Consider the following 47,085-nt stretch of genomic DNA (forward strand, 5'->3'; position numbering starts at 1 on the left):
AGATAGGCTTAAGGTGAAAGCATGGTAACATGTTGAGCTGATAAGTACTAATAGGTCGAGGGCTTGACCTAAGAAAGCTTTAGCAGACAGTGTTTGGTTTTGAAGGTATAATATGGCCCATTGGTCAAGCGGTTAAGACACCGCCCTTTCACGGCGGTAACAGGGGTTCGAGTCCCCTATGGGTCATGAATATATGATTTTCGGTGGCGATGCGTCTATGGGAAACACCCATACCCATACCGAACATGACGGTTAAGCCATAGACGGCTGATGGTACTTGGCGGGAGACTGCCTGGGAGAGTAGGTGGCTGCCGAAATTAACGGGGTGTGGCTCAGCTTGGCTAGAGCGCTTGATTTGGGATCAAGAGGTCGCAGGTTCGAATCCTGTCACCCCGATTCAAAGTATATATTACATATATTACCTTTAAGTATGTGCCTGTAGCTCAGCAGGATAGAGCAGTGGCCTTCTAAGCCACGTGTCCGGGGTTCGAATCCCTGCAGGCACGCTTATATGGTGGATATAGCTCAGTTGGTTAGAGCGCCAGATTGTGGCTCTGGAGGCCGTGGGTTCGAGTCCCACTATCCACCCTGATTAATTATTTGGTAATGGGGGCTACTAGCTCAGTCGGTAGAGCACTGGACTTTTAATCCAGGTGTCCCGGGTTCGAGTCCCGGGTAGCTCATATTTTAAAAAATGCGCGAGTGGCTCAGTGGTGGAGCATCGCCTTGCCAAGGCGAGGGTCGCGGGTTCGAATCCCGTCTCGCGCTTTACAATTCAAAATTTAACATTGGGTAGTCGCCAAGCGGTAAGGCACAGGACTTTGACTCCTGCATGCGAAGGTTCGAATCCTTCCTACCCAGCCAGAGCACCTAAAAAGGTGCTTTTTTATTACATAGGAAATTCCTTCGAATTTGATATACAATAAAAAGCCTTCCGGTTACATTTGAATATCAATATATAGAAAAAGCCAGATACTAAGTTTGCAGTATTGACTGTAAACTGTAGTGCCTGGCTTTTACTTTTAGACATTATAGCAGCGAATTAAATCTTCCAAAGTATCTCTTCTTCGGATTAATATATGGTCTCCGTTTTCTTTGATGAGAACCTCGGCAGGACGAAGGCGATTATTATAATTTGAGCTCATTACATGGCCATAAGCGCCTGCGTCTAAAACGCCTAATAAATCTCCTTCAAAAATTTCTGGAAGTAATCTGTTTTTTGCAATGATATCTCCACTTTCACAAATATTTCCTACGATAATTACAGGTTCTTTTTTAGTTGATGGAAGATCAGAATTTCTATAAATTTCTATGTCATGGTGAGAATCATACATAATTGGCCTTTGCAAGACATTAAATCCTAAGTCTGTTCCGACATATTTGTTGTCATAATTTATTTTAATAGCATGAACTGTTCCTAATAGAACACCGCATTCAGCTGAAATATATCGACCGGGTTCAATTTTAAAGGTAATATTCTTTCCATAGGATTTTACCCATTCATTTAAAATCGAATCCAGTTCTTTTCCCAGGGAGGATAAATCTAAACGCGCTTCATTTTCTTGTTTGTGATAAGGAATACCAAATCCTCCACCTAAATCAACAAACTCAAGATCTTCAAAGTTTTCAGCTAAAGATAAGATAGATTTTATTCCTTGTATATATGCAGATCCTTCCATAAATAATGAACCTATGTGCTGATTGATTCCTACCAATTTAAGATTATATTTTTTAAGAATTTCTTTCACTTGAGGAATGAAATTTGGATCAACACCGAATTTTGTTTCTTTTCCTCCTGTGATTACTTTTTTATGGTGACCTGCGCCTACACCAGGATTGAAGCGAATCGCAACAGAGCCACCAGGATTGATTTTTCCAAATAGCTCTAATTGAGAAAGGGAATCTACACTTACAGTAATCTTTCTGTCAATGGCAAACTTCATTTCATCTGCGGATACATTATTGCTTATGAACAATATTTGCTCGGGTTTAAATCCTGCCTGTAATTCTAAAAATATCTCTCCCGGTGACATGGCGTCTACATTTAAACCTTCTTCAAGAGCAATTTTTAGGAGTTGTAAATTACTATTTGCCTTAACGGAATAGTTAACAGAAAAATTAGGATAAGATACGAGGTTTTTCATTTCTCTGCAACGTTCACGAAAAATTCGCTCATTATAAACATATAAAGGACTTCCATATTCTTCTATTAATTCAAATGGATCAGAATTGCCGAAAAAATTAAGGCTTTGCGTTACATTTGAATATACATACTGCATTTTAAAACTCCTTTCAAAAAATCTTTTAGCTGTATATGTTTTATGCGGCTTTAAACAAATTACTCGTATTTTAAGACTATATTATTTTTGATAATAGTTGTCAAGTATTTCGATGCAATTTATAGATTTTTGTTACAATTGCAAGAAAATATATTGGTAATTCATCATATAGAATTCTTTTTGACATACTTTTTTATTACAAGGATAATCTGGATTCTTTCTTATAGTACATTTTCTTTTTTTATTATATAATACATAATACGAGATAATAGAAGATTGAAACACTATTAGGAGTGAAGAAATTTGGATATTTTTGAATATACCCGACAAAAAACAATGAAAAATGAATCTCCTTTAGCGGCAAGGATGAGACCTGCAACTTTGGAGGAGTTTGAGGGGCAAGAACATATTATAGGAAAGGACAAACTTCTTTATAGGGCAATTAAGGCTGATCAATTAAGTTCAATTATTTTTTACGGTCCTCCCGGAACTGGTAAGACGACTCTGGCAAAAATCATTGCAAATACTACAAAATCTGAATTTTGTCAACTGAATGCAACTACATCGGGAAAAAAAGAAATTACTGAAGTAGTGGAAGAAGCAAAGACTCGATTAGGCATGACTGCCAAAAAAACAATTCTGTTTATAGATGAAATTCATCGCTTTAATAAGGCACAGCAGGATGCTTTGCTTCCCCATGTGGAAGATGGAACAATTATTCTTATTGGAGCAACAACAGAAAACCCTTATTTCGAAGTGAATAAGGCATTGGTATCCAGGTCAAGAATATTTGAGCTTAAACCTTTATCTCAGCAAAATATTAAAAATTTAATTCTTAGAGCATTGAAAGATGAGAAAAAAGGGCTGGGTAGTTTCAATGCAGATATTACTGACGAAGCATTGGAATTTTTAGCTGATATGGCTAATGGTGATGCAAGAGCGGCGATTAATGCCATAGAATTAGGAGTACTTACAACACAACCTTCCGAAGATGGGAAAATTCATATTACTTTGGAAGTAGCACAGGAATGTATTCAAAGAAGAGCGCTCAATTACGATAAAGATGGGGACAATCATTATGACACCATATCTGCTTTTATAAAAAGTATGAGAGGTTCTGATCCTGATGCTGCTGTTTATTATTTGGCCAGAATGCTTTATGCTGGAGAAGATCCAAAATTTATAGCCAGAAGAATTATCATATGTGCTGCAGAAGATGTTGGAAATGCAGATCCTAATGCATTGCAGGTAGCTGTCGCCGCAGCACAGGCAGTCGATTTTATCGGTATGCCTGAAGGAAGGATCATATTAGCACAGGCAGCTATATATGTTGCTTGCGCTCCGAAGAGCAATGGAGCCATTGTGGCTATAGATGCAGCACTGGAAGATGTTAAAAATATCAGGATTAAGGGTATCCCCTCTCATTTAAGAGATGCTCATTACCCGGGAGCTAAAGAATTAGGCCATGGGGCAGGATATAAATATGCACATGCATACCCAGGAAATTATGTCAGTCAGCAATATCTTCCGGATGAACTTCTGGATCGCGTGTATTACATTCCGACAGATAACGGATATGAAGCTGTTATCAAAAGTATTCAAGCTTCAAGGAATTCCGCCCAGTTTTAATGATTCGCAAAAAAGCCCGGAAATGATCCACTAAATATTACAGCGCCTCGTCTATAGGCGCTTTTTTATTACATAGGAAATTCCTTCGGATTTCTTGTCCCAAAAGTCTTTTGGCAGAATGGAAACTTACCCGTATTGCAGTTTGTCGGTTTTGTCATAATATTGTTTTTTACATTATTATCCAGATATATATTTATATTTTATGTAAATACTAATGGCGTAACAAATAATTAATATTTTAAGGAGGATTCATTAAATGGCAAAAAACAATAATAACAAAAATAACAATGAAAACAGAAACAATAACGACAATTTAGATTTTGCAAATGAATTGGTTCCTGAAAACGAAAAAAATAACAAAAACAATAAAGACAAAACTAACAAAACAAAATAGTAAGATCTGTTAGGATTACAATCAAAATCCCCATGTTTTCATGGGGATTTTTGCTGTAATAATGTATTGACGGACATAAAAAAGTAATATATACTAAAAGAACCCCACCCAGGGTGGGGATAGAAGGAGGTGTTAAGATGGTAAAAAAGCAATTTGAAATCTCTGGTATGACTTGTGCAGCTTGTGCCAGAGCTGTTGAAAGAAGTGTAAAAAAACTAAACGGCGTAATAGAAGCAGGGGTTAATTTAGCTTCTGAAAGATTGAACATAGAATATGATGAAGAAAAACTGGATATATATCAGATTATACAAGCTGTAGAAAAAGCAGGATATAAGGCTAAAGAGCATACAGAAGTTAAGGAAGTCCATTTACCTATAGCCGGAATGACTTGTGCAGCCTGTGTCAGGGCAGTAGAACGCTCTCTTAAAAAGTTGGACGGAATAGAGAGTGTCAGTGTGAATCTTGCTACTGAAACCGCTGCGATAAAATATAATCCTTTTCAATTGAGACTTTCAGATATAAAGGAAGCAATCATTAAGGCAGGGTATCAACCCTTGGAGTCAAAAACGGAAAATCAGACGGACAATGAAAAAGACCGAAAGGAAAAGGAAATAAAGAGATTGTGGCATCAATTTACTTTATCCGCAGTATTTGCAATTCCTCTCCTTTATATAGCCATGGGACATATGGTCGGTGCTCCCTTGCCGGCTTTCCTGACAGGACATCATAATGCGTTAAATTTTGCGTTGATTCAATTAATTTTGACCATTCCTATCGTTATTGCAGGACGCAAATTTTACACCGTAGGTTTCAGAACATTATTTAAAGGAGCTCCGAATATGGACTCGTTAATTGCATTAGGAACCAGCGCAGCAATTCTTTATGGCTTGTTTGCAGTATATAAAATCATTACAGGAACTCCCCATGAAGTTGAAGCTTATTCTATGGATTTATATTTTGAATCGGCTGGTGTCATTATTACACTCATTTCTTTGGGAAAATATCTCGAAGCTGTGGCGAAAGGGAGAACATCTGAGGCGATTAAAAAATTAATGGGGCTTGCGCCTAAAACAGCTGTTTTGATTAAAGAAGGAAAGGAAATAGAAATTCCTATTGAAGAGGTACAGGTTGGAGATATATTATTGGTTAAACCAGGACAGAAAATTCCGGTAGACGGTGAAGTTATTAAGGGAAATACTTCCGTGGATGAATCCATGCTGACCGGAGAAAGTATTCCTGTAGAGAAAAAAGAAGGCGATCAAGTTATAGGTGCCAGTATTAACAAAACAGGATCTATACAGTTTAGAGCTACTAAAGTTGGAAAAGATACAGTTTTGTCTCAAATTGTGAAGCTGGTAGAAGAGGCTCAAGGATCAAAAGCTCCTATTGCTAGGCTTGCAGATATTATCAGTGGTTATTTTGTGCCAATAGTATTGATTATAGCATTCATATCAGGGGCAGCGTGGTACTTTACTGGCCATTCTCTTATATTTTCACTTACGATGTTGATTTCCGTATTGGTGATTGCCTGTCCATGTGCATTGGGATTGGCAACGCCAACAGCGATTATGGTTGGGACCGGTAAAGGAGCAGAATATGGAGTTTTGATCAAAAGTGGAACAGCTCTTGAAACCGCTCATAAGGTGCACACCATTGTTTTTGATAAAACAGGCACTATTACAGAAGGCAGACCTGAGGTGACGGATATTATTACTGCGAATGGAATAAGCGAAGAAGAAATTCTTTCTTTGGCAGCATCTGCAGAAAAAGGATCTGAGCATCCACTAGGGGAATCGATTATAAGGGCGGCGGAGAATAAGGGAATTATGTTACAAGATATGGAGACATTTAATGCGATTCCTGGCCACGGAATAGAAGTAACGATAGAAGGAAGGCAAGTAATCCTTGGCAATAAAAAACTCATGGATGACCGAAATGTGAATATCCGAGAATTTGAAACAGTATCTGATCGATTGGCTATGGAAGGGAAAACCCCTATGTACGTAGCAGAAGGGAACAGGCTGCTTGGAATCATTGCGGTGGCCGATGTGGTAAAAGAAAATAGTGCAAAGGCAATTAAAAAACTTCATGATCTGGGCATCGAAGTTGCTATGATTACAGGAGATCATAGAAGAACTGCTGAGGCCATAGCCAGAAAGGTTGGCATTGACAGGGTATTTGCTGAAGTTTTGCCAGAAGATAAAGCCAATGAAGTTAAAAAATTGCAGGAAGAAGGAAAAAAGGTTGCAATGGTTGGAGACGGGATTAATGATGCTCCTGCCTTGGCTCAGGCTGATGTTGGTATTGCCATTGGTTCTGGTACAGATATTGCAATGGAATCCGCAGACATTGTATTGATGAAAAGCGATTTGCTGGATGTAGTTACTGCTCTTCAATTAAGCAGAAGTACAATAACAAATATTAAGCAAAACTTATTTTGGGCATTTTTCTATAATAGTGCAGGAATTCCTTTGGCAGCAGGAGTATTTTACGCCTTTGGAGGACCAAAACTTAATCCTATGTTTGCCGCAGCAGCCATGAGTTTTAGCTCTGTTTCTGTACTTTTAAATGCCCTTCGACTGAAGAAATTTAAGCCAGCTAAGTAAATCTTATGATTTATAGATTTATAATAAATTAAATAATGGAGGCGTATATAATGAAGAAAAAACTTTATATTGAAGGTATGAGCTGTGAACACTGTGTGAAACATGTAAAAGATGCCTTAAGTGAAATCCCTGGGGTCGGTACTGTAGAAGTAGATCTAAAAAATAAATATGCAATCGTTGAATCAACAGCTGAGATTTCTGATGAGACATTAAAGAATGCCGTAGTTGAAGAAGCTGGGTATGAGCTTATAAAAATTGAGAATCTATAGATGAATAACCCTCGAGGATCTTATGTCCAAGAGGGTTATTATATGTTTCTTTTCAATATCTTCAGATCTTCTTTTGTAATACTTTGAAGTAAAAATAGGAAGATAATGTAGGAAGCAGCAAGGGCGATAAGGGTAAAAGTCATGGACCAGCGTAAAGAGAACTGAGTTAATAGATAATGGTTCATGATATATTTTGCAGTTAAAGCAGATGAAGTTGCGGCTAAACCTGGTCTGATCACCCATTTGCTCAGTTCTAAAGTTAATGAAGTAAATTTAAGAACTTTTCTTAAATGTAACAGAGTGATGGTAATGGAACTTACTATGACTGCCCATAGAAAACCTTTAAATCCAAACATGGGTACAAAAAAGTAGATAAAGAGTATAGAAATGATCGATCCAATAACATTGTGTTTAAAGGTAGCAACCTGTTGCCCCAATCCATTTAATATTCCGGCTAAAGTAGTCTGAAGGTAAAAGAAGGGGCATATCCATGCCATTGAATAAAGCATATCGCCTACGTCTTCTTGGTTATAAACGGTTAACCCCAATTCTTTGGAAAACACTGCAAAAAGGCAAGTGGCCCCAATCCCTATTAAAGATGTAAAATGGATTGATTTAGAGACTGTCCGATGAATTTGTCTGGTATTGTTTACAGCCTTGGCTTCAGAAACGGCAGGCACCAGTGCTACGGATAAAGAGCCTGTTACCATAGAAGGAAAGAAGATCAAAGGCATGGCCATTCCGCTGAATTGACCATATATGCTTATTGCTTCGGTGTTGGACATACCAAAGGCTTGAAGCTGTATAGGAATCATAATATTTTCTATCGAACTTAAAAGAGATGTGATAAATCTGTTGCCTGTCAAAGGAATCGCCATAGCCAGTAATGCACTATATGCTTGAAACAAATTTAACGTTGGCTTTTTGATTATTTTTTTTCTTTGCTTATTTCTTTTATAGGATATGCATACATATAGGAAGGATATGAATTCTCCTGCACATATTCCGATGACGGAAAGTGCACATGCATAAGACAATCCTTTTGGAATAAAGAAAGAAGCTAAAAAATATATAATAAGCATTCTTGAAATTTGTTCCAGAACTTGAGAAACAGCTGGTTTTGTCATTTCCTGCATACCATAAAAATATCCTTTTATAGATGATGCAGCCGCCATAAAAGGAACACATACAGCCAGAATTTTTAGTGATAAGATCGTCCTAGGTTCTTTAAGGATTGATGAAGCAATCCATGGAGCAAAATAATAAATGAATGCGGAAATAATAAATCCTATTCCTACGGATAATAATACAGATATTTTTACTATACGATGCATGTTACCATATTCTCTTTTGGCATTTTCTTGAGCAACCAGTTTAGATACGCTTAAAGATATTCCTGAAGCTGAAATAGTCCAGGCGAGCATATAAATAGGAAAGATCAGCTGATAGAGTCCCATGCCTTCTGCTCCGATGAGATTGGACATGTAAATTCTATAAATGAATCCAAGAATTCTTGTGATAAAACTGGCAGCAGTTAGGATGAGCGCTCCTGTTACCAAATTCTTTTTTGCCATGCAGCACCTGCTTTCAATTCGGACGGTACTACAATTTATTCTAAAAGAACTTGTACTATGCAATATTAATGACGAATATTTTGCATTTCATTTTATAAGATGTTATGGATGTTTGGTTTTAGAGAGAAGTTCATTTTTCATACACAGAACTTCAACAAAGAAGCATTAAGGTTGAGAAATATATACTTTTTCTGTATAATTATAATTATAAAATGAAATTTCACAAAGGATACATTCCTTAGAAAAATAAGGAAAGAGGGGCTTCGATGGAACTTAATGAATGGAAAAGAATGTTAATTCCATATGAACAAGCAGTTGAAGAACTTAAAATAAAATTTAAAGGAATAAGAAATGAGTACAGGAAATTAGGTGAATATTCACCTATTGAATTTGTAACGGGCAGAGTAAAAAAAATATCAAGCATTTTAGAAAAAGCAAAGAAAAAGCAAATACCTCTTACTGAGATAGAAGAAAAGATAGAAGATATTGCAGGTATCAGAATTATGTGTCAATTTGTCAAAGACATTAATAAAGTTGTTGAATTGATTCGTGCACGTGACGGTAAAGATTTGAAAATTGTTGAAGAAAGAGATTATATCAAAAATATTAAACCCAGTGGATACAGAAGTTATCATATTATTGTTTTGTATCCTGTCCAGACGGCAGAAGGGCAAAAGGAAATCCTAACTGAAATTCAAATACGTACATTGGCAATGAATTTTTGGGCGACGATTGAACATTCTTTGCGCTATAAATATAATAAAAATATGCCTGACTATATTCAGCAGCGGCTTATTAAGGCAGCAGAAGCTGCTTTTATCCTAGATCAGGAAATGGCGGAAATCAGGGAAGAAATCTTGAAAGCAGAAGAGCAATTCAGAGCAAAATCCAATATTGTTTCAGATATATTTTGCAATATACACAATCTGTGCAGTGGCGGCATTGAAGAAGCAGGGGAACTGTACCAAAAATTTTGGGAATTATGGGAAGAAGGAGATATTGAGAAACTTCAAGATTTCAACAAAAAGGTAGATACTTTGGCAGAAATTTATGGTGCACAAAAGTTAATGTGATCAATCATGTTATATGGCACACCGAAAGGTGTGCCAATTTAATGTGACGGCTTTGATCCAAAGTATTGATAAAAATCTACTTTAATTCTGCCGTTGTAGAGTTTTCGCTTTTTATCTGCTTTTTTACCATACAGCTTTTCAAAATTTTCAACGGAAGTAAGAATGTACACAGACCAAGTATCTTGATTCTTGAAGATATTTCCCAGAGTGCGATAGAGTTTGGCAACTTCTTGTTCTTCTCCGATTCTTTCCCCATAGGGAGGATTACTAATTAAAATTCCATAGGGTTCTTCGATTTTAATTTTTTTTGCATCTTTTACTTCAAAGTAGATACAGTCGTCAACTCCTGCTTCAATAGCATTTTCCTTTGCAATCTCAATAGCGTTGGGGTCAACATCGGAAGCAAATATTTTAATTTGACTATTTTGGTCAATAGCTTGAAATGCTTTTGCCTTTTCTTTTTTCCAAATTTCTTTGTTAATCTGAGGCCAAGCTTCGCAGGCAAAGGATCTGCCTAATCCTGGAGCAATATTTCTTCCTATCATAGCGGCTTCTATGGGAATGGTCCCTGAACCGCAGAAAAAATCATACAGTCTTCTGTTTTTATTCCAATAGCTTATCTGGACTAAGGCAGCAGCAAGGGTTTCTTTTAATGGGGCTTCTACAGATTTTGTCCGATAACCTCTCTTATGAAGGCCGGCTCCACTTGTATCAATTGTTAAAGTAACAAGATCTTTTAAAATAGATACTTGGATTTTATATTCCGGACCAGTTTCATGAAACCATTCCACATGATATTTCTGCTTTAATTTCTCGACTACTGCTTTCTTTACGATGGCCTGACAATCAGGAACACTATAGAGTTTTGATTTAACAGACTTTCCTACGACAGTAAATTTTGCATCTTCTATGATCCATTGCTCCCAGGGAAGAGTCTTGGTCTTTTCAAATAACTCATCAAAAGTATATGCTTCAAATTCTCCTATTTGTAAAAGAACACGGTCCGCTGTACGAAGCCATAGATTCGTTCTGACTATGGCTTCTTCATTGCCTGTAAATGTAACTTTGCCGTCTGAAACCTGGACGTCGGTATATCCTAAATGAATTAACTCATTTTTAACAATGGATTCCAGTCCAAAGGTAGAGGTTGCAATTAGTTTTATATCTGCCATAATTATTCTCCTTATTAAAGTATTCCTTTCTTCATTATGTACATTTTATGGACAAATCATCATAATCATCATCATATCATAAAGAAAACGTTTTGAAAAAGAAAAATTGATTGACGAATGCACTCAATAATAGTATTCTTATAAAATTGGTTAAGATTTATTTTTTAAAATTCAATAATTCTGCACAAAATGAATGTGGATGATATAATGGGAATAGCGGTTAATGAAAATCTATTGACAGTAAAAAAATAAAGTGTTATGCTTATACTAAAAAGCCGACTACATAGGTAGGAATTGAATCTTGAGGTGAGAGTATGAAATTATCTACTAAGGGAAGATATGGATTAAAGGCAATGGTTGACTTGGCAGTCCATAGCCAGGATAAGCATATTGCGTTAAGGCATATAGCTGAGAGGCAAGACATATCTGAGCACTATCTGGAGCAATTAATTGCAGTTCTAAGAAAAGCTGGATTGGTAAAGAGCATTCGAGGTGCTCAAGGAGGTTATTCCCTAGCTCTTTCTCCAGAAGAAATCACAGTAGGAGATATCCTAAGGGCCCTAGAAGGGTCTCTGGCGCCAGTGGATTGTGTGAGTGAAAATCCAGTGTTTGAATGTACTGGATTTAATTGTTGTGTTACAAGAACCGTATGGAAAAAAATAGGCGATAAAATTAATGAAGTCGTTGACTCCATTACCCTTCAGGATTTAATAGAAGAGTATGAAAAATTAAATCATGACAAAGAGTATATGTATTATATCTAACTTTGACAAAGTTTAAACGAGGAGTGATCAAACATGCAGAAGATTTATTTTGACCATGCTGCTACAACTGCTATGCATCCACAAGTTGTAGAAGCAATGTTGCCATACTTTACAGAGAATTTTGGCAACCCATCCAGTATCTATGAAATTGCAAGAAAGAATAAACAAGCTTTAGATGAATCAAGAGATAAAATTGCCAAATTATTAGGTGCAGATCCTAAAGAAATCTATTTTACCAGTGGCGGAACAGAATCTGATAACTGGGCTATTAAAGGAATTGCTGAAGCTTATAAAAATAAAGGAAACCATATTATTACTTCTGCAATTGAACATCATGCAGTACTTCATACTTGCGAATATTTAGAAAGCCAAGGCTATGAAGTGACTTATCTTCCTGTAAATGAATATGGACAAGTTGATCCCCAGGATGTTTTAAAGGCTATCAAGGATACAACCATTCTCATTACTATTATGTATGCCAATAATGAAATTGGCACAATTCAGCCTATCGAAGAAATAGGGAAAATAGCAAGAGAAAAAGGCATAGTATTTCATACGGATGCTGTTCAGGCTGTGGGACATATACCCATTGATGTGAAAAAAGCAAATGTTGATTTACTTTCTCTTTCAGGACACAAATTTCATGGTCCTAAAGGCGTAGGTGTATTATACATAAGAAAAGGAGTAAAAATTAAACCTCTGCTTCATGGGGGTGCACAAGAAAGGGGCCGCAGAGGCGGAACCGAAAACGTGGCAGGTATCGTAGGTTTAGCTAAAGCTCTGGAACTGGCACTCGAGAATATGGAAGAAAATAATAAAAAGATGACTGAACTCAGAGATTATATTATAAAAGAAGTTACCAGCAGAATAGACCATGTAAAATTAAATGGTCATCCTACTGACAGATTGCCTAATAATATTAATTTTACTTTTGATTTTATTGAAGGAGAGTCACTCCTGCTATTATTAGACATGAAAGGGATCTATGCATCCAGCGGTTCTGCATGTACATCGGGTTCATTAGATCCATCCCATGTATTGCTGGCAATTGGTCTTCCTCATGAAAAAGCTCACGGTTCCCTGAGAATTACCCTAGGAGATGAAAATACCAAAGAAGAAGCAGATTATTTCTTGGAGGTATTGCCATCTATCGTTCAAAGATTAAGAGATATGTCTCCTTTATATGAAGCTTATAAAAAAGAACAAAATCTATAACAAAAAAAGAGGTGCTTAAAAATGATGTACAGTGAGAAAGTAATGGATCATTTTATGAATCCTAGAAATGTTGGAGAAATTGAAAATCCTTCCGGAGTAGGAACGGTTGGAAACGCTAAATGTGGAGATATAATGAAAATATATCTTGATATTGAAGATAATATTATTAAGGATGTAAAGTTTAAGACTTTTGGATGTGGAGCAGCTGTTGCAACAAGCAGTATGGCAACAGAATTAGTAAAAGGTAAAACCATACAGGAAGCAATGAAAGTAACCAACAAAGCAGTTATGGAAGCTTTGGATGGATTGCCGCCTGTAAAAGTTCATTGTTCTGTATTGGCAGAACAGGCTCTTCAGGCTGCTTTATGGGATTATGCACAAAAAAATGGAATAGAGATTGAAGGATTGACACCGCCTAAAGAGGATGATGATCACCATGATATTCCAGAGGATAATGAGTAAATTATTTGAGGTGAAGTAATGACTAAAAAAAAGGTTGTTATTGGAATGTCTGGTGGAGTGGACAGTTCAGTAGCTGCATATCTTTTGAAAGAGCAAGGATATGATGTCATTGGAATGACCATGCAAATTTGGCAAGATGAATCAAGAGATGAGATAGAGGACCACGGTGGCTGCTGTGGTCTCTCTGCTGTTGATGATGCAAGAAGAGTATGCCAAAAAATTGGAATTCCCCATTATGTAATGAATTTTAAAAATGATTTTAAGAATAAAGTCATTGATTATTTTGTAGAGGAATATACGAAAGGCAGAACACCTAATCCTTGTATTGCATGCAACAGATATGTCAAATGGGAATCCATGCTTCATAAAGCTCTTCAATTAGGGGCGGATTATATTGCCACCGGGCACTATGCGAAAGTTGTATATTTATCAGATATCGGAAGATATGCTCTTAAAATATCTTCTGCAGTTGGGAAAGATCAGACTTATGCATTATATAACCTTACTCAGGATCAACTTAGGCATACATTAATGCCTTTGGGAGATTATGATAAGGATACTACCCGTAAAATTGCAAAGGAAATTGGATTACCTGTTGCGACAAAACCAGACAGCCAAGAGATCTGTTTTATTCCTGACAATAATTACGGTAACTATATCGAGCAAAATTATGATTTTTCAATTCCTAAAGGGAATTTTGTAGATACAAAAGGTAATGTATTAGGAAAGCATAAAGGAATCATTCATTATACAGTCGGACAAAGAAAGGGATTAGGAATATCCTTTGGCAAACCGATGTATGTCGTAGAAATCAGGCCTCAAACCAATGAAGTGGTATTGGGAGAAAATGATGAGATTTTTCAAAAGGTTTTATATGCAGACAATCTTAATTTTATGCCTTTTGAAACTTTGGAAGGGCCTATGAGAGTTCATGCGAAAATTCGATACAGTCATAAGTTGGCTCCCTGTGTTATAACGATGCATGATGATCATACAGTAAAATGTGAGTTTGATGAACCTCAGAGAGCTATTACCCCTGGGCAGGCAGTTGTGTTTTATGATCATGATATGGTTGTAGGGGGAGGCACCATTTTATTTGGGGAAAATAAGTGAATATAAAGTTAATTAATAAAACCCTTGGGTATCCCAGGGGTTTTATTATGCAAATGATTCTGTTTTTGCAAGTTTTTGAAATTATTGTTTTTACAAAAGGCAATTTTAATAAATTAAATTATAAAAAATATGATTAATTACTAAAAAAATTGGAGATAAATCATAAAGAAATTACAAAAAACAATATAGGGTTGATTTTATTTTTTTCTACATGTTAGAATGTTTATGTTTGCATACAACATAAAAAAGCAGGGGGTTAGATATGGAAGATTACACCAAGATTATTTTTGCTCTAATTGGAGGTTTAGGATTATTTATTTATGGGATGCAGATTATGGCAGAAGGCCTTCAAAAATCTGCAGGAAATAAGATGAAAAAATTGTTAGAGATCCTGACAAATAATCGTTTCATGGGTGTGTTGGTTGGTGCCGGTGTTACGGCTATTATTCAAAGCAGTTCTGCCACTACAGTTATGGTAGTTGGTTTTGTGAATGCCGGATTAATGAATTTAACTCAGGCTGCAGGCGTCATAATGGGAGCAAATATTGGGACCACAGTTACTGGTTGGATTGTATCCAGTGCAGAGTGGGCAAAGTTGTTAAATCCTTCTGAATTGGCTCCATTAGCGATAGCAATTGGAGTTGTCATGATGTTATTTGCGAAGAAAAAAGCTATAAAGCAAATTGGTGAAATTATTGCAGGGTTTGGTATTCTCTTTGTTGGATTAGATATGATGGGAGATGCGGTTAAGCCACTTAGAAATTCTCCGGTCTTTGCAGAAGTATTTTTAACTTTAGGACACAATCCTCTTTTAGGAGTTTTCGCAGGATTTGCAGTTACAGCGATCATTCAAAGCAGTTCGGCTTCCGTAGGGATTCTTCAGACTTTGGCGGCGGCTTCTTTGGTGCCCTGGAGTGCTGCTGTATACATCATTATGGGACAAAATATCGGTACTTGTGTTACAGCAATGCTTTCAAGTATTGGTGCGACAAAGAATGCAAAGAGGGCAGCCTACATCCATTTATTATTTAACATAATAGGAACAATTATATTCTCAATACTTGCTGTTGTATATTTTTATTTTATTAATCCACATTTTGGTTTGGAATTAATTGGTATGACTGAAATAAGTATTGTTCACACGATCTTTAATATAGCCAATACAATCATTTTATTTCCTTTTGCTGGAATGCTTGTTTATTTATCAGGAATATTTGTTAGAGGAAAAGATGAAGAAGATGAAAGTGGTCTTCGTCATTTAGACGAAAGAATTCTTGAAACACCTACTTTTGCAGTTGAAAATGCTATTAAAGAAGTGGTAAGAATGGGGCACATGGCTGCAGAAAATACAAAATTGGCTATAGAAGCCTTGCTAGAGAAGGACGAGAAAAAAGTAGAGAAAGTATTTAAAAGAGAAAAAAATATTAATGTTCTTAACAGAACCATTACACCATACCTTGTTAAGATTTCAAATTCCCCGATTAATGAACAGCAAAGTTCTCTTGTTACAGGCCTGTTTCATACTGTTGGAGACATAGAAAGAGTAGGGGATCATGCAGAAAATATTGCAGAATTGGCTCAGTTTGCAATTGAGGAAAAAGTACAGTTATCGGATTCAGCAATACTGGAATTAAGGACGATGGCTGAAAAATGCATTGAATGTTTTGAAGATGCAATCCGGGCACGGGAAGAAAATGATCCAATATTGGCTAAGTCAGTAGAGCCTAATGAAGATATGGTTGATAAAATGGAAAAGGAACTTCGTAAAAGACATATAGAACGACTTGCTAAAAATGAATGCAGTGCTACATCAGGAGTAGTCTTCCTTGATGTAATAAGCAATTTAGAAAGAATCTCGGACCATGCGTCAAATATTGCTCTTTCAGTTCTTGACGGCCATAAATAATAAGACTTTAGTAAGGTAAGTTTGTACCATATTTTTTGAAATTTTTCTTGATATTTTGTATCATATTCGTTACAATATAAACGAAGATACAAAATATCTTTTTTTATTTAGAAGGTTTATTTTGCATATAAGGAATTAAATTTTACCGATTTGCAAATTCTTAAGGTTTTTGCATATTTTCTTTTAGCTTATGTGGGACCTAAATCGTACAGTGGGACAATAATGTACCCGAGGGGCGTTCATATGACAAATTTACATGTGACACTTCAGAAGATTATTCCTGAAGGAATTTTAGATTTAGAAAGAAGATATGAAATTTTAAAGACAGTTTTATATTCTGCTCCTATAGGAAGAAGAGCTTTGGCAGCTCATTTGAATCTTTCCGAAAGAATCGTCAGAGCTGAAGTTGATTTCTTAAGACAAAATGCTTTTCTTAAAGTTACTTCTTCAGGAATGGAAATCACTTCAGAAGGATATACTCTTGTCCAGGATTTAGAACATTTAATGTATGAAATTAAAGGTCTCACTGAATTGGAAAAAAAGGTTTCAAAGATTTTAAATATTAATAAAGTGATTATTGTTCCAGGAAATTCTGATGAAAATGATATGTTTAAAAAAGATATCGGGAAAGCAGCAGCAAGGCTATTGCTAAGTATGATCAGACCGGGAAACACCATTGCAATTACCGGAGGAAGTACGGTAAATCAAATGGTAAAGGCAATTCAGCCCTTAGGCAGCACGTATGATGATGTGTTCGTTTTGCCAGCCAGAGGAAGTGTAGGGCACAGAGTAGAATATCAATCCAATACCTTAGCTTCTGAATTGGCGCAAAAATTAGGGGCAAAATATAAATTGTTGAATATTCCCGATCATTTAAGTAAAAAATCTTTAGAGAGTATTATTAAAGAGCCAGAGATTCAAGACACCCTTGAAAAAGTTTCAAAAGCAGACATATTAATTTTTGGAATTGGGAATGCTTTAAAAATGGCAGAAAAAAGAGGACTCTCAGAGACTATTTTAGATTTCTTAAGAAGAAAAGAAGCTGTTGCAGAGGCATTTGGATATTATTTTGATCCCAGTGGTAATATTGTATATACTTCCCGATCTGTTGGAATTAAGCTAGACGATATTAAAAAAATTCCTTATATGATTGCAGTGGCAGGAGGAACTTCTAAGGCTCAAGCGATCAAAGCAGCAGGGCATCTGCTCAAGCATGGTTGCGTTGTGATGGATGAAGGTGCTGCAAATGAAATTATTAGGTGTGCAAAATTATAATTTGTGGTATTATGTTATGGGGACAAATTTTAGTCTTCATAACCTAAAATATAATTTAAAAATATTAGGAGGAATGAAAAAATGGCAAAAATTGCAATTAATGGTTTTGGACGCATTGGACGTAATGCATTTAAAGTAGCGATCGCACAAGGATTGGATGTTGTAGCAATCAACGATTTAACAGATCCTAAAACATTAGCTCATTTATTAAAATATGATACTTGCTTTGGCAAATTCGAAGGAACAGTTGAAGCTAAAGAAGGCGCTTTAGTTGTTAATGGAAAAGAAATCAAAGTGCTTGCAGAAAAGAATCCAGCTGATCTTCCTTGGAAAGAATTAGGTGTAGATATCGTAATCGAATCTACAGGTATTTTCAGAAAGAAAGAACAAGCTCAATTACATATTGATGCAGGTGCAAAGAAAGTTATCATCTCCGCTCCTGGAAAAGGAACAAAATCTATTGTTATGGGAGTTAACGAAGGGGATTATAACCCAGCTGAAGACCATATCGTTGACAACGCTTCTTGTACAACAAACTGTTTAGCACCATTTGCTAAAGTGCTTCATGATAAATTTGAAATTAAGAGAGGAATTATGACAACAGTTCACTCTTATACAAATGACCAAAGAATTTTGGATTTACCTCACAGTGACTTAAGAAGAGCTCGTGCTGCTGCTGAATCCATTATTCCTACAACAACTGGTGCTGCAGAAGCAGTTGCTAAAGTTATTCCTTCTCTTAAAGGAAAATTAACTGGTATGGCTATGCGTGTACCTACTCCTACAGTATCTGTAGTTGATTTAACTGTAGAATTAGGAAAAACTGTAACAGTTGAAGAAGTTAATGCTGCTTTAAAAGCTGCTGCTGATGACAAAGTATTAGGATACACTGAAGAACCATTAGTATCCATCGACTTCAAAAAAGATCCTCGTTCCTCCATCATTGATGGATTATCCACAATGGTAATCGATGGAAACTTAGTAAAAGTTGTTTCCTGGTATGACAATGAATGGGGTTATTCAAACAGAATTGTTGACCTCACAAAATACATTGCAGAACGTTTATAATTAGGTAGACCAAAAGGTCCGGTTTTGTAGTTATGACTATAGGACCGGACCTTCTTTTAATAAATCGGATTGAGAATATTGAGGAGGGAAACCCATGCTTAAGAAAAAGTCAGTTGATGATATCCAAGTTAAAGGGAAAAGAGTATTAGTTAGATGTGATTTTAACGTACCATTAAAAGATGGTGTTATTACAGATGAAAATAGACTTGTTGCAGCACTGCCAACCATTAAGAAATTAATCAATGACGGTGGAAAAGTAATTCTTTGCTCTCACTTAGGAAAACCAAAAGGAGAACCTAAACCAGAATTATCTTTAGCACCTGTTGCAAAAAGATTAAGCGAATTATTAGAAAAAGAAGTAGTATTTGCAAAAGATGATACTGTAGTTGGAGAAAATGCAAAAAAAGCTGTTGCTGAAATGAAAGAAGGAGACGTTGTTCTTCTTGAAAACACAAGATATCGTAAAGAAGAAACTAAGAATATTGATGATTTTAGCAAAGAACTTGCAAGTCTTGCAGACGTATTTGTAAATGATGCTTTTGGTACAGCACACAGAGCTCACTGCTCCAACGTTGGAGTTACTCAATTCATCGAAGGAGACTGTGCAGTAGGGTATTTAATGCAAAAAGAAATTGAGTTCTTAGGTAATGCAGTAAACAACCCAGTAAGACCTTTCGTTGCGATCTTAGGCGGAGCAAAAGTATCTGACAAAATTAATGTAATTAATAACCTCCTTGATAAAGTAGACACATTAATTATTGGCGGCGGAATGGCTTATACTTTCATAAAAGCATTGGGTCATGAAGTAGGTAAGTCATTATTAGAAGCTGACAAGATTGACTATGCAAAAGAAATGATTCAAAAAGCAGAAGAAAAAGGCGTAAAATTATTACTTCCTGTAGACCATGTAGTGGCTCAAGAATTTAAAAATGATACTCCATTTAAAGTAGTACCAAGAGGAGGAATTGAGCCTGATTGGGAAGGTCTTGACATTGGACCAGAAACAAGAGCACTTTATGCCGAAGCTGTAAAAGATGCTAAAACAGTTGTTTGGAACGGACCTATGGGCGTATTCGAATTTGAAAACTTCGCGCAAGGAACAATGGCAGTTGCAAAAGCTTTATCAGAAACAGATGCAACAACCATTATCGGTGGAGGAGATTCTGCTGCAGCAGTAAACCAATTAGGATTTGGCGATAAGATGACTCACATTTCTACTGGTGGCGGAGCTTCATTAGAATTCCTTGAAGGTAAAGAATTACCAGGCGTGGCAGCAGCAGACGACAAAGAATAATTCAGGAGGCTTTATGATGAGAAAAAAAATTATTGCAGGAAACTGGAAGATGAATAAAACTCCTTCAGAAGCGGTAAAATTAGTAGAGGAATTAAAGCCTTTAGTAAATACTACAGATGTTGATGTAGTATTTTGCCCTCCTTTTGTTTGTCTTCCAGCTGTATTAGATGCAGTTAAAGGAACAAACATCGCTGTAGGTGCTCAGAATATGCATTATGAAGAAAGCGGAGCATATACAGGAGAAGTTGCACCTAATATGTTGGTAGAGTTAGGTGTTAAATATGTTATTATCGGACATTCTGAAAGAAGAGCTTATTTTGCAGAAACCGATGAAATCGTAAATAAGAAAGTTCTCAAAGCTATTGAACACAACCTTATTCCTATTATTTGCGTAGGAGAAACGTTAGAGCAGAGAGAACAGGGGATTACAGTTGATTTGGTTCGACTTCAAACCAAAATTGCTTTAAAAGATGTTCCAGCAGAAAAAGCGAAAGATGTAGTCATTGCTTATGAGCCTATCTGGGCAATTGGTACTGGTAAAACAGCTACATCAGAGCAAGCTGAAGAAGTTTGTGCTGCAATTCGTCAAGTAGTTGCAGAAATTTATGATGCTTCTGTAGCTGAATCACTTCGCATACAATACGGCGGAAGTGTAAATGCCGAAAATGCAAAAGAGCTTTTTGAAATGGCAAATATTGATGGAGGCTTAGTTGGTGGAGCAAGCTTGAAAGTAGATTTTAGCAAAATTGTGAATTACAACAACTAAGATTGTTCATAAAAGGAGTATTAAAATGAGAAAAAAACCAACCGTGTTGATGATCCTTGACGGTTTTGGATTAAATGACCGCTGTGATGGAAATGCTGTATGTCAGGGGAAAACCCCTGTACTCGACAGTCTCATGAAAAAATATCCTTTTGTAAAAGGATATGCCAGTGGAATGGACGTAGGCCTTCCTGAAGGTCAAATGGGAAACTCTGAAGTAGGGCATTTGAACATTGGAGCAGGTCGAATAGTATACCAAGAACTGACAAGAATCACGAAATCTATTCTAGATGGAGACTTTTTTGAAAACGAAGCACTGCTCAGTGCAGTTGAAAACTGTAAGCAAAACAATTCTTCCCTTCACCTGTATGGTCTTTTATCCGATGGTGGTGTACATAGTCACAACACACACCTGTACGCACTGTTGGAATTAGCAAAAAGACATGGTTTGTCAAAGGTTTATGTACATGCTTTCTTAGATGGCAGAGATACTCCTCCTGCATCCGGTAAAGATTATGTTCAACAATTACAGGACAAAATCAATGAACTCGGTGTGGGAAAGATTGCAACCGTGATGGGAAGATATTATGCGATGGACCGTGACAACAGATGGGAAAGAGTAAAACTTGCATATGATGCGATGGTTTTAGGTACCGGAGAAAAAGCCGAAGATGCAGTGCAGGCAGTGCAATTATCTTATGAAAATGAAGTTTATGATGAGTTCGTGCTTCCAACAGTTATTCTGACCAATGGTGAACCAACGGCTATGATTCAACCTCATGATTCTATTATTTGCTTTAATTTTAGACCTGACAGAGCAAGAGAAATCACAAGATGTTTTTGTGATGAAGAATTTAGTGGTTTTGAAAGAGCCAACGGTTTCTTCCCAGTGAAGTACGTTGCTTTTACTGAATATGATATCACCATTAAAAATAAATCTGTTGCCTTTAAGCCTACAAAACTTACAAAAACTTTTGGAGAATATCTGGCTGAAAAAGGTTTAAAACAGCTTCGTCTTGCAGAAACTGAAAAATATGCTCATGTGACTTTCTTTTTCAATGGTGGAGTAGAAAAACCAAACGAAGGAGAGGACAGAATATTAGTTCCATCTCCTAAAGTGGCGACTTATGATCTCAAACCAGAAATGAGTGCCATTGAAGTTACAGATCGTCTTGTTGAGGCAATTCTTTCTGAAAACTATGATGTCATTATTATTAACTATGCAAACCCTGATATGGTAGGACATACAGGTATCATGGGTGCTGCAGTTAAAGCGATAGAAACAGTGGATGCTTGTGTAGGTCGTGTAGTAGATGCAATCTTAAAAGTAGACGGTCAAATGTTTATCTGCGCTGACCATGGAAACTCAGAACAATTGGTTGACTACGAAACAGGAGAACCTTTTACAGCACACACGACAAATCCAGTACCATTTATCTTGGTAAATGCCGGTGAAGGAATAGAATTAAGAGAAGGTGGAAAACTAGCAGATATTGTCCCCACTCTTCTTGACCTAATGGGACTTGAAAAACCAGAAGAAATGACTGGAAATTCTCTTCTCATTAGAAAGTAGTAAAGACCTGCTTAATAATAATTTTATATTATTGAAAGGAGAAGCAAAATGAAGGGATATTTAGAAATCTTAGACGTATTTGCTAGAGAGATTCTTGATTCCAGAGCCAATCCAACAGTAGAAGTTGAGGTTATTGTTGATGCAGAAGGAAGACAAGTAGTAGGAAGAGCTGCTGTACCTTCTGGAGCATCAACAGGAGCTTTTGAAGCTGTAGAATTAAGAGACGGCGGAGACAGATATGTAGGTAAGGGTGTTCAAAATGCAGTGGATAATGTTAACAACATTATTGCAGAAGAAATCATCGGTATGAATGCTCTTGACCAAGTTGCAATAGACAAAAAAATGATCGAATTAGATGGGACACCAAACAAAGGTAAATTAGGTGCTAATGCAATTCTTGGGGTATCTATGGCTGTTGCAAAAGCAGCCGCAGAAGCTTTAGATATGCCATTATATCAATATCTTGGCGGATTTAATGCTAAAGTGATGCCTGTACCAATGATGAACATCTTGAATGGCGGAAAACATGCAGATAACACAGTAGACCTTCAAGAATTCATGATTATGCCAGTTGGTGCAAAATCCTTCAAAGAAGCTTTAAGAATGTGTGCAGAAGTATATCACAGCCTTAAGAAAGTATTAAGTGAAAAGGGATTATCAACTGCAGTAGGTGATGAGGGTGGATTTGCTCCTGACTTAGCAACATCAGAAGAAGCAATCCAAGTTATTATTGATGCAGTTGAAAAAGCAGGATACAAACCTGGGGACGATATCCGTATTGCAATTGATGCTGCTGCTTCTGAATTATACAATGAAGAAACAAAGAAATATCACTTCCCTGGCGAAAGCAAAATGAAAGGTCAGGAAATAGCAAGAACTTCTGAAGAAATGGTTGCTTACTATGAAGAATTAGTAAATAAATTCCCAATTATCTCTTTGGAAGACGGTTTAAACGAAGAAGACTGGGAAGGATGGAAGCTGTTAACTGAAAGATTAGGTAAGAGAATTCAATTAGTTGGAGATGACTTATTCGTAACCAACACCGAAAGATTATCCAGAGGAATTGAATTAGGTGTTGCTAACTCCATCCTTATTAAAGTAAACCAAATCGGAACATTAACCGAAACTTTCAATGCTATTCAAATGGCTAACAGAGCAGGAATGACAGCAGTTGTTTCTCATAGATCCGGAGAAACTGAAGATGCAACGATTGCTGACATTGTTGTAGCTGTAAATGCAGGACAAATTAAGACCGGAGCACCTTGCCGTTCTGACCGTGTTGCTAAATACAATCAGCTTCTTCGCATTGAAGAAGAATTAGGCGATGTAGCAGAATATTTAGGTTTGGATGCATGGTTCAATTTAAAATAACTTATTGAATGAATCACACATTAATTATATGGAACGAATGAATTAGTTATATGGAACGAAATTGATATGGAGCGAGATCACTCGGCAGAAATGCCGAGTATTTTTTTCTCAAATCATCTTGCTTAAAAAATTTTGATATGCTAAAATGAAAACATTGATGATAGGAGGTGTAGAAGTGAACGTACTTTCAATTATTTTATCTGTTATATATGTACTATTGGCTATTGGATTAATTACTATTGTTCTCCTTCAGGAAGGAAAATCAGCAGGTTTAGGAAGTATAGGTGGTGCAGCAGAAACCTATTGGGGAAAAAACAAAGCGCGTAGTTTGGAAGGGACTTTTGAAAAATATACTAAGATCGGTGCAGGATTATTCATTGTTCTTGCCTTGATCCTTAATATTTTGATTAAATAAAACACACTTTGTATATGCAAAGTGTGTTTTTTGCAACTAAACGTTTTTATGTTTATCCTTTGATTTTTAGAGCATACTAAAGATAAATCCTTAGAATACGAAGGAAGAGGTGGAACAATGGATCAAAATGAAAAATTAAATGAAAAACTAAAAGATAGAAAACAGCTTATATTGGATTTTATGCAGCATAAAGATTACACGCCCATGAAGATTAAAGAACTTTGCATGATCTTGCAGGTTCCAAATAAAGAAAGAGATATACTCGAGCAAATCCTGGATGAATTGATTCAGGAAGGTAAAATCATTAAAACAAAACGGGGCAAATTTGCAATTCCTGAAACCTTAAACATGGTTATCGGAACCTTTCAGGGCAATGCTAAAGGATATGGATTCTTGATATTGGATGATCCTGATGCAAAAGATGTTTTCATTCCTGCAGAAGGTGTTAACGGCGCAATGCATAAGGATAAAGTTCTTTGTAAAATCACTAAACCTGCAGTGGATGGGAAAAAGGCTGAAGGAGAAATTATTCAAATTCTTGAACGTGGTTCTGATAAGATCGTAGGAACCTATGAGCAAAGCAAATACTTTGGCTTTGTCATTCCTGATGATAAAAATTTTGCAAAAGACATCTTCATTCCTAAAGGAGATAATCTGGGGGCAGTTACCGGACACAAAGTCGTGGTAAAAATCACTGACTGGGGAAAAGACAGAAGAAATCCTGAAGGAGAAATCATAGAAATTCTGGGACATATTAATGATCCTAAAACAGATATCCTGGCAATCATCAGACAATTTGACATGCCTACGGATTTCCCAGAAGAGGTAATGAAACAGATTCAAAACATTCCAGAAGAAGTACAGGAAGAAGATATAAAGAATCGTGAAGATCTTCGAAAAGTCAGGATGGTTACTATTGATGGGGAAGATGCAAAGGATTTAGATGATGCTATTTCTCTTGAAAAACTTCCTAATGGATTATACAGATTAGGCGTACATATTGCCGATGTAACCCATTACGTAAAAGAAAATACTCCTCTTGATGAAGAAGCTTTGAAACGAGGAACCAGTGTTTACTTGGTTGACAGAGTGATTCCTATGCTTCCTCATAAATTGTCCAATGGCATTTGCTCTTTAAATGCAGGGGTCGATCGACTGGCATTAAGCTGTATAATGGATATTGATGAGGATGGCATTGTTCGAAATCATAGGATTGTAGAGTCGGTTATAAATATCAATGAACGAATGACTTATACCAATGTTAAAAAGATATTGGTAGATCAAGATCCGGAACTAATGGAGAGATATAAAGATTATATTGACTTCTTTAAACTCATGGAAGAATTATGTCTTATTCTCAATAAGAAAAGGGATAAAAGAGGCGCAATTGATTTTGACTTTGAAGAAGCCAAAATTATATTGGATAAAGAAGGGCGTCCTATAGATATTCGTCCCTATGAAAGAAACATTGCCACAAGAATTATTGAAGAGTTTATGCTAGTATGTAATGAAACTATTGCGGAAGACTATTTCTGGCAGGGAACACCTTTTATATACCGTTCTCACCAGGATCCTGATCCTGAAAAAATACTTAAGCTCTCTACTTTTATCAGCAATTTTGGATACAGGATCAGAGGAACTTCCAATATTCATCCAAAAGATTTACAAAAAGTTTTGTCAGATATAGAAGGAAAACCGGAGGAAAATGTCATTAGTCGTTTGGTTCTTCGTTCTATGCAGCAGGCAAGATATACGCCCAGTAATGACGGACATTTTGGACTGGCAGCAAAGTATTACTGTCATTTTACATCGCCCATAAGACGCTATCCTGACTTACAAATTCACAGAATTATTAAAGCAAATTTGCATGGAAAACTGGATGAAAAAAATCAAAACAGACTTAGAAAGAAAATGCCTGATGTTGCAAAGCATTGCTCCATCAGAGAAAGAGTGGCTGAGGAAGCAGAAAGACAAACTGAGCAGCTGAAAAAAGTAGAGTATATGAAGGACAAAATTGGAGAAGTATATGATGGTATTATTTCAGGCATTACTTCCTGGGGGATGTATGTTGAATTGCCCAATACAGTAGAAGGTTTAGTGCATGTTTCGGATATGGATGATGATTACTATATTTTCGATGAACAGCATTATTTATTTATCGGTGAAAGAACTAAAAAAATCTACAGATTGGGCGATCAGGTAAAAGTTAAAGTTATAAAAGCTGATACCATTCAAAGAACGATTGATTTTTCCTTGGTATTCCCTGATGATGATACGGAGGAAAAAGAGGCAGAGGAGATATAATATGGGGTTCTATGATACATTAAGTACTTATTATGATAAAGTTTTTCCGCTTTCAAATCCTTGTAAAGATTTTATAGAAAAGAATCTTTTACAGGATAAGGGGAAAATCTTGGATGTGGGATGTTCCACCGGAGAACTGGATATTTTTCTCGGGGAAAGGGGATATAAAGTTTTAGGTATTGATTTAGATGAAAAAATGATTCAGATGGCCAATGAAAAGTTAGACGGTAGAGAACTTCCAGTTGAATTTAAAGTAATGAATATGGAACATTTGGGAGCTAATTTATCCGGAAGTCAATTTGACGGGATTATATGCATAGGCAATACCCTGGTACATTTACCGGGAATTCCTCAGATTAAAGCAGTTCTTAAGCAGATGGTTTCTCTTTTAGCTCCTGGAGGAGTGCTTATTCTACAAATCATCAATTATGACAGAATCATTACTCAAAAGATTACAGAACTTCCTCCAATAGAAAATGATGATGTATCGTTTATAAGAGAATATGATTATCATGAAACAGAAAATAAAGTTGGATTTAAAACTACTTTAACAGTGAAGAAAACGAATGAGAAGTTTGAAAATGTGATTTCCTTGTTTCCTCTTCGTTATGAAGCATTGAAAGCAATTTTGTCAGAGTTGAAGCTGGAAAATTTAAATTGGTACGGAAGTTTTAAAGGAGAACCTTATGAATGGAACTCCTATGCAACAGTTGTTACTGCAAAAAAATAAAAGACGGAGAATTTTCTTCGTCTTTTATTTTTGCTGATGATTGATATATTCGACTGCATAGTCAATGATATCTTCTTTTGCATATTCTAAATCCGGTTTGATTCCTACCCCTTGGATGTTAATATTATTAGGCGTATTCCAAAGCATAGTAGTTGCCTTGATGGCAAAACCCTTTTTCAAAGGCAGAGTAAATTGCCCAATTCCTTTTCCAAAACTGTTTTCTCCTATCAATGTGACATTGTCCAGGTTATCATGCAATGAAGAGATAAAACCTTCGCTGGCACTGGCAGTGTTGCCATTTTGCAAGATAATGATATGATTATATTGAAGAACTTGCTTCTTTTTACTTTTTACAGTTCTTGTAAGCAAGTCAGAACGAGTGATATCATAAGCAATCGTTTGATCCTTTGGAAGGAACAAATCACTCATATAATATTGAGTAAATATATCTCCTCCCAGGTTGTCCCTTAAGTCGATAATGATATTGGGATAATTTTTTAATGTCTTAATTTGCTTTTTCATAAAGTCTTTGGTGTATTCTGAGAAATTTGTAACCTTAAGATATATGATGTCTTTAGAAATTTCTTCGACATAGGATTTCTTTGCTTCTTCTTTTTCAGCTTCCTTAGTTTTCTTATAGTTTTCAGGAAGATATTGATATGTATATTGATCACCATTTAATTCCCTTATTTCTCTGGTGACTATAGAAAGAACCAGATTATCGAAGTTTTTATAGTATTCTCCGTTTACATCCCGATTCAGTTCTTTTTTAAAAAGTTCATCCAATGTATCCGTATATATATAATTTTGACTGATGAGATGTTTGAATGCAAAATAGTCGTAGTTTAAATAAAGATAATAGGATGTCCCAAGAATAAACAGAACAAACAGGAAAAGAAGAGTATAAAATTTTCGTTTTAGCTTTCGATATTGCTGGTCCATAGAAATAAACAAAGGTCTGTTTTTTCGAAACATGATAAATCCTCCTGTGGATATTATAGATAATTCATACTATTAGTGTATGTCATAACTAGACAAAATACAATAATTATTTTAATGTATTACAAAAATCGATTTTTTATAACTGGTTTAAATTACAAAAAAAGGAATGTGAAAAACCTTGAAAAACATAATAAATATGTTATAATTAATTCTGCACCCTTTAAAGCGATAAAATTAGGAGAGTAGTGTTATGCCAAAAGCAGAATCCGAATACAAACTCATAGCACAAAATAAAAAAGCATATCATGATTACTTTATTGAAGATACCTATGAAGCAGGGATTGTTCTCGTTGGCACAGAGGTAAAATCTGTGCGTATGGGTAAAGCAAGTATCAAAGAAAGCTTTGTTCGTGTAAAAGACGGAGAAGTTTTCATATATAACATGCACATCAATCCTTATGAAAAAGGCAATATTTTTAATAAAGACCCATTGCGAACAAGAAAACTGCTCCTTCACAGACGGGAAATCAATAAAATTTTGGGTGCTGTAACACAAAAAGGTTATACTTTGGTTCCTTTAAAGATTTATATCAAAGGAAGCCTGGTGAAAGTTCAAATAGGCGTTGCAAAAGGTAAGAAGCTATATGACAAACGAGAGGATATAGCTAAAAAAGACCAAAGACGTCAAGCAGAAAAGGACTTCAAGGTTAAAAATCTATATTAACCTTCTATCATGGGGGTGTACTGGTTTCGACGGGAGTCACGTATATTGGGGCAGCCATCCGCAGATTCCAGAGCTGCGTAAAAATCTGGAACTTAAAAGTAAACGCAGAAGATAATTTTGCATTTGCTGCTTAATTAAAGCAGCTGTCTCTCTTAGATAACCCACGGTCTAAGATGAGGCACCGACTAGTGGGCAACTTTCTCTCCTAAGCTTTGCGGAGATGATCGTATCTATGAAGCTACCGAGGTTTGAAGCCTGTCGTTAGGCGTCTTACCGAGGGAAATTTAAAATAACGACTATGATGGAAGAGACCACGATATATGGATTTTCGGACAGGGGTTCGATTCCCCTCACCTCCACCATACATATCCATATAATTAAAGCCTTACTCGGTGAAAACTTGAGTAAGGCTTTTTTCAGAATGAATTATGATGAAATATAAGGGTTGTTAAATATGAATTGAGGGTTTTAATATGTATTAAGAATTTAGAAGTTCTAATATTTGTTTGGGATGCTCAAGAATATAATTAGCATCGATTCCTGTTGAGGATTTTGCACCCCATAGGGCTAAGGCGAAGTCAACACCAGCACCCAATGCACATTCCATATCATATTTAGTATCGCCTATATATAACGATTTTGATTGATCTGCTCCTGATTGCTTAAGAAAATGCAGAATAGGGTCAGGATTCGGTTTGTGTTTTTCTGTATCATCCGAACAAACTACGAATTTGAAATAATCATTCAACCTCAATGGCAAAAAATCATTTACAAATTCTTCTTTGGTTTTTGAAGTGACTATGCTGGTTAAAATTTTCATTTCGTTTAATTTAATCAAAATATCTTCAATATCATCAAAAATCTTTATATGCTGAGCATATTCTTTAAAATAATTATTCCATACTCAAATCTTTATTCAGTTCGTCCCGTACTATTTTTTGAAGTGATAAAAGAATTGCCCTTTCGTTGTCTATAAGCGTGCCATCAATATCAAATATAATACAGTTGTACATAGTATCTCCCCTTAATTCTTGTGGATTATTAGTCTCATATCAATAGACTGTCAAATAGAATTCTTATTACGAAGATTTTTCTGCAGATTCAAATTAAGTATCCTTAAAATAGCTGTTACTGGCTTATTTTAAGGATACACACATATATAAAATATCACGCTAGGTATTATCCTATTACGCTAAATTATATGGTATCGGGAATATTTTAATAAATATGTATTACCATTTGGTTTTGTTTTTTATTATTTTATATCATTTTTTGCTGTTGTGCAAGTTTTTTATATTATATGTGGTTTTGTGTTATAATTATAATCAAAAATGAGAACAAATGATAAAAAATGACGGGGTGTTTTGATGTTTACCGAAGAAAGATTGGAACAGATTTTAGAGATGCTTAATAAAAATGGCAGAGTAAAAGTTAAAGAACTTAGTGAATTCTTTAATGTTTCAGAAAGCATGATCAGAAAGGATTTGCAAAGATTAGAGTCTGAACAGCTTCTTCAGAGAACGTATGGTGGAGCAATCTTAAAAAGAAAGTTTTCGGAAAGTAGTCCTATTAGTACTCGGTTAAAAGAACATGCAGACACTAAAGAGTTAATAGCAGCAAAAGCTTTTGGTCTTATTTCGGATGGAGATGTAGTCTTTTTAGAATCATCAAGCATTAATTATTATCTGGCGAAATTAATAGCTGACAGTACAAAGAAAATCACATTAATAACGAATATGTCCATAATACCTTCGTTGTTTAACGATAATGAAACTGTAAAATTAATATGTATAGGCGGAATATATGATCGTAAGGCCGGTGGTGTTTTAGGTTCGGAAGTTATTAAAGGCATCTCGAAGTACATTTTTAACAAAGGTTTTTTAGGAAGTGCAGGCATTGATTTAACTACAAACAGTGCATATACAGTAACACCAGAAGATGGCAATGTTAAAGAACTTGTTATTTCCAACAGTAAAGAAGCGTTTTTATTGGTGGAAAAAGAGAAATTCGATGTAGATAGCACCTATCGGTTTGCAGCTCTGGAAGAATTTAATGCGGTTATTACCGATTCGGATATTAGTGAAGGGATCAGAGAAAAAATGCAACAGTTATCAGTGAAGCTCATATAAAGTAATAGAAGAGTTGGTATCTTTCATGATATAATACAATAGACTTTTAATATATTCATCTAGGAGGTGTATTATGAAACGTTTTAAAGATTTTATATTAGGCTTTAGTATCGCGGCAATTTTATTTTCAGTTTCCGATGTTAATGCGGCAGACGTTCTAAAAAATATTCAGGTGTTTTTTAAAGACATGCCTGTTTATGTAGAAGGAATTAGGGCAGAACTGACACAAAAGCCGATGCTTTATAATGGGACAACCTATCTTCCTATGCGTACTGTTGCTCAGATTTTAGGGAAAAATGTGTTATATGATGAAAAGACTGGTTCTATATATATTTATAGCGAAGGTAATGAGCCGGTTATAAATATGAATCAGCAGAAAGAATCTAATAAAGTTAATGATGCAGAGTTTGTTTTATATAATATAAAGATCGGAGACAACAAAGAACACGTAATCAATGAGCTGGGAAATCCGGACAGGCAAGATGCTTCTGAATATGGATTTACATGGTTTATATACAATAAAGATTATAAGAATTACATACAAGTGGGAATCAAAGACGGCAAAGTAGTTGGTTTATATACGAATTCAGCTTCTTGGCAGTCCAAAAAAGGAATTAAATTTGGTTCAACCGGTGCAGCAGTAAAAAAAGCCTATGGAGAACCCCTTACGTATATTCAAAAAGGAAATGTAAGATATATGTTGAATACTGATACGAAAGAAGCTAATACGTTTCTAATCGATGATGCTTATGTTACTCTTTTTTATGATCTTCATCAGAACCAAACAGTAACATCTATTTTAATTATAGAAAAGAAGACAGAGCATTCTTTGAATAGTTTTTACGGCAAAGCAAGTAATGAGTTGGTGAAAGCATATGAAATGCAGATATTTGATCTTGCAAATTCAGTACGGGTTAGAAATGGGTTAAAGCCATTTGTTTGGGATGATCAGGCAGCCAAGTCCAGTTTATTGCACAGCGAAGATATGTCAAAAAATAATTTCTTTAGCCATACCAATTTGAAAGGACAAAGTCCTTTTGACAGAATGGTGGCTCAAGGCATAAAGTATAGCCTGGCCGGGGAAAATATTGCAGCTGGTCAGACCAATGCCATTTATGCCCATGAGGGCTGGATGAATTCGGAAGGACATAGAAAAAACATTCTTGGAGCTTTTGAAAGGTTGGGAGTAGGCGTATGTTTTGGGGGAGAGTATAAAATATATTATACACAAAACTTTTATACCCCCAGATAATATCTACGAGTAATTGTAATGTTATCATATAAATATGATGATTAACAGTCTTAGGAGAGAAGCAAAATGGATATGAAAGAAGCTATGTATACAAGACATACAGTTCGTAAGTATACAGATCAGGCAATTCCGGTGGAAATCGTGACATTAATGAATCAGAGAATTGACGAGAATAATCGAAAATATAATTTAAATATCAAACTGGTAACGGATGATACATCGGCGTTTGGTGTTGTTGCCAAGCTTATTCTGGCCAAGGGAATAAAGAATTATCTGGTGCTGGCAGGACCTCCTAATAAGGATATTGATGAAAAACTGGGATATTGCAGTGCGGATCTGATGCTCTATGCTCAGACTCTGGGACTAAATACCTGGTATGTGGGTGGAACTTACAATAGGAAGAGTATATCTAAAAAAGCAGGAGAAGGTCGTGTAATCGGTGTTGTTGCGATTGGTTATGGTGCAACACAAGGTGTTCCGCACAAATCAAAAATACCCTCTAAAGTAAGCAGTTATGAAGGAGATATGCCTGATTGGTTTAAAAATGGCATTGAAGCGGCACTTCTTGCACCGACAGCACTGAATAAACAAGCTTTCTATATCACTGGTAAAGGAAATAAAGTGAAAATTATCTGTGATAATGGCATTTTTACCGGAGTGGATCTGGGAATTATAAAATATCATTTTGAGCTAGGAGCAGGAATTGAAAATTTTGAGTGGGTGACAGATTTTTGATGGGTTATAACCTCATGAGATTATCTCTGTAAAAATATATGGATTCCAGCAACAAAAATTTGGAGTTTCAATTAAAGTCAGCAAAATTGAGCCAGTTGAAGTGACATAGATTCACTTCGACTGGTTATTTTTTTAAAAAACAATTGACAAAATAAAATCTTAATTTTAGAATTAAATTAACGATGTTAATAAAATTAACGATGTTAATCGCTTATAGATTGGGGAGAGTTAATGAGCGATAAAAGAGAAATACAAAAACAAAGAATGATGAAATACTTTATTGAAGCTGCAAAAGAAATCATAAAGAAAGAAGGGGTGAAAGGGCTTACAGCTAGAAAGATTGGAGATGTGGCAGGCTATTCATATGCAACTTTATACAATTATTTTAGAGATATTAAGGAAGTGTTAGCTTATTGTGTTTTCGACTTTTTTGAAGAGTGTTATCAATATATGATGGGGTCTAAAAATGAAAATTTAAACTGTATTGAGCAGTTAATAGTTTATACGGATGCATATTTTAAATACTTTATTGCAAATCCGGATATGTTTCAGTTAATTTATATTGAAGATTTAGGCAATATTCCAATTGAGCTGCTAAAAGGGGATAAGAAATTATCCATAGGGGTGCTTTTAAAGGAATGCATTTATAAATGTGCTGAAGAAGGCTATATAGAAAAAGCAAACATAGATGTAATACATGATTTGATTGGCTCATCGATACGCGGAAAGTTGTTGCTTTTAGTGAATAAAAGAGATGAGAAAAGTTCAGAGGATCTTTTGCTTGAATTAAAGGCTGAAATTGAATTCTTAATGAAAATAAGGAGTCAGGACAGAAGTCCAAAATAATAGAGTAAATGGTATCCATATGGTGGAGGTCTTAAAATGAAAATTAAAAGGTATCTTATTGTCCTTGTATCAATTATTGCATTTTTATCAACCATAGCATGTCTTTTCGGTTTATTTTCAGACGGAGGACCAGGGGAATATGAATTTAAAAGTATCAACAACGAAATAGTGAAAATCTATGGCTACGGACTTTATAAAGACAATTCAATATCTATTGCAGCTCAAGGGATAGCTTCTGATTTTGTTACCCTTGTAATGGGGGTTCCATTACTAATTCTGTCTTTATATTTGTCATTAAAGGAATCCTTTAAAGGGAAAATATTATTAACAGGAACATTAAGTTATTTTCTCTACACTTATATGTCATATACATTTTTATGGATGTATAATAAATTCTTTATAATTTATGTAATGCTCATGTCAGCAAGTTTATATGCCTTTATTCTATCTATTTCCTCCTTCGACATTGAAAATATTAAGCTGAATTTTAGTGAGAAATTGCCGGTAAAATTTTTAGGAGGCTATCAAATATTCATTGGGGTTATGATAGGAATGCTATGGCTTGGCAAGATCGCGCCTTCAATTATAGGAGATAAGGTACCTGTTGGATTGGAACATTACACTACATTAGTAATACAAGGGATGGATTTAGGAATCATTGTTCCTACAGCTATATTGTCAGGAATATTCCTGATTAAAAGAAAGGCAATAGGATTTTTATTATCCTCGGTAATAATTATTAAAGGCATTACAATGTTGACCTCCATCTCTGCCATGATTATCAATCAAGCGTTACATGGTGTAAATATGAGCATGGCTGAAGTGATCCTCTTCCCTTTATTTAATTTAGTCTCAATAATATGTTTAGTACTTCTTTTTAAAAATACTAAAACCAAAGTAGAAAAGATTAGATTATGATATAATAAAGAAAAAGCATAAACGTGAGGATTGATTATGGAGAAACATCGCATCTATACAATGAGTGTTGCAAGTGTTTATCCACATTATGTTGCAAAGGCAGAGAAAAAAGGACGAACAAAAGAAGAAGTGGATGAAATTATTCGCTGGCTGACAGGATATAGTCAGGAAGAGTTGGAACGACATCTGGAAAAACAGACCGATTTTGAGACTTTTTTTGCTGAGGCGCCTCAATTGAATCCTTCCAGAACTTTGATTAAAGGCGTGGTTTGCGGTGTTCGGGTAGAAAACATCGAAGATTCACTTATGAGGGAAATTCGCTATTTGGATAAGTTGATTGATGAGCTGGCTAAAGGGCAAGGCAATGGACAAGATCTTACGAAAATAATAGCAATGAGCGACTAATAAAAGTATAAAAAGAAGCACCCGATATTACATCGAATTTGTAATACCGGGTGCTTTAGCTTATTGTGGCTTACTAATAAACATTTGGGTATACATATACCCGTATTGTCCGCCTTTTTTTATGCCAATGCCTACATGGGTGAAATCTGGGCTGAGTATATTTTTACGATGACCAGGAGAATTCATCAATGCGTCATGGGCTTTTTCGACATCCTGATTACCTGCAATATTTTCTCCAGCTTCCACATAGTTGATTCCAAAATCTTTCATCATATCAAAAGGACTTCCGTAGGTAGGAGAATTATGACTAAAGTAGTTATTATCAATCATATCTTGAGATTTGATTCGTGCTACATTCGTTAGTTCCTGATCTGCTTTCAAAGCAGGCAAATTATTTTCAGCTCGTGCTTTATTCACAAGTTGAAGCATTTGTTGTTCTTCTTCGGTTAGACCGTCTTGATTTGTGGTTGTATCAGGAATCTTTGGGGTATTGGCGTCTGCATTCTGTGAAGTTGTTGAAGGAGGTGTTTTAGAGGGCTCAGGAGTTTTACCCGTATTGGTATTTTGATCGTCGATAACAATTGGTTTGGATTCGCTTTTTTGAATAAAACCAATTTTATCATTGGCTAATTTAACAGCATACCAGTCTGAAACCTCGCTTACCACATCCAGAATACTATTTTGGCTTGCGTTTTGAATGACAGCGCTGTCTGTGGAACAGCCCTGTCGTATATTGGCTTGATTCACTGTAACCTTTATGTTTTTAATTTCCCCTTTTTCGGAGACAGAGGATTGTACCCCTCCTGCGGATTGCTGAGTACAGGATGTACCAAGCAATAATATCATACCTAAAATATATAAAAAAGTTTTCTTTTTCATGATGAGCCTCCTTGTACATAGATAAATCTATTTGCTTTGCTTATAGAATTTGTATTTTTCGTGGGGATAATACATTTTTTTATACAAAAAATCTAAGAGGCTCGTTTAAATTATGAAATAAAGCAGATGATATTTCTCATAGAGTTTAGACAATGATAGACAATTTTTGATTTATTTATTATAATTTATACAAAAACCTAGTTTTTTATAAAAGAGAGATATTTTATATCTGAGAAAATAATTTTTTAAATGCAGTGGGAAAGGCATATTCCTTAAGTTGTTCCGGTTTGATCCATTGTATTTGAGGAAATTCTATAGGTTTTATTGCTTCTTTTGCATGTTCCAGAGTACATTTAAACAGTTCCATTTCCCAAATCAAATGCGTAAAGATGTGCTTAGAACCTACTTCTATTTTTCTAATTAACACATCTAAATCAAATTCATCTTTCATGTATTGTTTTACTGTAAGCTCAGGGAATTCATTGGTGTATGGAGTAGAGGGGAACCCCCACAGATTAGCCATTAATCCCGTGTTTGGCCTTTTAACAATCATAATTTTTTCGTCATATTCTAAAATAATGATTGCCATTTTTATGGTTTTCTTTTTAACCTTTTTTAATTTAATTGGATACTGTTCAGTTGTTCCGTTTTTAAAAGCTGTACACCCGTTTTTTACAGGACACTGCGAACATTTGGGCTGTTTGGGCGTGCAAATAGTTGCTCCCAGTTCCATAAGGGCTTGGTTAAACTCTCTGGGAGATCCCCCCATGAGATTTATGACTTCTTTTTCAAAAACATGTCTGCTTTTAGAATCCGAAATATTGATCTCTAGCATACGATATCTTGAAAGGACTCGCATAACATTTCCATCTACTGCTGGTGCAGGCTCATCATAGGCGATGCTCATAATGGCACCGGCGGTATAAGGACCGATACCGGGCAATTTTTTAAGTTTTTTTATATCTTTAGGGAATGTTCCATTATATTCTTCTACGATGGTTTTGGCACATCGCAGAAGATTTCTGGCCCTTGAGTAATAGCCTAATCCTTCCCAAAGTTTAAATACATCTTCTTCATTTGCTTGAGAGAGCGTTTCAACATCTGGATAGGTTTCGATAAAGCGATTAAAATATTTAATTACTGTTGCTACCTGAGTTTGCTGTAACATAATTTCTGAAAGCCAAATTCTGTAAGGATCAGTATTTTCACGCCAGGGCAGCGCCCGGCAAACTTTTCTGTACCAATCTATCAGCTCTCTATGAAATAAAAGTTCATGCATTTGTCATTCTCCTATAATTATATGTCCTAATAAGTATATCAGATTTCTGAGGTAATTGCGATGTAATAATATACAATTATTCTCATATGATTATTAAATGCTTAAAATAATATTTTTCCTTTAAGTTATTAATTGCATTTTAAAATGTTATGTGAAATAACAGTAGTTACAACTATAAATCCTAATCATTTACATTAAGTACATTAAGCTGTAAGGAGTGATAAGTTGGTTACTATAAAAGAATTAGCGAAAATGATTGGAGTAAGTCCAACAACCGTTTCTAATGTTATTCGGGGAAAAACACAGGAGGTTTCTCAGCAGACTATAGAAAAGGTTCAGAAAGTATTAAAAGAGGTAAACTATATTCCAAATATGACGGCAATCAATTTAGCAAAAAACAGTTCCAATGTGATCGGTTATGTTATGAATGCAAAAGGGATTATTCAGGATAATGCGGTAAAAGACTTTTTTACCGGGGAATTAATTGGTGCATTAGAAATGGAAATCAGAAAAGCTGGATACTATATGATGATTTACATTTCAGACGATGTTGAAGAAATTATTAAATTCGTATCCTCGTGGAATGTGGACGGTTTGATTGCCTTAGGTTTTACGGATGACAATGCACAGAAATTAAGGGAAGTATATAAGAAACCTCTTGTGTTTATTGATGGACATTTTTATGATGATGGAAATGAGTATACAAATGTAGGCCTGGAAGATTATAAAGGGGCTTATGAAATAACCCAATATCTTATTGAATGTGGGCATAGGCGAATGGGTTTTTTTGCCAACAATTACATTGGCATCAACCATGAGCGATACCGTGGATTTAAAGATGCTATTAAAAATGCAGGATTGCCGGAAGAAGCAGGAGAGCAATTTTTCATTGAAAAAAGCGAGAAAGGCATTAAGCGATGTTTGGATGAGTTAATGATACGAATTTCAGATTTCAGTGCGTTATTTTTCATTTCGGACAATTTTGCTGTAGTAGCGATGGATTATTTAATGGAGAATGGCATTCGAATTCCTGAGGATATATCTGTAGTAGGGTTTGACGATGCTGCAGTAGCTTCCCTTGTTCGTCCTAAGTTGACTACAGTTCACCAGAATCCTACTCAAAAGGGCCGAGTAGCTTTTGAAAAGCTTATGAAATTAATTAATAATCCTGATGAGAAAGCAGAAAACATCATTTTACCTATCTCCCTCTGCATAAGACAATCTGTTAAAAATATTAACTCTCGTGCAATATAGTTGGATCAGTAAAATTGATCATTGAGCTTTTGAATTTGGCTGGAAAAATTTTATCGTTGAAATCTTTAGTCAGTGTATAAAATTGAGTAATACGGTTTAATTACCGAAAGAGCTCAATTTAAGGCACTGATTTTTTATTTTTTTGCACAAATTTTTTGCATAAAATGTTCAATTAAGCAAATAATAAGATTACTATTGGAACAAGCTAGGTTTTGCGATACACTTATAAATAACATAATTTTAAAGTGAAAAAAATATAATTTTTGTGAAATAAATCAATAAAACTACTTGAAAAGTAGTTATATCAGTGATAATATAATAACTGTAATTGTAACTTTTGCGTAAAAGTTATAATTTAAAATCAATTGATATTAGGGAGGAATTCTTATGAAACTCAAAAAATTTGTTTCGGCATTGTTGATTACAGCAATGACGGGAGCACTTTTAGTAGGCTGTGGAAGCAATAATTCCACTAACACTAACACAGGTACTGACTCTGGAACGACTACAGAAAATAAGACGACAGAAAATACTTCTAAGGGAAACGTTAGCATCAGATTATTAAACGGTAAAATTGAAATTGATGCGCCTTTAAAAGCGTATGCAGAAGCCTACAAGCAAAAAACTGGCGTTGAAGTAGTGATTGAATCCCTTGGTGGTGGTGCTGATATCGCTGCAACACTTAAAGGTTATCTTGCAGCAGGCAACATGCCAGATATGTTTGTAATTGGTGGAGAAGGCGATTACAATGTTTGGAAAGATTACATGGAAGATTTAAGCAATGAATCATGGGTAAGTGACACGGATGTTGCATATGTTTCTCCAGAAGGAAAAGTTGTTGGTTTCCCATATGCTGTTGAAGGTTATGGTCTTACATATAATAAAGATTTATTAGACAAAGCGGGAATTGATCCAGCAACATTAACAAATATCAATGCATATAAAGCAGCATTTGAAAAATTGGACAGCATGAAAGATGAATTGGGTATAACAGCTGTAGTATCTATGGCGGCTGAAGCTGGACAAATGTGGTGGTCTGTAGCGAACCACAACTTTGGATCTTATCTTGCAACTGGTGTTGAAAATGGAGATTCCAAATACATTGACATGTTGAAAAAAGGTGAAATTGACAGAGACCGTATGACTCAATACGCTAAATTCCTAAAATTACTCTTTGATTATTCAGACAAGAATACCTTGATCAGTGGTACTTATGATGACCAATTGGCATTATGGGCACAAGGAAAGACAGTATTTATTCATCAAGGTAACTGGATTGATCCATCTCTTCCAAGCTATAATGTAACATTTGGAATGGGAATAGCTCCATCAGCATTTATGGAACAAGATACAGACGGAATTCTTGCAGATGCTCCTTCTTGGTGGGCAGTATACAATGGAGGAAAAAATATTCAAGCATGTAAAGATTTCTTAACTAGTCTTGCAACTACAGAAGAAGGTGCTAAATGTCTTGTACAAGATTGTGGTATGATTTCTCCATTCAAATCTACTACAGTGCAACCAACAGCACCTCTTGCAACAGACTTAATGAAATGGGTTCAAGCTGGAAAAACTTATCCATGGCACTGGGCTAAGATGCCAGATGGATTTGCAATGAATAACTTAGGACCAGTATTTGAATCTTTTGCAAAAGGTGATGTTGATATCGAAGGTTTCGTTGATTTGATGGCAAATGCAATTGCTACATTAAAACAGTAAAAGACAATGAAGTTAAGTTTTCAGGCGACCATTTATAGTCGCCTGAAAACTTAATTTTTAAATTTTGAAAGGGGGACTTCCTTTGGATGTGAAAGTAAAAAAAGTATTATCTCTTGCAGCAATTATTTTAGGTATTGCAGGAGTTATTCTTGCATTAATCATGGACTTTTCCGGAAGTGAAAACCCACTGCGCGGAGCCATTCTGGTAATTGGCGGCCTTATGGTGTTGGCAGGCTTTTACTTTTTGCCAAGCAAAAATCATAAAAAGATTATCAATGTTTTATTTCTCTTTCCCTTACTGTTAGCTTTTACAGTGACTGTAATAATTCCGTTTATATTTGGTGTTTTCTATTCATTGACTGATTGGAATGGTATTAAATTTGAGAATTTTGTAGGGCTACAAAATTATATTACAATGTTTACGTCTAACGATTATATGTATTCGGTTGTTATAACTTTTATTTTTTCTGCGATCAATATAGTACTGGTAAATGTAATAGCTTTTTCACTGGCTTTACTTTGCACTTCGAAAATTAAAGGGAAAAATTATTATAGAGCTGCATTTTTCGTACCCAATTTGATTGGTGGTATTGTACTCGGTTATGTATGGCAATTTATTTTCAACAAAGTATTAACAGTGCTTATTCCTGGTAGTGTTTCTATGTTAACAGATCCTAATCTTGCATTACTCGCAATAATTATTGTAAGCAGCTGGCAGTATTCAGGCTATATTATGATGATTTATGTTACAGGCTTACAAGGTGTACCCAAGGATGTGCTGGAAGCTTCAGCTGTTGACGGTGCTGACCGATTAACCACTTTATTCCGTATAAAAATGCCATTAATAGCAAACACATTCACAATATGTATTTTCTTAACGCTTATCAATTCTTTTAAACAATTTGATTTAAACTTCGCAATTACCAATGGTGCTCCAAGCCGAATATTGAACGGAGTGTCTATTTTATCAACTGAGTTGTTGGCATTAAATATTTATAAGACTGCTATTTCAAAGAATCAGTATGCCTTAGGTCAGACAAAAGCAGTTGTATTCTTTATCGTTCTTGCAATTATTTCACTGACTCAAGTTGCTATTAGCAAGAAGAGGGAGGTAGAAATGTAATGAAAGCACAAAATGTAGCAAGTACTAAGAATGTGGCAATAGACGAAATTCCAGAAGGAAGAAAGAAAATAGGGATTTTTCTCTTGGAAATCTTGGCAATTGCATTGGTACTCCTGTTTTTATTCCCCTTCTTCTTGGTACTGATCAATTCGGCTAAGCAAAGTGCTGATATTATTATCAGCCCGTTAAACATGCCCGAAAAATGGGGACAATTGTTTACAAATATGAATAATGTAATTCATAACCAAAATTTTAACTACTGGAAATCCTTCTTTAGTTCATTGTTTATTACAACGGTGAGCTTAGTTTTAATATCACTTTTTTCCAGTATGGCAGCGTGGATTTTGGTTCGAAATAAAACCAAGTGGTCCAATTTCATATTTATGACGCTTGTAGCTGCGATGATTATTCCTTTCCAGGTAGTTATGTTGCCTCTCTTATCAACATTTAGGGAATTGTCCGATTTTATTGGAATCCGAATGTTAACCAGTTATAAAGGATTAATATTTGCTTATATAGGTTTTGGTGGATCTATGTCTGTATTTATATTCCACGGATTTATTAAATCAATCCCTTATGAACTGGAAGAAGCAGCTCTGATAGATGGATGCACTCCTGAAGGTACTTTTTTCCGAATCCTTTTCCCACTGTTAAAGCCAATTCAAGTGACTGTACTCATATTGAATGGTGTTTGGATCTGGAACGATTTCTTATTGCCATCCCTTATGCTGGGCTTGAACGGAAAAATTAAGACACTGCCGATTGCAGTAACCAGCTTTGTTGGTTCTTATGTTAAGCAATGGGATTTAATATTGACAGCAGCATTGCTGGCAATGCTTCCAATTATAGTATTGTTCATATTTGCGCAGAAGCAAATTATCCGAGGTATGGTAGAAGGAGCAATAAAATAATCAGCAAAGAAGCAATAAAATATATAGCGTATAATTTAGGAGGATATTTAAATGAAGAAACAGTGGTGGCACGACAAAGTAGCATATCAGATTTATCCTAAAAGCTTCAAGGATACTAATGGTGATGGCATAGGAGATCTGAGAGGAATAATAAATAAATTGGATTACCTTAAAGATTTGGGTATTGATATTATCTGGCTTTCTCCTGTTTATTGCTCACCTTTTGTAGATCAGGGATATGATATATCTGATTATTATAATATCGATCCTAGGTTTGGAACGATGGACGATATGGATGAACTTTTAGCAGAAGCTAAAAAAAGAAATATGTATATTGTAATGGATCTGGTAGTAAATCACTGTTCTGACCAACATGAATGGTTCCAGAAGGCATTAAAAGATCCTGACGGTGAATATGGACAATATTTTTATATAAGAGAAGGCAAAGGAGATCAACCACCTTGTAACTGGCGATCTTATTTCGGCGGTAGTGCTTGGGAAAGAATTCCAGGAACCAATAAGTATTATTTACATCTGTTTGCAAAAGAACAGCCTGATTTAAATTGGGAAAACGAGAAAGTAAGACAAGAAATATATAAGATGGTCAATTGGTGGCTTGATAAAGGACTAGCAGGTTTTAGAATTGATGCTATTATCAATATTAAAAAGGACTTGAGATTTGAAGATTTTCCGCCGGACAGAGATGATGGGCTTTGCAGTCCTAGCAAGATGCTTGAATGTGCTGACGGAATAGGAACCTTTTTGAAAGAATTAAGAGACAATACTTTCCGTAAGTATGATGCTTTTACGGTGGCTGAATTATTTGATTACAAGGAAGAAGAATTAAGAAATTATATTGGCGAGGACGGTTATTTTTCTACTATATTTGATTTTAGTACTCATCTTATTGGAGCAAGCGAAAAAGGTTGGTTTGACAGAAAACCAGTTACTCCTAACGAATACAGAGATGTAATTTTTAGAAGTAAGTTAAAAACGGAAAATATAGGATTTTTGGCAAACATAATAGAGAATCATGATGAGCCAAGGGGTGTAAGCTTTTATATTCCTGAAAGCGAGTGTAATGACAAGAGTAAAAAAATGCTTGCTACAATTCATATTATGCTAAAAGGTATTCCATTTATTTATCAAGGTCAAGAAATTGGAATGACCAATAATGAGTTTGAAAGCATCGATGAAATAGATGATATTGGTACCAAGAATGAATATCAGGTAGCGTTAAAGGCTGGATACTCTCCAAAAGAAGCGTTAAAAATAATATCAAAATATAGCCGTGACAATGCCAGAACACCTTTTCATTGGGATGACAGTGAAAATGCTGGCTTTACCACAGGAAAACCTTGGTTAGTTGTTAATAAGAATTATAAAGAAATCAATGTAAAGAGCCAGATCAATGATGAAAATTCACTGCTTTCATATTACAAGAAACTTATACGCCTGCGAAAAGATGAGGAATATAAAGATGCAATTGTTCATGGGAAATTCAATCCGATTTATACAGAGTATGACAATGTACTTGCATTCTATAGAAAAGGTGAAAGCAAAACAGTATTGATTATTGCTAACTATCAAAATAAAGAGGTTACATTACCTTTTTCACATCAAAACAGCAAAGTATTAATTAATAATTATAACAACTTTAAAGTGGACAACGGGATGATTATGCTTGAACCTTATCAAACGTTAGTATTGGATGTATAAATATTCTCTACTAAATATGAGGGGGATACCGTTATATTATGAATAAAATGAGTTTAAAAAATTTATCTGAAAGCTTAAAAAAAAAAGCATATCGGTTACAATCATTTAAAAAACAAGAAGAATGGAAGCAATATAGGAATAGCGCATAGATTGATTACTTCTTTCATTATTTTAAGTATTTTACCGTTAAGTATCGTTGGTACATTTTCTTATCTCAATGCAGAACAGACTGTCAAAGATAAAGTAGGATCATATTCAGGGAAAATGGTTGAGCAGCTGGCCATAAACATAGATTCTACAATAAACGAATTTGAAAGAATTTATAAAATGATTAATACCAACGTCAAATTAATGGAAAAAATTCAAACCGTAGATTCATTAAACAGCTTTGATAAAGTAAAGATTTTTCGGGAAATAGATAACGATGTTGTTTCGATAGTGGCTGCAAATACTTTTATTAAATCGGCGAATATTATAAAAAATACTGGAGAAAACTTTGGTACGGGATTTGTTAACGTTTCAGTCGATGGAAAGTCAATCAATAAAAATGAGCAAATTCAACATCTGTTAGAGCTTATCCATAGCACTGACGGAAAAATTATGTGGATTACAGGATTATATGATTCCTATGAGAATATTTATTTGATCTCACAGTTACGCACTGTGAATTCAGTTGAATCTATTGGTGGAGTGGTTCTTAGTATTGATGCCAAAGGAATCCATTCAGTACTGGAGAAAGCTAATCTAGACTCCGGAGAAATTTTTTTGCTTGATGAAAACAGAGAAGTAATCTCCAGTATGGATCAAGAAAAACTGGGTACGGTATTAGAAGAAGGATTTTTGGATAAAGTTTATGGCGATAATACTTCCGGTTATTTTACCGATTCCGGGCATGTCATAAGCTATGCAACTACTAATAATGGCTGGAAAATTGTAACCAAAGAACCTGTTTCAGCTTTAATGCAGGAAATGAAAGCAGTAAAAAACGGAACAATTTTATTAGTTATTTTATGTATTGCTATAGCTATTATTGTTGGAATGGCTATTTCTTTTAGTATTTCTAATCCATTGAAAGTAATTATGGATTTAATGGGAAAAGTAGAGCAAGGGAATCTTGTTGTAACATGTCCCATTAAAGGAAGCAATGAAATTGGAAGACTATCCAACAGCTTTAACAAAATGATAGAAAATATCAGAAATTTAATTTTGGAAACAGAAGCGGTAGTAGGCAGAGTGGAGAAAGATACAGATACCATCAGATCTGCTTCCGAAAAATCGGCAACTGCTGCATTACAAGTTTCTGCTGCGATCAGCGAGCTTTCAGAAGGTTCTATGAAACAAGCAAAAGAAGCAGAGCAAACTACTATGTTAATGGAGGATCTCTCTAAAAATATCAATTGCATAATTCAAGAAATTAAAGATGTGATGGGTATGATTGAGCAAGCGGAAAATTCAAGAGATTATGCATCTAACACCATGGAGCAACTCAATGAAAAAACAAAGACTGCATTAGAATCTTCCCATACGATCCATGGAGAAATTCAAGAACTAAGTGAAGAAGCAAAAGAAATCATTCATGTTGTTAATGTTATAGAAGGTATCAGCGAGCAAACCAATTTGCTTGCCCTCAATGCAGCTATAGAAGCAGCCAGAGCAGGAGAAACAGGAAAAGGTTTTGCAGTGGTGGCGGAAGAAATTCGAAAATTGGCTATGGGTACGAAAGAAGCAACCAAGATGATTAGCACAATTATTACGAATATACAGGAAAAAACGAAGCGAGCAGTATCGGTGGTTGAAAGATCTGATACAATATTTGAAGAACAGAAAACCATTGTTTTTGAAACAAACGATGCTTTTAACAAAATGGCAGGCTGCATGCAGAGTATTATTCAGCGTATTGAAGATGTAATGAAGAGAATTAAGGATATTGAACAGCAAAAAGATCGATCGGTGGAGGCAAATATTCATATTGCGTCCATAGTACAGGAAAGTGCAGCATCCATTGAAGAAGTTACTGCAACCAGCCAGGAACAAGCCAGCTCTGCGGAACAACTGTCTATACTGGCAAACAATCTTATGTCAGCAGTGAGAAATCTGAATAATACTTTATCTCATTTCAAAGTTTAGTTTTTGGTGTTGTCAGCCTACATTGGAGGTATTGGTGTTGACTATGAGGACATTATCTAATATCATACACTCATAGACCAGAAACAGAAAGTAGGTTTGGTAATGAACAATATAATATTCGACGTTGACGGCACTTTATGGGATACTACTGAAGTTGTGGCCAAAGGATGGAATAAAGCCATTTCAGAAATTGGTGGAACGACTGCCCATATTACAGCTTCCATATTGAAAAAAGAGTTTGGAAAGCCGATGGACGAAATAGCAGATGATTTATTTTTTGATGCTGATGATGAAAAAAGAAAATTATTATTGGAAAAATGTTGTGAATACGAGCAAGAGGTCTTAATTGAGAATACGGATAACTTGCTTTTTCCTGATGTAAAGCAAACTCTTAAAAAACTATCTGAGCGCTGCCGTTTGTTTATTGTGAGCAATTGTCAGTCAGGATATATAGAACTGTTCATGAAAAAAGCTGGAATAGGAGAATATATTATGGACTATGAATGCTTTGGAGATACGGGGAAGAGTAAAGGTGAAAATATCAGGCTTATTATGGAGAGAAACCGTATAGATGATGCGGTATATGTAGGAGATACCCAGGGAGATTATGAAGCTGCAGTGTTTGCAGGGATTCCTTTTATATTTGCAAAATATGGCTTTGGTAATCCGGCGAACTATGATTATGCGATCAATGGCATAAAAGAGTTGTTAGATTTACAGGAAAGGTTATAAAAATATTAATTCATCTGCAGAAGAATATTAGACACACGAACCTGTTTTGAACTGACCCCAAAAAGTTAGACAAAAGGCGGGCATCGCAATTAAGCGACTATTTGGGTCTGAACTCGGTATTGAACTGGGCTCAGACCTTTTA

General features: G+C 35.4%; 41 protein-coding genes, 7 tRNA genes, 1 rRNA gene and 1 other RNA gene. 42 read left to right on the forward strand and 8 right to left on the reverse strand.

Annotated elements, in window-relative coordinates; all coding sequences use genetic code 11:
- The first annotated feature begins 114 nt into the window (after positions 1-114).
- The 8 genes from JOD07_RS13095 (at position 115) to JOD07_RS13130 (ending at position 864) form a co-directional block, all read left to right on the forward strand.
- Positions 115-186, forward strand: a tRNA-Glu gene (locus JOD07_RS13095).
- Between the two features lie 13 nt (positions 187-199).
- Positions 200-317, forward strand: a 5S ribosomal RNA gene (gene rrf, locus JOD07_RS13100).
- Positions 318-321: 4 nt separating this feature from the next.
- A tRNA-Pro gene (locus JOD07_RS13105) sits at positions 322-396 on the forward strand.
- 36 nt (positions 397-432) lie between these two features.
- Positions 433-506, forward strand: a tRNA-Arg gene (locus tag JOD07_RS13110).
- 8 nt (positions 507-514) lie between these two features.
- Positions 515-588: transfer RNA gene (locus tag JOD07_RS13115), tRNA-His, on the forward strand.
- Between the two features lie 22 nt (positions 589-610).
- Positions 611-683, forward strand: a tRNA-Lys gene (locus JOD07_RS13120).
- 13 nt (positions 684-696) lie between these two features.
- Positions 697-768: transfer RNA gene (locus JOD07_RS13125), tRNA-Gly, on the forward strand.
- A gap of 21 nt (positions 769-789) precedes the next feature.
- Positions 790-864, forward strand: a tRNA-Gln gene (locus JOD07_RS13130).
- Between the two features lie 158 nt (positions 865-1,022).
- Here JOD07_RS13130 and lysA read toward each other — a convergent pair.
- The gene (gene lysA / locus JOD07_RS13135) at positions 1,023-2,279 is read right to left on the reverse strand and encodes a diaminopimelate decarboxylase (protein WP_158741774.1); all 1,257 of its coding nucleotides are present in this window, start codon (positions 2,277-2,279) and stop codon (positions 1,023-1,025) included.
- 303 nt (positions 2,280-2,582) lie between these two features.
- Between lysA and JOD07_RS13140 the strand changes: the two genes are divergently transcribed.
- The 4 genes from JOD07_RS13140 to JOD07_RS13155 all read left to right on the forward strand — a co-directional run bounded on the left by JOD07_RS13140 (position 2,583) and on the right by JOD07_RS13155 (position 7,177).
- Positions 2,583-3,908 carry an AAA family ATPase gene (locus tag JOD07_RS13140; RefSeq protein ID WP_158741773.1) on the forward strand — a complete coding sequence of 442 codons (1,326 nt, stop codon included), beginning with the start codon at positions 2,583-2,585 and terminating at the stop codon, positions 3,906-3,908.
- 256 nt (positions 3,909-4,164) lie between these two features.
- Entirely contained in the window at positions 4,165-4,302 is a 138-nt protein-coding gene (locus JOD07_RS13145; RefSeq protein ID WP_158741772.1) for a hypothetical protein, read from the forward strand.
- Between the two features lie 137 nt (positions 4,303-4,439).
- Positions 4,440-6,908, forward strand: coding sequence for a heavy metal translocating P-type ATPase (locus JOD07_RS13150; protein WP_204614283.1), 2,469 nt, complete (start codon positions 4,440-4,442; stop codon positions 6,906-6,908).
- 50 nt (positions 6,909-6,958) lie between these two features.
- The gene (locus JOD07_RS13155; protein ID WP_204614285.1) at positions 6,959-7,177 is read left to right on the forward strand and encodes a heavy-metal-associated domain-containing protein; all 219 of its coding nucleotides are present in this window, start codon (positions 6,959-6,961) and stop codon (positions 7,175-7,177) included.
- Between the two features lie 38 nt (positions 7,178-7,215).
- Here the strand turns inward: JOD07_RS13155 and spoVB are convergent, their stop codons facing one another.
- Positions 7,216-8,751 carry a stage V sporulation protein B gene (spoVB, locus tag JOD07_RS13160; RefSeq protein ID WP_204614287.1) on the reverse strand — a complete coding sequence of 512 codons (1,536 nt, stop codon included), beginning with the start codon at positions 8,749-8,751 and terminating at the stop codon, positions 7,216-7,218.
- Between the two features lie 266 nt (positions 8,752-9,017).
- Here spoVB and yjbM point away from each other — a divergent pair, with 266 nt between their 5' ends.
- Positions 9,018-9,824, forward strand: coding sequence for a GTP diphosphokinase (gene yjbM, locus JOD07_RS13165; protein ID WP_158741768.1), 807 nt, complete (start codon positions 9,018-9,020; stop codon positions 9,822-9,824).
- 38 nt (positions 9,825-9,862) lie between these two features.
- On the opposite strand, the gene JOD07_RS13170 is transcribed toward yjbM, so the two are convergent.
- Positions 9,863-10,996 (reverse strand): THUMP domain-containing class I SAM-dependent RNA methyltransferase, encoded by a 1,134-nt coding sequence (locus tag JOD07_RS13170; protein ID WP_204614288.1) that lies wholly within the window; start codon positions 10,994-10,996, stop codon positions 9,863-9,865.
- 314 nt (positions 10,997-11,310) lie between these two features.
- Here JOD07_RS13170 and JOD07_RS13175 point away from each other — a divergent pair, with 314 nt between their 5' ends.
- From JOD07_RS13175 to JOD07_RS13240, 14 genes are all read left to right on the forward strand, one after another.
- A complete protein-coding gene (locus tag JOD07_RS13175; protein ID WP_158741766.1) occupies positions 11,311-11,760 on the forward strand; it encodes an RrF2 family transcriptional regulator in 450 nt (149 codons plus the stop codon).
- Between the two features lie 33 nt (positions 11,761-11,793).
- The gene (gene nifS, locus JOD07_RS13180) at positions 11,794-12,975 is read left to right on the forward strand and encodes a cysteine desulfurase NifS (protein ID WP_158741765.1); all 1,182 of its coding nucleotides are present in this window, start codon (positions 11,794-11,796) and stop codon (positions 12,973-12,975) included.
- Between the two features lie 24 nt (positions 12,976-12,999).
- Positions 13,000-13,437: a Fe-S cluster assembly scaffold protein NifU gene (gene nifU, locus JOD07_RS13185; protein ID WP_158741778.1), complete on the forward strand. Its 438-nt coding sequence runs from the start codon at positions 13,000-13,002 to the stop codon at positions 13,435-13,437.
- An 18-nt stretch (positions 13,438-13,455) separates the two neighbouring features.
- Positions 13,456-14,550 (forward strand): tRNA 2-thiouridine(34) synthase MnmA, encoded by a 1,095-nt coding sequence (mnmA, locus tag JOD07_RS13190; protein ID WP_158741764.1) that lies wholly within the window; start codon positions 13,456-13,458, stop codon positions 14,548-14,550.
- A gap of 262 nt (positions 14,551-14,812) precedes the next feature.
- A complete protein-coding gene (locus JOD07_RS13195; RefSeq protein WP_204614289.1) occupies positions 14,813-16,456 on the forward strand; it encodes a Na/Pi cotransporter family protein in 1,644 nt (547 codons plus the stop codon).
- Positions 16,457-16,699: 243 nt separating this feature from the next.
- Positions 16,700-17,731, forward strand: a complete 1,032-nt coding sequence (locus JOD07_RS13200; RefSeq protein WP_204614290.1) for a sugar-binding transcriptional regulator — start codon at positions 16,700-16,702, stop codon at positions 17,729-17,731.
- Positions 17,732-17,812: 81 nt separating this feature from the next.
- Positions 17,813-18,799 (forward strand): type I glyceraldehyde-3-phosphate dehydrogenase, encoded by a 987-nt coding sequence (gap, locus tag JOD07_RS13205; RefSeq protein WP_158741761.1) that lies wholly within the window; start codon positions 17,813-17,815, stop codon positions 18,797-18,799.
- Positions 18,800-18,893: 94 nt separating this feature from the next.
- Positions 18,894-20,093 (forward strand): phosphoglycerate kinase, encoded by a 1,200-nt coding sequence (locus JOD07_RS13210; protein ID WP_158741760.1) that lies wholly within the window; start codon positions 18,894-18,896, stop codon positions 20,091-20,093.
- 13 nt (positions 20,094-20,106) lie between these two features.
- Entirely contained in the window at positions 20,107-20,859 is a 753-nt protein-coding gene (gene tpiA, locus JOD07_RS13215) for a triose-phosphate isomerase (RefSeq protein WP_158741759.1), read from the forward strand.
- Between the two features lie 25 nt (positions 20,860-20,884).
- Positions 20,885-22,429, forward strand: a complete 1,545-nt coding sequence (gpmI, locus tag JOD07_RS13220) for a 2,3-bisphosphoglycerate-independent phosphoglycerate mutase (protein ID WP_158741758.1) — start codon at positions 20,885-20,887, stop codon at positions 22,427-22,429.
- Between the two features lie 48 nt (positions 22,430-22,477).
- Positions 22,478-23,800 carry a phosphopyruvate hydratase gene (gene eno / locus JOD07_RS13225; protein WP_158741757.1) on the forward strand — a complete coding sequence of 441 codons (1,323 nt, stop codon included), beginning with the start codon at positions 22,478-22,480 and terminating at the stop codon, positions 23,798-23,800.
- Between the two features lie 145 nt (positions 23,801-23,945).
- Positions 23,946-24,215, forward strand: a complete 270-nt coding sequence (secG, locus tag JOD07_RS13230) for a preprotein translocase subunit SecG (RefSeq protein ID WP_243144646.1) — start codon at positions 23,946-23,948, stop codon at positions 24,213-24,215.
- A 117-nt stretch (positions 24,216-24,332) separates the two neighbouring features.
- The gene (gene rnr, locus JOD07_RS13235; protein ID WP_158741756.1) at positions 24,333-26,519 is read left to right on the forward strand and encodes a ribonuclease R; all 2,187 of its coding nucleotides are present in this window, start codon (positions 24,333-24,335) and stop codon (positions 26,517-26,519) included.
- 1 nt (position 26,520) lies between these two features.
- Entirely contained in the window at positions 26,521-27,249 is a 729-nt protein-coding gene (locus JOD07_RS13240; protein ID WP_158741755.1) for a class I SAM-dependent methyltransferase, read from the forward strand.
- Positions 27,250-27,273: 24 nt separating this feature from the next.
- Here the strand turns inward: JOD07_RS13240 and JOD07_RS13245 are convergent, their stop codons facing one another.
- Positions 27,274-28,224, reverse strand: a complete 951-nt coding sequence (locus tag JOD07_RS13245; RefSeq protein ID WP_158741754.1) for a S41 family peptidase — start codon at positions 28,222-28,224, stop codon at positions 27,274-27,276.
- A gap of 217 nt (positions 28,225-28,441) precedes the next feature.
- On the opposite strand from JOD07_RS13245, the gene smpB reads away from it, so the two are divergent.
- Positions 28,442-28,915 (forward strand): SsrA-binding protein SmpB, encoded by a 474-nt coding sequence (gene smpB / locus JOD07_RS13250; protein ID WP_158741753.1) that lies wholly within the window; start codon positions 28,442-28,444, stop codon positions 28,913-28,915.
- Positions 28,916-28,926: 11 nt separating this feature from the next.
- Positions 28,927-29,277: a transfer-messenger RNA gene (ssrA, locus tag JOD07_RS13255) on the forward strand.
- Between the two features lie 116 nt (positions 29,278-29,393).
- Here the strand turns inward: ssrA and JOD07_RS13260 are convergent.
- Together JOD07_RS13260 and JOD07_RS15885 are read right to left on the reverse strand one after the other, a co-directional pair.
- On the reverse strand, positions 29,394-29,753 hold the full coding sequence (locus JOD07_RS13260; protein WP_243429334.1) for an HAD-IA family hydrolase: 360 nt from the start codon (positions 29,751-29,753) through the stop codon (positions 29,394-29,396).
- A 55-nt stretch (positions 29,754-29,808) separates the two neighbouring features.
- Positions 29,809-29,928 (reverse strand): HAD hydrolase-like protein, encoded by a 120-nt coding sequence (locus JOD07_RS15885; RefSeq protein WP_330576615.1) that lies wholly within the window; start codon positions 29,926-29,928, stop codon positions 29,809-29,811.
- A gap of 354 nt (positions 29,929-30,282) precedes the next feature.
- Here JOD07_RS15885 and JOD07_RS13265 point away from each other — a divergent pair, with 354 nt between their 5' ends.
- The 6 genes from JOD07_RS13265 to JOD07_RS13290 all read left to right on the forward strand — a co-directional run bounded on the left by JOD07_RS13265 (position 30,283) and on the right by JOD07_RS13290 (position 35,200).
- On the forward strand, positions 30,283-31,044 hold the full coding sequence (locus tag JOD07_RS13265) for a DeoR/GlpR family DNA-binding transcription regulator (protein WP_204614291.1): 762 nt from the start codon (positions 30,283-30,285) through the stop codon (positions 31,042-31,044).
- 73 nt (positions 31,045-31,117) lie between these two features.
- Positions 31,118-32,296 (forward strand): CAP-associated domain-containing protein, encoded by a 1,179-nt coding sequence (locus tag JOD07_RS13270; RefSeq protein WP_158741751.1) that lies wholly within the window; start codon positions 31,118-31,120, stop codon positions 32,294-32,296.
- Between the two features lie 66 nt (positions 32,297-32,362).
- On the forward strand, positions 32,363-33,031 hold the full coding sequence (locus JOD07_RS13275; RefSeq protein WP_204614292.1) for a nitroreductase family protein: 669 nt from the start codon (positions 32,363-32,365) through the stop codon (positions 33,029-33,031).
- Between the two features lie 231 nt (positions 33,032-33,262).
- Complete coding sequence (locus JOD07_RS13280) at positions 33,263-33,877, forward strand: TetR/AcrR family transcriptional regulator (protein ID WP_204614294.1); 615 nt, start codon at positions 33,263-33,265, stop codon at positions 33,875-33,877.
- Between the two features lie 36 nt (positions 33,878-33,913).
- Complete coding sequence (locus JOD07_RS13285; RefSeq protein WP_207756970.1) at positions 33,914-34,795, forward strand: hypothetical protein; 882 nt, start codon at positions 33,914-33,916, stop codon at positions 34,793-34,795.
- A 36-nt stretch (positions 34,796-34,831) separates the two neighbouring features.
- On the forward strand, positions 34,832-35,200 hold the full coding sequence (locus tag JOD07_RS13290) for a DUF2200 domain-containing protein (protein ID WP_204614296.1): 369 nt from the start codon (positions 34,832-34,834) through the stop codon (positions 35,198-35,200).
- Between the two features lie 60 nt (positions 35,201-35,260).
- On the opposite strand, the gene JOD07_RS13295 is transcribed toward JOD07_RS13290, so the two are convergent.
- Both JOD07_RS13295 and mutY read right to left on the reverse strand, forming a co-directional pair.
- Positions 35,261-36,079, reverse strand: coding sequence for a CAP domain-containing protein (locus tag JOD07_RS13295; RefSeq protein ID WP_158741747.1), 819 nt, complete (start codon positions 36,077-36,079; stop codon positions 35,261-35,263).
- A gap of 223 nt (positions 36,080-36,302) precedes the next feature.
- Positions 36,303-37,358 carry an A/G-specific adenine glycosylase gene (mutY, locus tag JOD07_RS13300; protein ID WP_158741746.1) on the reverse strand — a complete coding sequence of 352 codons (1,056 nt, stop codon included), beginning with the start codon at positions 37,356-37,358 and terminating at the stop codon, positions 36,303-36,305.
- 225 nt (positions 37,359-37,583) lie between these two features.
- On the opposite strand from mutY, the gene JOD07_RS13305 reads away from it, so the two are divergent.
- The 7 genes from JOD07_RS13305 to JOD07_RS13335 all read left to right on the forward strand — a co-directional run bounded on the left by JOD07_RS13305 (position 37,584) and on the right by JOD07_RS13335 (position 46,943).
- A complete protein-coding gene (locus tag JOD07_RS13305) occupies positions 37,584-38,612 on the forward strand; it encodes a LacI family DNA-binding transcriptional regulator (protein ID WP_204614298.1) in 1,029 nt (342 codons plus the stop codon).
- A gap of 387 nt (positions 38,613-38,999) precedes the next feature.
- Positions 39,000-40,331 carry an ABC transporter substrate-binding protein gene (locus JOD07_RS13310; RefSeq protein ID WP_158741744.1) on the forward strand — a complete coding sequence of 444 codons (1,332 nt, stop codon included), beginning with the start codon at positions 39,000-39,002 and terminating at the stop codon, positions 40,329-40,331.
- An 82-nt stretch (positions 40,332-40,413) separates the two neighbouring features.
- A complete protein-coding gene (locus JOD07_RS13315) occupies positions 40,414-41,454 on the forward strand; it encodes a carbohydrate ABC transporter permease (protein ID WP_243144644.1) in 1,041 nt (346 codons plus the stop codon).
- Entirely contained in the window at positions 41,454-42,365 is a 912-nt protein-coding gene (locus JOD07_RS13320; RefSeq protein WP_204614300.1) for a carbohydrate ABC transporter permease, read from the forward strand. The genes JOD07_RS13315 and JOD07_RS13320 overlap by 1 nt, the downstream gene beginning before the upstream one ends.
- A gap of 51 nt (positions 42,366-42,416) precedes the next feature.
- Complete coding sequence (locus JOD07_RS13325) at positions 42,417-44,084, forward strand: glycoside hydrolase family 13 protein (RefSeq protein WP_204614302.1); 1,668 nt, start codon at positions 42,417-42,419, stop codon at positions 44,082-44,084.
- Positions 44,085-44,234: 150 nt separating this feature from the next.
- Entirely contained in the window at positions 44,235-46,211 is a 1,977-nt protein-coding gene (locus tag JOD07_RS13330; RefSeq protein ID WP_158741741.1) for a methyl-accepting chemotaxis protein, read from the forward strand.
- A 102-nt stretch (positions 46,212-46,313) separates the two neighbouring features.
- Entirely contained in the window at positions 46,314-46,943 is a 630-nt protein-coding gene (locus JOD07_RS13335; RefSeq protein ID WP_158741740.1) for an HAD family hydrolase, read from the forward strand.
- Positions 46,944-47,085: the final 142 nt, after the last annotated feature.

It is taken from the genome of Defluviitalea raffinosedens (genome assembly GCF_016908775.1).
GTDB classification, from domain to species: Bacteria; Bacillota; Clostridia; order Lachnospirales; family Defluviitaleaceae; genus Defluviitalea; species Defluviitalea raffinosedens.

Excerpts from the sequence above, each read along its gene's own strand:
- gap (WP_158741761.1), top strand. The coding sequence starts at position 17,813 with ATGGCAAAAATTGCAATTAATGGTTTTGGACGCATTGGACGTAATGCA.
- JOD07_RS13245 (WP_158741754.1), bottom strand. The coding sequence starts at position 28,224 with ATGTTTCGAAAAAACAGACCTTTGTTTATTTCTATGGACCAGCAATAT.
- JOD07_RS13335 (WP_158741740.1), top strand. The coding sequence starts at position 46,314 with ATGAACAATATAATATTCGACGTTGACGGCACTTTATGGGATACTACT.
- JOD07_RS13195 (WP_204614289.1), top strand. The coding sequence starts at position 14,813 with ATGGAAGATTACACCAAGATTATTTTTGCTCTAATTGGAGGTTTAGGA.
- lysA (WP_158741774.1), bottom strand. The coding sequence starts at position 2,279 with ATGCAGTATGTATATTCAAATGTAACGCAAAGCCTTAATTTTTTCGGC.
- mutY (WP_158741746.1), bottom strand. The coding sequence starts at position 37,358 with ATGCATGAACTTTTATTTCATAGAGAGCTGATAGATTGGTACAGAAAA.
- JOD07_RS13295 (WP_158741747.1), bottom strand. The coding sequence starts at position 36,079 with ATGAAAAAGAAAACTTTTTTATATATTTTAGGTATGATATTATTGCTT.
- spoVB (WP_204614287.1), bottom strand. The coding sequence starts at position 8,751 with ATGGCAAAAAAGAATTTGGTAACAGGAGCGCTCATCCTAACTGCTGCC.
- secG (WP_243144646.1), top strand. The coding sequence starts at position 23,946 with ATGAAAACATTGATGATAGGAGGTGTAGAAGTGAACGTACTTTCAATT.
- JOD07_RS13280 (WP_204614294.1), top strand. The coding sequence starts at position 33,263 with ATGAGCGATAAAAGAGAAATACAAAAACAAAGAATGATGAAATACTTT.
- tpiA (WP_158741759.1), top strand. The coding sequence starts at position 20,107 with ATGATGAGAAAAAAAATTATTGCAGGAAACTGGAAGATGAATAAAACT.
- JOD07_RS13150 (WP_204614283.1), top strand. The coding sequence starts at position 4,440 with ATGGTAAAAAAGCAATTTGAAATCTCTGGTATGACTTGTGCAGCTTGT.
- smpB (WP_158741753.1), top strand. The coding sequence starts at position 28,442 with ATGCCAAAAGCAGAATCCGAATACAAACTCATAGCACAAAATAAAAAA.
- gpmI (WP_158741758.1), top strand. The coding sequence starts at position 20,885 with ATGAGAAAAAAACCAACCGTGTTGATGATCCTTGACGGTTTTGGATTA.
- JOD07_RS13240 (WP_158741755.1), top strand. The coding sequence starts at position 26,521 with ATGGGGTTCTATGATACATTAAGTACTTATTATGATAAAGTTTTTCCG.
- JOD07_RS13200 (WP_204614290.1), top strand. The coding sequence starts at position 16,700 with ATGACAAATTTACATGTGACACTTCAGAAGATTATTCCTGAAGGAATT.
- yjbM (WP_158741768.1), top strand. The coding sequence starts at position 9,018 with ATGGAACTTAATGAATGGAAAAGAATGTTAATTCCATATGAACAAGCA.
- JOD07_RS15885 (WP_330576615.1), bottom strand. The coding sequence starts at position 29,928 with ATGTACAACTGTATTATATTTGATATTGATGGCACGCTTATAGACAAC.
- JOD07_RS13325 (WP_204614302.1), top strand. The coding sequence starts at position 42,417 with ATGAAGAAACAGTGGTGGCACGACAAAGTAGCATATCAGATTTATCCT.
- JOD07_RS13210 (WP_158741760.1), top strand. The coding sequence starts at position 18,894 with ATGCTTAAGAAAAAGTCAGTTGATGATATCCAAGTTAAAGGGAAAAGA.
- JOD07_RS13310 (WP_158741744.1), top strand. The coding sequence starts at position 39,000 with ATGAAACTCAAAAAATTTGTTTCGGCATTGTTGATTACAGCAATGACG.
- nifU (WP_158741778.1), top strand. The coding sequence starts at position 13,000 with ATGTACAGTGAGAAAGTAATGGATCATTTTATGAATCCTAGAAATGTT.
- JOD07_RS13170 (WP_204614288.1), bottom strand. The coding sequence starts at position 10,996 with ATGGCAGATATAAAACTAATTGCAACCTCTACCTTTGGACTGGAATCC.
- JOD07_RS13290 (WP_204614296.1), top strand. The coding sequence starts at position 34,832 with ATGGAGAAACATCGCATCTATACAATGAGTGTTGCAAGTGTTTATCCA.
- eno (WP_158741757.1), top strand. The coding sequence starts at position 22,478 with ATGAAGGGATATTTAGAAATCTTAGACGTATTTGCTAGAGAGATTCTT.
- JOD07_RS13155 (WP_204614285.1), top strand. The coding sequence starts at position 6,959 with ATGAAGAAAAAACTTTATATTGAAGGTATGAGCTGTGAACACTGTGTG.
- JOD07_RS13275 (WP_204614292.1), top strand. The coding sequence starts at position 32,363 with ATGGATATGAAAGAAGCTATGTATACAAGACATACAGTTCGTAAGTAT.
- JOD07_RS13285 (WP_207756970.1), top strand. The coding sequence starts at position 33,914 with ATGAAAATTAAAAGGTATCTTATTGTCCTTGTATCAATTATTGCATTT.
- nifS (WP_158741765.1), top strand. The coding sequence starts at position 11,794 with ATGCAGAAGATTTATTTTGACCATGCTGCTACAACTGCTATGCATCCA.
- JOD07_RS13270 (WP_158741751.1), top strand. The coding sequence starts at position 31,118 with ATGAAACGTTTTAAAGATTTTATATTAGGCTTTAGTATCGCGGCAATT.
- mnmA (WP_158741764.1), top strand. The coding sequence starts at position 13,456 with ATGACTAAAAAAAAGGTTGTTATTGGAATGTCTGGTGGAGTGGACAGT.
- rnr (WP_158741756.1), top strand. The coding sequence starts at position 24,333 with ATGGATCAAAATGAAAAATTAAATGAAAAACTAAAAGATAGAAAACAG.
- JOD07_RS13265 (WP_204614291.1), top strand. The coding sequence starts at position 30,283 with ATGTTTACCGAAGAAAGATTGGAACAGATTTTAGAGATGCTTAATAAA.
- JOD07_RS13320 (WP_204614300.1), top strand. The coding sequence starts at position 41,454 with ATGAAAGCACAAAATGTAGCAAGTACTAAGAATGTGGCAATAGACGAA.
- JOD07_RS13175 (WP_158741766.1), top strand. The coding sequence starts at position 11,311 with ATGAAATTATCTACTAAGGGAAGATATGGATTAAAGGCAATGGTTGAC.
- JOD07_RS13145 (WP_158741772.1), top strand. The coding sequence starts at position 4,165 with ATGGCAAAAAACAATAATAACAAAAATAACAATGAAAACAGAAACAAT.